General features: G+C 34.6%; 44 protein-coding genes (2 of these 44 only partly in view). 28 read left to right on the top strand and 16 right to left on the bottom strand.

The genetic code is table 11. The annotated features are described in order from the left end of the window. Together ACZ2G0_RS08960 and ACZ2G0_RS08955 are read right to left on the bottom strand one after the other, a co-directional pair. Nucleotides 1-2,060 carry the 5' portion of a SusC/RagA family TonB-linked outer membrane protein gene (locus ACZ2G0_RS08960; protein ID WP_470307333.1) on the bottom strand. Its footprint begins 988 nt before the window's first position, so the window shows 2,060 of its 3,048 coding nt (coding positions 1-2,060); the start codon lies at nt 2,058-2,060; its stop codon lies off the left edge, out of view. Between the two features lie 237 nt (nt 2,061-2,297). Next, nucleotides 2,298-5,099, bottom strand: a complete 2,802-nt coding sequence (locus tag ACZ2G0_RS08955) for a helix-turn-helix and ligand-binding sensor domain-containing protein (protein WP_470307332.1) — start codon at nt 5,097-5,099, stop codon at nt 2,298-2,300. A gap of 198 nt (nt 5,100-5,297) precedes the next feature. Between ACZ2G0_RS08955 and uvrA the strand changes: the two genes are divergently transcribed. Continuing rightward, nucleotides 5,298-8,084, top strand: a complete 2,787-nt coding sequence (uvrA, locus tag ACZ2G0_RS08950) for an excinuclease ABC subunit UvrA (RefSeq protein ID WP_470307331.1) — start codon at nt 5,298-5,300, stop codon at nt 8,082-8,084. 59 nt (nt 8,085-8,143) lie between these two features. Here uvrA and ACZ2G0_RS08945 read toward each other — a convergent pair whose 3' ends face one another. The 6 genes from ACZ2G0_RS08945 to ACZ2G0_RS08920 all read right to left on the bottom strand — a co-directional run bounded on the left by ACZ2G0_RS08945 (nt 8,144) and on the right by ACZ2G0_RS08920 (nt 14,999). Further along, a complete protein-coding gene (locus ACZ2G0_RS08945) occupies nt 8,144-8,941 on the bottom strand; it encodes a DUF3575 domain-containing protein (protein WP_470307330.1) in 798 nt (265 codons plus the stop codon). Nucleotides 8,942-8,992: 51 nt separating this feature from the next. After that, entirely contained in the window at nt 8,993-9,286 is a 294-nt protein-coding gene (locus ACZ2G0_RS08940) for a hypothetical protein (protein WP_470307329.1), read from the bottom strand. 120 nt (nt 9,287-9,406) lie between these two features. Then, nucleotides 9,407-10,876, bottom strand: a complete 1,470-nt coding sequence (locus ACZ2G0_RS08935) for a lipopolysaccharide biosynthesis protein (protein WP_470307328.1) — start codon at nt 10,874-10,876, stop codon at nt 9,407-9,409. Between the two features lie 19 nt (nt 10,877-10,895). Then, complete coding sequence (locus ACZ2G0_RS08930; protein WP_470307327.1) at nt 10,896-12,182, bottom strand: glycosyltransferase family 4 protein; 1,287 nt, start codon at nt 12,180-12,182, stop codon at nt 10,896-10,898. 53 nt (nt 12,183-12,235) lie between these two features. Further along, nucleotides 12,236-14,668, bottom strand: coding sequence for a YfhO family protein (locus tag ACZ2G0_RS08925; RefSeq protein ID WP_470307326.1), 2,433 nt, complete (start codon nt 14,666-14,668; stop codon nt 12,236-12,238). A gap of 46 nt (nt 14,669-14,714) precedes the next feature. After that, the gene (locus ACZ2G0_RS08920) at nt 14,715-14,999 is read right to left on the bottom strand and encodes a DUF4834 family protein (protein WP_470307325.1); all 285 of its coding nucleotides are present in this window, start codon (nt 14,997-14,999) and stop codon (nt 14,715-14,717) included. A 130-nt stretch (nt 15,000-15,129) separates the two neighbouring features. Here ACZ2G0_RS08920 and ACZ2G0_RS08915 point away from each other — a divergent pair, with 130 nt between their 5' ends. Together ACZ2G0_RS08915 and ACZ2G0_RS08910 are read left to right on the top strand one after the other, a co-directional pair. Beyond that, the gene (locus ACZ2G0_RS08915; protein WP_470307324.1) at nt 15,130-16,086 is read left to right on the top strand and encodes a transporter; all 957 of its coding nucleotides are present in this window, start codon (nt 15,130-15,132) and stop codon (nt 16,084-16,086) included. Between the two features lie 23 nt (nt 16,087-16,109). Then, nucleotides 16,110-17,228 (top strand): GTP cyclohydrolase, encoded by a 1,119-nt coding sequence (locus tag ACZ2G0_RS08910; RefSeq protein WP_470307323.1) that lies wholly within the window; start codon nt 16,110-16,112, stop codon nt 17,226-17,228. A 71-nt stretch (nt 17,229-17,299) separates the two neighbouring features. Here ACZ2G0_RS08910 and ACZ2G0_RS08905 read toward each other — a convergent pair whose 3' ends face one another. Next, the gene (locus ACZ2G0_RS08905) at nt 17,300-18,562 is read right to left on the bottom strand and encodes an aminotransferase class I/II-fold pyridoxal phosphate-dependent enzyme (RefSeq protein WP_300287118.1); all 1,263 of its coding nucleotides are present in this window, start codon (nt 18,560-18,562) and stop codon (nt 17,300-17,302) included. A gap of 288 nt (nt 18,563-18,850) precedes the next feature. On the opposite strand from ACZ2G0_RS08905, the gene ACZ2G0_RS08900 reads away from it, so the two are divergent. Further along, complete coding sequence (locus ACZ2G0_RS08900; RefSeq protein ID WP_300287120.1) at nt 18,851-19,648, top strand: NYN domain-containing protein; 798 nt, start codon at nt 18,851-18,853, stop codon at nt 19,646-19,648. Here the strand turns inward: ACZ2G0_RS08900 and ACZ2G0_RS08895 are convergent. Next, nucleotides 19,645-22,020 (bottom strand): hybrid sensor histidine kinase/response regulator, encoded by a 2,376-nt coding sequence (locus ACZ2G0_RS08895; protein WP_470307322.1) that lies wholly within the window; start codon nt 22,018-22,020, stop codon nt 19,645-19,647. The genes ACZ2G0_RS08900 and ACZ2G0_RS08895 overlap by 4 nt on opposite strands. Before the next feature lie 423 nt (nt 22,021-22,443). Between ACZ2G0_RS08895 and ACZ2G0_RS08890 the strand changes: the two genes are divergently transcribed. From ACZ2G0_RS08890 to ACZ2G0_RS08875, 4 genes are all read left to right on the top strand, one after another. Beyond that, nucleotides 22,444-23,022, top strand: coding sequence for a non-canonical purine NTP diphosphatase (locus tag ACZ2G0_RS08890; protein ID WP_470307320.1), 579 nt, complete (start codon nt 22,444-22,446; stop codon nt 23,020-23,022). Between the two features lie 193 nt (nt 23,023-23,215). After that, nucleotides 23,216-25,135, top strand: coding sequence for a DEAD/DEAH box helicase (locus ACZ2G0_RS08885; RefSeq protein ID WP_470307319.1), 1,920 nt, complete (start codon nt 23,216-23,218; stop codon nt 25,133-25,135). 86 nt (nt 25,136-25,221) lie between these two features. Beyond that, complete coding sequence (locus ACZ2G0_RS08880; protein ID WP_470307318.1) at nt 25,222-25,992, top strand: carboxypeptidase-like regulatory domain-containing protein; 771 nt, start codon at nt 25,222-25,224, stop codon at nt 25,990-25,992. Nucleotides 25,993-26,104: 112 nt separating this feature from the next. Beyond that, nucleotides 26,105-26,641, top strand: a complete 537-nt coding sequence (locus tag ACZ2G0_RS08875; RefSeq protein ID WP_470307317.1) for a hypothetical protein — start codon at nt 26,105-26,107, stop codon at nt 26,639-26,641. Between the two features lie 216 nt (nt 26,642-26,857). Here ACZ2G0_RS08875 and ACZ2G0_RS08870 read toward each other — a convergent pair whose 3' ends face one another. Further along, nucleotides 26,858-30,964 carry a PAS domain S-box protein gene (locus ACZ2G0_RS08870; protein WP_470307316.1) on the bottom strand — a complete coding sequence of 1,369 codons (4,107 nt, stop codon included), beginning with the start codon at nt 30,962-30,964 and terminating at the stop codon, nt 26,858-26,860. A gap of 447 nt (nt 30,965-31,411) precedes the next feature. On the opposite strand from ACZ2G0_RS08870, the gene ACZ2G0_RS08865 reads away from it, so the two are divergent. From ACZ2G0_RS08865 to trpA, 11 genes are all read left to right on the top strand, one after another. After that, complete coding sequence (locus ACZ2G0_RS08865) at nt 31,412-31,867, top strand: MarR family winged helix-turn-helix transcriptional regulator (RefSeq protein WP_470307315.1); 456 nt, start codon at nt 31,412-31,414, stop codon at nt 31,865-31,867. Nucleotides 31,868-31,879: 12 nt separating this feature from the next. Beyond that, on the top strand, nt 31,880-32,512 hold the full coding sequence (locus ACZ2G0_RS08860; RefSeq protein ID WP_470307314.1) for an NAD(P)H-dependent oxidoreductase: 633 nt from the start codon (nt 31,880-31,882) through the stop codon (nt 32,510-32,512). A 38-nt stretch (nt 32,513-32,550) separates the two neighbouring features. Further along, nucleotides 32,551-33,117 (top strand): YceI family protein, encoded by a 567-nt coding sequence (locus ACZ2G0_RS08855; protein ID WP_300287978.1) that lies wholly within the window; start codon nt 32,551-32,553, stop codon nt 33,115-33,117. Between the two features lie 327 nt (nt 33,118-33,444). Beyond that, nucleotides 33,445-34,845: an anthranilate synthase component I family protein gene (locus ACZ2G0_RS08850; protein WP_470307313.1), complete on the top strand. Its 1,401-nt coding sequence runs from the start codon at nt 33,445-33,447 to the stop codon at nt 34,843-34,845. Between the two features lie 64 nt (nt 34,846-34,909). Further along, a complete protein-coding gene (locus ACZ2G0_RS08845) occupies nt 34,910-35,476 on the top strand; it encodes an anthranilate synthase component II (RefSeq protein WP_470307312.1) in 567 nt (188 codons plus the stop codon). 42 nt (nt 35,477-35,518) lie between these two features. Further along, entirely contained in the window at nt 35,519-36,511 is a 993-nt protein-coding gene (gene trpD, locus ACZ2G0_RS08840; RefSeq protein ID WP_470307311.1) for an anthranilate phosphoribosyltransferase, read from the top strand. Nucleotides 36,512-36,546: 35 nt separating this feature from the next. Then, nucleotides 36,547-37,326: an indole-3-glycerol phosphate synthase TrpC gene (gene trpC / locus ACZ2G0_RS08835; RefSeq protein WP_470307310.1), complete on the top strand. Its 780-nt coding sequence runs from the start codon at nt 36,547-36,549 to the stop codon at nt 37,324-37,326. Between the two features lie 31 nt (nt 37,327-37,357). Then, nucleotides 37,358-37,993: a phosphoribosylanthranilate isomerase gene (locus tag ACZ2G0_RS08830; protein ID WP_470307309.1), complete on the top strand. Its 636-nt coding sequence runs from the start codon at nt 37,358-37,360 to the stop codon at nt 37,991-37,993. A gap of 17 nt (nt 37,994-38,010) precedes the next feature. Beyond that, nucleotides 38,011-39,192, top strand: coding sequence for a tryptophan synthase subunit beta (gene trpB / locus ACZ2G0_RS08825; protein ID WP_470307308.1), 1,182 nt, complete (start codon nt 38,011-38,013; stop codon nt 39,190-39,192). A gap of 179 nt (nt 39,193-39,371) precedes the next feature. Then, the gene (locus tag ACZ2G0_RS08820) at nt 39,372-39,692 is read left to right on the top strand and encodes a gamma-glutamylcyclotransferase family protein (RefSeq protein ID WP_470307307.1); all 321 of its coding nucleotides are present in this window, start codon (nt 39,372-39,374) and stop codon (nt 39,690-39,692) included. Nucleotides 39,693-39,731: 39 nt separating this feature from the next. Then, on the top strand, nt 39,732-40,493 hold the full coding sequence (gene trpA / locus ACZ2G0_RS08815; RefSeq protein WP_470307306.1) for a tryptophan synthase subunit alpha: 762 nt from the start codon (nt 39,732-39,734) through the stop codon (nt 40,491-40,493). Between the two features lie 82 nt (nt 40,494-40,575). Here trpA and ACZ2G0_RS08810 read toward each other — a convergent pair whose 3' ends face one another. The 3 genes from ACZ2G0_RS08810 to ACZ2G0_RS08800 all read right to left on the bottom strand — a co-directional run bounded on the left by ACZ2G0_RS08810 (nt 40,576) and on the right by ACZ2G0_RS08800 (nt 44,375). Next, nucleotides 40,576-42,363: an SLC13 family permease gene (locus ACZ2G0_RS08810; RefSeq protein WP_470307305.1), complete on the bottom strand. Its 1,788-nt coding sequence runs from the start codon at nt 42,361-42,363 to the stop codon at nt 40,576-40,578. Between the two features lie 140 nt (nt 42,364-42,503). Further along, a complete protein-coding gene (locus tag ACZ2G0_RS08805; protein WP_470307304.1) occupies nt 42,504-43,565 on the bottom strand; it encodes a hypothetical protein in 1,062 nt (353 codons plus the stop codon). A gap of 258 nt (nt 43,566-43,823) precedes the next feature. Continuing rightward, entirely contained in the window at nt 43,824-44,375 is a 552-nt protein-coding gene (locus ACZ2G0_RS08800) for a DUF4494 domain-containing protein (RefSeq protein ID WP_470307303.1), read from the bottom strand. Nucleotides 44,376-44,649: 274 nt separating this feature from the next. Between ACZ2G0_RS08800 and ACZ2G0_RS08795 the strand changes: the two genes are divergently transcribed. The 4 genes from ACZ2G0_RS08795 to ACZ2G0_RS08780 are packed head-to-tail and all read left to right on the top strand — an operon-like array spanning nt 44,650 to nt 49,274. Then, a complete protein-coding gene (locus tag ACZ2G0_RS08795; RefSeq protein ID WP_470307302.1) occupies nt 44,650-45,282 on the top strand; it encodes a TetR/AcrR family transcriptional regulator in 633 nt (210 codons plus the stop codon). Next, nucleotides 45,272-46,600, top strand: a complete 1,329-nt coding sequence (locus tag ACZ2G0_RS08790) for a TolC family protein (RefSeq protein ID WP_470307301.1) — start codon at nt 45,272-45,274, stop codon at nt 46,598-46,600. The genes ACZ2G0_RS08795 and ACZ2G0_RS08790 overlap by 11 nt, the downstream gene beginning before the upstream one ends. A gap of 12 nt (nt 46,601-46,612) precedes the next feature. Next, nucleotides 46,613-47,692 (top strand): HlyD family secretion protein, encoded by a 1,080-nt coding sequence (locus tag ACZ2G0_RS08785; RefSeq protein ID WP_470307300.1) that lies wholly within the window; start codon nt 46,613-46,615, stop codon nt 47,690-47,692. A 1-nt stretch (nt 47,693) separates the two neighbouring features. Continuing rightward, nucleotides 47,694-49,274 carry an MDR family MFS transporter gene (locus tag ACZ2G0_RS08780; protein ID WP_470307299.1) on the top strand — a complete coding sequence of 527 codons (1,581 nt, stop codon included), beginning with the start codon at nt 47,694-47,696 and terminating at the stop codon, nt 49,272-49,274. A 72-nt stretch (nt 49,275-49,346) separates the two neighbouring features. Here ACZ2G0_RS08780 and yaaA read toward each other — a convergent pair whose 3' ends face one another. Next, on the bottom strand, nt 49,347-50,105 hold the full coding sequence (yaaA, locus tag ACZ2G0_RS08775; RefSeq protein WP_470307298.1) for a peroxide stress protein YaaA: 759 nt from the start codon (nt 50,103-50,105) through the stop codon (nt 49,347-49,349). Between the two features lie 130 nt (nt 50,106-50,235). Here yaaA and ACZ2G0_RS08770 point away from each other — a divergent pair, with 130 nt between their 5' ends. From ACZ2G0_RS08770 to ACZ2G0_RS08760, 3 genes are all read left to right on the top strand, one after another. Beyond that, nucleotides 50,236-50,787, top strand: coding sequence for a GNAT family N-acetyltransferase (locus tag ACZ2G0_RS08770; RefSeq protein ID WP_470307297.1), 552 nt, complete (start codon nt 50,236-50,238; stop codon nt 50,785-50,787). Nucleotides 50,788-51,083: 296 nt separating this feature from the next. Continuing rightward, nucleotides 51,084-52,271, top strand: coding sequence for a Na+/H+ antiporter NhaA (nhaA, locus tag ACZ2G0_RS08765; RefSeq protein WP_470307296.1), 1,188 nt, complete (start codon nt 51,084-51,086; stop codon nt 52,269-52,271). After that, a complete protein-coding gene (locus ACZ2G0_RS08760; RefSeq protein WP_470307295.1) occupies nt 52,255-53,607 on the top strand; it encodes a TIGR00341 family protein in 1,353 nt (450 codons plus the stop codon). Before nhaA ends, ACZ2G0_RS08760 begins: the two co-directional genes overlap by 17 nt. A gap of 61 nt (nt 53,608-53,668) precedes the next feature. Here the strand turns inward: ACZ2G0_RS08760 and ACZ2G0_RS08755 are convergent, their stop codons facing one another. After that, a complete protein-coding gene (locus ACZ2G0_RS08755; RefSeq protein ID WP_470307294.1) occupies nt 53,669-56,146 on the bottom strand; it encodes a zinc-dependent metalloprotease in 2,478 nt (825 codons plus the stop codon). 362 nt (nt 56,147-56,508) lie between these two features. Between ACZ2G0_RS08755 and ACZ2G0_RS08750 the strand changes: the two genes are divergently transcribed. Both ACZ2G0_RS08750 and ACZ2G0_RS08745 read left to right on the top strand, forming a co-directional pair. Then, complete coding sequence (locus ACZ2G0_RS08750) at nt 56,509-57,129, top strand: alpha-ketoglutarate-dependent dioxygenase AlkB family protein (RefSeq protein WP_470307293.1); 621 nt, start codon at nt 56,509-56,511, stop codon at nt 57,127-57,129. Nucleotides 57,130-57,228: 99 nt separating this feature from the next. Further along, nucleotides 57,229-57,671, top strand: the start of a protein-coding gene (locus ACZ2G0_RS08745; protein ID WP_470307292.1) for a dienelactone hydrolase family protein. The gene runs 445 nt beyond the window's last position; 443 of the gene's 888 nt are visible here — the first part of the coding sequence; it begins with the start codon at nt 57,229-57,231; its stop codon lies beyond the right edge, outside the window.

Below are 57,671 nucleotides of genomic sequence, written 5' to 3'. Positions count from 1 at the left end.
AAATTCATATCCAAACCAATATCAAATTTCTTAGCTTCCTCCCACTTCAAATTTGGATTAGGAATTTGACCACCTGCTCGACCATTGACCAATGCGCCATCAAAAACATAGGTAGCTTCCCCAGTCAACTGCGAAATATAACCATTATTTGGAATAGCGTCATTACCTACAATTCCGTAACTTCCTCTTAATTTCAAGAAATTTACTGTTTTAGATTCGCCAAAGAAACCTTCATCAGAAATAATCCAACCTGCAGTTACGGACGGGAAATAACCAAATTTTTTACCTGGTCCAAATTTAGTAGAACCATCACGTCTTATCATTCCTGACAAGAGATACTTTCCTTTATAATCGTACTGTACTCTTCCAAAATAAGAAAGTCGTCTCTCATCATATACATACGATCCAACTGGAATTGTTCCTGGCGCAGGAGCTCCATTTGCCAGTGCGATATCTGCAAATTCCCATGAATTGTTTGGCACATCAAAACCAGTAGCAAAGAGTCCATTACCATATTCCTTAAAAATGGTATTCCCAATCATCCCTACCACTTTATGATCGTTTGCGATTGTTTTAGTATAAGTAGCAAACAAATCAAATGAGTAGTTGTTATCATTAACCGCATTTTGAGAAACTGAGGACCTAGTTGTATTAAATACTTTTCCACTGCCATAATTAAGTACTGGTGAAAAAGATTTTCCCTCACTATTGGCAGTTTTGAATCCAATCGTACTGCTTAAAACAAAGGCAGAAGTAAATTTATAATCTAACCCGAAATTACCGCTCAACTGCTTAAAATTATAATCATTGTAGGTATTAGCAATTTGTGCCAAAGGATTAATCATTTCATTTCCTAGAGAACCTCCGGGGAACTGTGAAAAATTACCTGTGTTATCATACGGTGCGATAGTAGAAGGAGCATTTACAGCATTTAATAAAACAGAAGCATTACCGTTCTCAGGTAAAGTTCTTCTAGTAAAGTAAGTGTAAATAGCATTCGTTTTTAGCTTTAACCGATCTGTTACATCAGCAGCCAATGATATTCTTGCTGTGTTTCTTAAAAAACCAGACTTTCCTCTACCTACAATACCTTCTTGATCTAAGTGGGACCCACTAACAGAATAAGTAATTTTATCAGAACCCCCTGAAAAAGTTAAATCATGACTTAATATAGGTACTCCAGTACTTAAAGTCTCGTTTTGCCAATTAGTTCCTTTACCCAAAGTACTAACGTTAGGAAAAGGAATAACATTCCCGCTATTAGCATAGCTTTCATTTAAAATTAATGCATACTCAGTTGCATTTAAGGTCGGTAGAATTCGTGATGATTCTTGAAAACCTGTATACGTGTTATAAGCAATTTTACCCTTCGAATTCTTTTTACCCGTTTTAGTGGTAATAAGAATTACACCATTAGCTGCCGCTGAACCATAAATAGCCGCCTGTGCATCTTTTAAAACAGTAATAGTTTCAACATCATTAGGATTTAATAACCCTAATTCACCAATGTATCCGTCTATAATAGTTAGTGGTTTCGCATCACCATTTGTAGCAATACCTCTAATACGAATGTCTAAAGCAGCTCCAGGAGAACCGGATTGCGAGGTAACATTTACACCTGAGACAGTTCCTTGTAATGCTTGTTCTATCCTAACCGGTTTTAAAACTTCTAGCGTTTTACTATCTACCGTAGAAACAGCTCCAGTAACTTCTTTCTTTTTTTGACTTCCGTATCCAATTACGACTACTTCATTCAATAATTTTGAATCTTCTTGTAATCCAATTGAAAGTGTGCTATTTGTAGAGCTAACCTTATATTCATAGCTTTTATACCCGATATAAGAAAAAACTACTACTGATCCCGTTGCAACATTTTTTAAATTAAAACGTCCATCCATATCGGTAGCCGTATTTGCAGTTCCGTTTTTAACTTGAACATTTACTCCTGGTATCGGTAAACCAGAGATTGCTTCTTTTACAACTCCACCTACTTCGACTCCTTGGGCAAAACCAAAAGATGTCAATAGCAGAAACAGAATTAATAGATAGTTTGACTTCATAAAATTAGGTTTAGTGTGAATTGTAAATTTAGCAGGGTTAACTTTTAAATACACAAAAATAACCTCAACAAAAAACATACAATTCAAAAAAAACCTCGATTTATTGTTAATACCCGATAAAACAACCGCTTTTTAGCCTTAAATCCTCAAAAGCAAATACATCAGAAAACAAAAAACCACAACAATAACGTTAATGTTGTGGTGATGTATAGTTATTTTTGATTTTTTAAGCTGCAACTATACAGCTAATATATACTCAGCGAGTCCCTGTTCATGCGATAAATTCATCTTTTTACGCAATCGGTATCTTTTTATTTCAACGCTTCGTACGGATATATTGAGCAACGGTGCTATCTCCTTTGAACTTAAATTGAGTCTTAAATAAGCACATAATCGCAAATCATTTGATGTCAGAGATGGATGAAGTGCTTTGATCTTTTTGAAAAATTCTTTATCTGAATTTTCAAATGCTTCCTTAAAAACACTCCATGAATCTTTACCGGTAATATTTCTATTAATAGTAGTTATTACTGATTTTATACTTCTGTTTTCGTCAACAGCAGTCTTTTTTAAATCTGCTTTGATAAATTCTAATAGTTCATTTTTACTAATTAAGCTCATTGTGGAAGCAGCGAGTTCTTTATTTATTGCATTTACATTCTCAGATAATTGCTCGTTTTTTAATCGCATTACTTGCTGGTTATTCTCCAATTCCTTTATCTCCAATAATAAATTATTCTCCTCTATCAATTTTTCTTTTTGTCGTTCGTAGTAGCGATTGTAATAACCATGAGCAAAACGAATACCTACTATGGCCAAAATAAAATAAATAACAAGGGCTAAGTGGGTTGCATACCATGGTTTTAAAATGGTAAAAGAGTAGTCTGCACTACTATCTAAATTTGAATTTGCATATTTAGCCTTTACTTTAAACACATAATCACCTGGAGGTAAATTCTTAAAGCTTACAACTGCTTTTGTATTCCATTCACTCCATTGATTTTGAAAGCCTTCTAAGATATACTTGTACTCCACATTTATATACTTATTGTATTCCGGTACCGTATAATAAATATTTATATTGTTAGCGCTATGATGAAAATTACCTTCCTTATCAATATCATTTGTTTGGCTCTCTTGATCCAATGCATTAGAAACTACCGCAGATATTAAAACCTTATATTTTTTAAAAATTAAGTCATTAATATCCATAGCATAATATCCATCTGTAGTACCAAATAGATATGTAAATGCTGATAACTGAGTAATATTCTCATACCCTAACATAGAATTAGTAAGAGAAACAGGAATGGGGATGCTATTCTTTTTTAATTGGGAGCTAAATTTACTGGCGGTGTAATAATTAATATAGTTTTTCGAAAACAACCATATTTTATTAGAATCATCCACAATCATTTTCCCCGAGGTATATTCATCTTTTTCAAAAACCGAGCTTAATAATTTATCTTTTTGAAATTCTTTTGTCTTATCGTTTAATTTGTACACACCACCTTTGTATGCATAAAAAATAGAATTATTAAATTTTACTAAACTGGCATTTTTTCCTTTTATAGGACTTTCATATGCTGTGTAGTGCAGGCGTTCCTTTAAAGTTTTATCAGCGATTATCCTAAAAACTCCTTTGTATTCATGGCTAACATAAATTTCGAAATCATCCGTTATTTCAAAGTATTTACAGGAATAATCAAATCCCTTTAGTTTATTTCGAAAATACCACTTATTGGAACGCTTTTCTAGAACAGATAGTCCATAATAATTTCCTTGTAATAGTAAATCAGTATTACCGGGAACTGTTGTAAATTTCCATGTACCCGAATTTGCAAATATATTAGTAGCGTTACCATCTTTAACAGTAAAAGTTCCTCTATCGTGTCCACAAAAAAGTGTCCCATCGTGTTCAAAAATAGACCATACTTGTCCCTTTGTCCCTTTGATAAATTTAAACTGATCCTTACTTTTATACTTCTTATAAAACAAACCTTGATTTGTTCCAACATATAAATGACCTTCGAATAATTTAGAGGTATAAATAGTTCCTAAATCACCTGAATTATCAACAAAACTCTGGATTGGTGATTGCATATTTATACAGTTGATTCCATTATCAAGTCCCACCCATACATTTTTATCTACATCTTCGTATAAGGATAGTGCGGTGTTGTTACTCAAACCATTGCGTTGTGTGATATGATAATTAACTTTTCCGTTCTTATCTAGCACATAAATACCACTCGAAACCGTACCTAAAACATAACCATCATCAGCTATGGACTCACAACTATAAACACTTCCATCTTGCAAATACGAATCAATTTCAGTATTGAATTTTGAAACTTTTCCTGCATCTAATTCATAAAAACCCTGCATTTGTGTGGAGATTAACAGTCGTTCTCCTTTCAAAAAAACATTTACAATGTGATTGTTTTTAACTGCGGCGTGGTTCGAAACTAGTTTACTTTTACCACCCTCAATTTCAAACAAACCTGAATTACTTACCTGATAAAAAACAGCATTAACGGTGCTATAAGCCTTAATTATTGGTTTTTGTGGTGCTATAATGGTAAAACTTCCTTTTTTAGGATTATAAATATAAATTCTATTTAATGATTGAAAAACAATTTGATCTTCATAGGTTAAAATATTCCAAATTTGTTCATCGTCTAAAAGTTTGGATTTAATGGCTTTACTAATAGAAAAGTACTGTAATAATCCGTTCTTTTGGCGCAGCCAATATCCAAATTCCATATAACTTCCGGTATAAATACGATCACCGATTGCTTTCACGGAGCGAATAATGGTTTCGTTTGGCGAAGGATATAATTTCCATGAAGAGCCGTTAAACTCTAATAAACCGTCATTATTTGCAAAATAGATAAACTGGTTACTGCCTTGGGCAATCATCCAATTTTGATTTCCTGCTCCATATATACTAGGCGCATAGTTGACTATTGGAGGCAAATCCTGACCAAAACCAGCTGTAAAAAAAGTTAAAAAAAATAATAAGTATTTGGCTTTCAAAATTGAGCTTTTAAAAATTGTGATTGTAACAAATTTAAACTTAAAATTTGGTGTGCAAAAATAATAGAACATAATCCTTTCCCTTTAAACCATCAAAATTATATTGCTAATGCTTGCATTATTAACCAATTTTATGATTTGTTCACGATCTGTTCTCAGTTGAAAATTGATTACTTTTGTAGAAATTCATTATTTTCTATGCAAATTGACCTTTCTAAAATAGATCCAAAGAAAAATATAATCATAAAAGGGGCTCAGGTACACAACTTAAAAAATGTAGATGTAGTCATTCCTAGAAATAAACTTGTAGTTATTACTGGACTTTCGGGCTCAGGTAAATCGAGTTTGGCTTTTGATACGCTTTATGCCGAAGGGCAGCGTCGCTATGTTGAAAGCCTTTCCTCCTATGCACGACAATTTCTTGGTCGGTTAGATAAACCTAAAGTCGAATATATAAAAGGAATTGCTCCTGCAATAGCTATAGAGCAAAAGGTAAACACAACCAATGCTAGATCGACTGTAGGTACATCTACTGAAATCTACGATTACATGAAACTCCTTTTTGCACGCGTTGGAAGAACCTATTCGCCTGTGTCCGGAAAAGAGGTTAAAAAAAACACAGTCACAGATGTAGTCAGCGATGTTCAAAAGCTACCTTTAGAAAGTAAGTGGTTGCTATTAGCTCCTATTCATTTAGAAAAGGGTCGGAAATTCGAGGACAAGCTAAAGGTATTATTACAGCAAGGTTTTTCAAGAATTTTAGTTGGTGAGCAAATGATTCGCTTGGATGAAATAGACCAACATAAACTAGATCCTAAAAAAACATCCTTAATTATCGATCGTATAGTTGTAAAAGACGAAGAAGAGTTTTACAACAGATTAGCTGACGCGGTTCAAACAGCTTTTTACGAAGGAAAAGGCATTTGTTACTTACAAGAGCTAAATACAACAAATCGATTCGAATATTCAAACAACTTCGAATTAGACGGCATCTCTTTCTTAGAACCTAATGTCCATTTATTTAGCTTTAACAACCCTTACGGCGCCTGCCCTGTTTGTGAAGGGTATGGAAATATTATAGGGATCGATGCTGAACTTGTTGTTCCCAACACAACCTTATCTATCTATGAAAATGCCATATTTCCTTGGAGAGGCGATAGTATGAGTTGGTTTCGAGACGAACTAGTAAATAATGCATACAAATTCGATTTCCCTATTCACAAACCCTTTTATCAGCTAACAGAAGAACAAAAAGATTTGTTATGGACGGGAAATAGCTATTTTCAGGGTCTAGATGACTTTTTTAAAGAGCTTGAAGAAAAAAATTATAAAATTCAAAACAGAGTTATGCTCTCCCGTTACCGTGGTAAAACCAAATGCCATTCGTGTAAAGGAAAACGCTTACGTATAGAAGCTTCATATGTAAAAATCAATTCTAAAACTGTTTCTGAATTAGTCGATTTGCCAATTAAGCATTTAGTCACCTTTTTCAAAAACGTAGAATTAGATGTTTATGAACAACAAATTGCCAAACGCTTATTAACCGAGATTAATAATCGATTGTCTTTTTTAACCGAGGTTGGCTTAGACTACCTAACTTTAAACCGAAACTCCGCTTCGCTTTCAGGAGGAGAATCACAACGAATAAATCTAGCAACCTCATTAGGTAGTAGTTTAGTTGGCTCCATGTATATTCTTGATGAACCCAGCATTGGTTTACACCCAAAGGATACCGAACGGTTGATCAAAGTATTGCTATCCTTACGAGATTTAGGCAACACAGTTATTGTAGTGGAACATGATGAAGACATTATGAAAGCTGCCGATATGATCATTGATATTGGCCCTGAAGCAGGAACATTTGGCGGAAATTTAGTTGCGCAAGGAACCTATGCTGAGATATTAAAATGCGACTCCTTAACTGCTAAATACCTAAGTGGAGCTGAAAAAATAGAAGTCCCAAAAAAGCGACGAAAGTTTAAAAACTTTGTAGAAATTAAGGGTGCTCGCGAAAATAACCTACAAAATATCGATGTGCTTTTTCCATTGGATGTTTTAACCGTTATTACAGGTGTTTCAGGTAGTGGAAAAAGTACCCTTATTAAAAAAATCCTTTTTCCTGCAATGCAGAAAAAACTAGAAAATATTGGAGAAAAAGCAGGACAATTTACCGAAATAACAGGATCGTTCTCTCAAATTAAACATATTGAATATGTAGATCAAAACCCGATTGGACGAAGCTCCCGCTCCAATCCCGTTACCTACATTAAAGCCTATGATGATATTAGAGATTTATTTTCGAAAGAGAAACTATCACAGATAAGAGGGTATCAAGCCAAACATTTTTCGTTTAACGTAGATGGTGGACGTTGTGAAACCTGCAAAGGTGAAGGTTCGATTAATGTAGAGATGGTTTTTATGGCCGATGTACAATTACCGTGTGAAACCTGTCATGGAAAACGCTTTAAAAAAGAGGTCCTTGAAGTCACCTTTAACGACAAAAACATCCATGATATTCTAACTATGACTATCGATGATGCGGTAGCGTTTTTTGAGAATAATAAGCAAGCTAAGATTACACAAAAACTAAAGCCATTGCAAGATGTTGGTTTGGGTTACGTTCAATTAGGGCAATCGTCCTCAACGCTCTCTGGTGGAGAAGCACAACGTATCAAATTGGCTTCCTTTCTAGTTAAAGGAGCAACTAAAGATAAAGCTCTTTTTGTATTTGATGAGCCTACAACTGGTTTGCATTTTCATGATATTAAAAAGCTCTTGGCTTCCTTTGATGCTTTAATCGAAAAAGGTCATTCTATTCTAGTTATAGAACACAACCTTGACTTGATAAAATGTGGTGATTGGATTATTGATCTAGGACCCGAAGGCGGTGAGAACGGTGGTCAATTGCTTGCAGTAGGTACACCTGAAGAAATTGCCAAAAACAAAAAATCCATTACTGGAGTTTATTTAAAAGAAGTTTTATAAATAAAAAAGCAGAAAAATAGCTACTATTTTTCTGCTTTTTATTTCAATCTATTTTAGTTCTAGAATCTGTAACCTAAACTTATTCCACTACGTACCCCAGCCCATGGACCACTTATGTTAACAGTCGCTCCATTAGCATTCACTTTAGCGGTAACATCCGATAATGGTAATTCAATGTTATCTAGTTCTTTTTGTAATTCATTTTGTTCAAAAGCATTTAAAGGTCTTGACGAAACTCCAACAAAGTCACCTTTAGATGTTCCATAATGAGGTCCTACGATCCACCAATCTAATATAAGGTGTTTCCCTAAATTAAATTGTGCTCCAAACTGTAATCCGAAAGTGTTAGCAGTTAACTTTCCTCCTAGATCAATGTCAGCCTGTCCTCCTACTAAATCTGTATCATAGGTAAAATTAACACCTGTAAGATTGTATGTCAAATTTCTATAAAAAGGAGCAATATAAAAACCTTTACCATATCCTTTTCCTAAATAAAATCGAACCTCTGGTGTAAAGGCGGTATAACCTAATTCAGTATTATCGAACATACCTTGTGAGTTTGAGCTACTTGACGTTAATTCGCTAAGCTGACTCTTGAATGGCACACTTCCCTTTGGAATAAAACTATAACCTATAACTACTCCAATACTTTTGGTTAAACTTCTTTCGTATTGAAATTGATAATTTTTAAAAACTAGACTCGTAAGACTAATCTTTACGTTATTTTTTTTTGGAAGATTGACCGAATTAATAACTCCCGAAGAGTCCTTTACTTTAACAACGTCCTGATCCGTTTGAGCTGCAAGAAATGAAAAGTTAATAAAAATAAGTGCAAGAGTAACAATAGCTTTGTTCATAAGTAAGTCCTAAAAAATTTGAAATTATATTTTGAAAAGTCCAAATATAGACTAAAAACAGTTCTCAACAAAGGTTTTTCCATCCTCATCAATCGCTACCAATATTTTCTTTTTTTTATTTGAAGAGTAACATAAGTAACCCCAAACGAGTGACCAAAGTCCAAAAGTGATGCAACAGAGTAGCAAGTTAAAATTGTGGTTGACTTTCCTATTTTCTTTGGATAAAACCGCAAAAGGTAGTTTGTCATTTTTTTCTTCAATAACGAACCCGCTATTTACTTTTGAAGACAAAATAGAAAGATAATTTTTCCAGTCCTCTTCCCTAATAAACTGATCTGTTTTCATAATTGTAGTGTTTACTTCAAAAACTAGTTTTCAATATAACACAACAAAAATAATAAGAATGTAGAACCAAGTCAATACCCACATTTAGTGATTAACACATGTAAGCTTGATTGCAGATGTTTAGTTGGTTAATTTGAATTTTTTCAATAATCCATCTAAGACTTCATTGATTTGCAGCGACAATTTAAACTTAAAGTTCAAATAAACATAAGCAATGGTTACTAATATTGATTTTAAGATAATTGCAATTATGGGATTTAAAGGAAATTCCCAAAAATAAAACAACAAGAACAACCCAAAGGTCAAAAACATCGAATAAACGGTTTCTTTGGTAAATGGATACAAGTGCAAGCGTTTCACAACAAACATTAACTTAGCTAAACTGTATAGGGTAATGGAAAGTAATGTAGCAAAAGCCGAACCTAGAATACCAAAAATTGGAATAAAAATCATATTTAAAACAACGGTCAGCAAAACTAAAACAACACCTAAAAACAACACTGCCCTATAATATTTTGTATTGAAAATAATGGCATTGTTATTTCCTAAAATTAAATCAAAATACTTTGACAAACCAATCATAAAAACGACTAAAACTCCTCCTCCATACTCTTTAGGAATCATATCATACAACTGATTGATATTTACAAAAATACAAAGCATGACAAAACCACCTACGATTTGTAAATTAATTGAAGTCTTTTTATAAAGTTCATTCAATTCCTCTTGTTTGTCTTCGTGCATTAATTTTGCAGTGATGGGATACACTATCTGATGCATCGCTCTACTTGGAACGGAGATAACTAATGCAATGTACGTAGCGATAGAATAATAGGCAATATTCTCTATTTTAATGTATTGATTAAGCATAATCTTATCAATATCTAGCAACAAAGTAGCTACACTCCCTGATAAAATAATGAAAAAAGTGTAAACAACTATATCTTTAAAATTATGAGGAAGCCCAAGTTGAAAGTTAGGTCTTTTTAAGTAAAAAGCATACAACATCGTTACAATCAAAGCTACAAAATAAATTGCCGCTGTTACATAAACGAACTGTACGATTGTTATCCAATTGTAATAAATAGCAATCAACGCGAATAATGAAAATGTACGTAATCCAACCTCCTTAATAAAATTACCAAACACGGAATGCATGTGTACACGCGCCCAAGCATAAAATATCTCGAAGTATGCCATACACAATCCTGTAAAAGGAATCAGCCATAAAAATTCTTTAACGATTGGATTTTCTTTCGAAAAATAAGCTGCTATTTCATCAAAAAAGAACCAGCCAATCAGCAACAATGGAACCGATAAGACCAGTGGAAAAAAGACGGAGAAAGAGAGAAACCGGTCTTCCTCTTGTTCCGTTTTACATTGCGAATAAAACTTAACCAAGGTATTTTGCATTCCGAAAGCAAGTAATGGCATAACAATACTTGAAGCCGAAAGTATGTAATTAGTTAACGCGTAATATGTAGCGCCTAAAAAATAAGGATATAAAAAAATTGTATTGATAGCGCCAATCCCAAAACCAATATAAGTGATTATCGTATTTTTTAAAGACTGATTTAGTACTATACCCATGGTATTTAGGAATTGATTATTAGTTATTAAGAAGTGCTACTAACTCTCCCGTTAGATTTTTGCGAGAATACTTTTCGACACCTACTCCATTTGCTTGTAAATTTCCCTCTAAATATTGATTGTAATAGTGTGTAATTGTTTGTTTGAGTTTCTCCTTTTGGTTGTATTCAAAAAACACTCCAGTGTTAGTATCCTTAATAATTGACTCAAAATCAGAGTTTTTAGGACCTATGGCAATTATAGGTCGGCTAGAAACCATATATTCAAATAACTTCCCAGGAATAATACTTTTGGTATCCTCAGAATCAATTTCGATCAATAAAAGCACCTGAGATTTACGTTGTTCGGCGATAGCCACACTATGTGAAACGTAACCCATTGTATTGAGGTAAGTAGCTAAAGTACTTGCGCTAATCGCATCTAATACTTCTTGACTTACCGCTCCTATAAGTTTTAGTTCTAAATCGCGTTTAAAACTAGGGATTTCTTCAATTAACTCCGCTAAGCTTTCCCATAGGATTACAGGATTTCGATTCGATAAAAAGGAGCCTATATGTGCCAAACTAAATTTAGTATCCTTAACCTGAGTTGGTACAATTTCAGTATCAAAACCATTTGTAATAACAGTTATAGGCTTTGTAGTCAGCGCTTGGAATTCGGTTTTAGTAGTTTTACTAGTCACTATGATTGCATCTGCTGTATTTAGAACCTGATGCTCTAATTTTTTATGCTTCTTAGCGGCATAAGCCGAAAGTCTTAGTGATTTATGATAACCTATAGTTGTCCAAGGATCACGAAAATCAGCAAACCATTTTAAGTCTAACTTATTTTTTAAACCTAAACCTATTAAATGTAAACTATGAGGTGGACCCGATGTAATGATGGTATCGATATTATTCTCATTGATATAGTTTTCCAAATACTTTATTGATGGTTTCACCCAAAAACAGCGGGCATCAGGAATAAACAAGTTTCCGCGAATCCATAATAATACCTTATCTAAAAACTGCTGTTTTTTTTGATTGGGAATAATCCCCGAATTCATTTTCTGAGTTTTGTTCTTAGACAAAAATGAAGCCAGTTGATAAGGCTCAAAGATATTTTTTCGCAGTATTATTGCCTTATCTGAAACATCTTTTTCTAAATTTTTATCGATAATTGGATACGTTGGATTTTGGGGAATATAAACCACCGGTTCAATTCCAAAGTCGGGCAAATATTTGACAAACTTAAGCCATCGTTGCACTCCAGGGCCACCAGCGGGAGGCCAATAATAAGTAATAATTAAGATTTTTTTATGTTCCAATTTATAATTGTTGGTGGGTTACCGTTTTGACTAGACTTATTTAAAAAATATAATTAGTCAATTATTTTGGCGATCTTCTTCTTTTCAAAATAAATACCGGCAACCAACAAGATTAAAATACCTATTCCACTAGCTATTGTTATACTACTTCCCGTCTGTATTACATCGGGTTCAAACTTGAACTCTATTGTATGCTTTCCTTCGGGAACCATCATCCCTCTTAAGACGTAATCTACAGGAAAGTGGCTAGTCTTTTCACCATCAATGTAGGCGTTCCATCCTTTTTCATAATAAATTTCAGAAAAAACAGCTAAGCCCTCTTTTTTACTATCTGAACTGTACTTGATGTAGTTAGGCTTATAAACATTCAAAGTAATTGTACCCGTAGTATCTAAATTTCGCTTTAAACGCGCATTTTTAAATTTAGCACCATACAAATGAATATTAAAAATAGCTGCCTTTTTAGTATTGATATTGTTAAGCATCTTCATTTCGTCATCGGCTTTATTGACTAGCTTAATATCATTTACAAACCATGCATTTCCATTTGCATCTGGATTAATAACAGGAAATTCTTTGCCTTCTTTATCAGTTTGAATTACATATTTTACATTAAGCATATTCAAGACTTCCAAATTGTTTTTGGCAATTTGGTAATCAAATAACTGCTGTACCCTTCTAGGTTTAGCAGCATGATAGCCACCAATTGATTTGTGAAAATAAGAAGCGCGAGCACTCGAAAAATTCCCACTTACTTCAAACACGCGGTAATGTGTGGTGTCTTGTAAAATCATGGCATCAGCAGGCGTTTCAACAAAAGGGACTTGCACCTCTCTTGCACTAACAAAATCCTTGGATGACACATAATTTTTATCCACAAAAAACAAATCAGAAACCATAAACAGTCCCACGAGAATAATAGCAGTATTATGAGCGATTTTATTTTTTATGAATAACCATAAAACACCTGCCGTTAAGACTATAAAGAAGCCTGAGCGCAATAAATCGGCACTGTACAAGCTCATTCTATCTGCTTTTAAGGCATCTACAAAACCTGGCCCATAACTCTGTACAAAATAACTGTCGTTAGGTCCCTCAAAATCAAAAAGACTCTTGCTAAAGAACAATAACATAATCAATCCTAGAGCAGCTGCAGTAGGTTGCCAAAGGGATTTCCATCGCAGCTCTTTTTCTAATTTAAAAAAGGACTGCAGACCCATTATCGCGAGAACCGGAAAACATAATTCTAATATAACCTGAATAGAGGACACCGCTCTAAACTTATTGTACATGGGAACGTTATCAATAAAAAAGTCTGTTAGTGCTGGAAAATTTTTACCCCAAGATAATAAAAGCGACACTATTGCTCCCGATAGAAATACATATTTTATTTTGCGATCGTCAATAAATAAGCCAATTAAAGCTAAAAAGAAAACAACTGCACCAATGTATGCGGGTGCCGCAACAATAGGTTGGTCTCCCCAATAGGTAGGTAAGCCCGATGCAAAATCAGCTGCTTGACCTTCAGGCACGCCTTGCCCTACCATAAAGTCATACATACTACTATCCGTACCTACGGCTTCATGATTAGAGCCTCCAAAAAGTCTAGGAGCAATTAAGTTAAAACTTTCTGCCACTCCATAGCTGTACTCTGTAATATAATCACGGCTCATTGCGGTACTAGCTGTATTTTTAGATCCATCTGGATTAAAGTTTAGCTCACTTTTACTACGAGTACTAAAGTTAGCATACTCAGCTGTAGCTAATAAATTTGTAGCATTCGCACCAATTGCGAAAATTCCGGCTACGGCTAAGACACCAATTGAGATAAACAAGGACTTAAAGTCTTTCTTCTTAAGTTCGAGATATATAAAATAACTAGACAGAATCAACAAGAAAATCAAAAGATAGTAGGTCATTTGAAAGTGGTTCGCATTGATTTCAAGCGCCGTTGCAAACAAAGTAAGTAAACCGCCTACTACATATCGTTTTCTGAAAACTAAAATAAAACCGGCAATAACCATGGGCATATAGGCAATCGCGTGTGCTTTGGCATTGTGTCCTACTCCTAAAATTATGATGAGATAAGTAGAAAAACCAAAAGCTACTGCGCCAAAAAACGCTTTTAAAGGATCTACTTTTAAAACAAGTAATAATCCATAAAAACCTAAAAAGTATAAAAATAAATAATCCGCTGGACGAGGTAAAAAACGTAAAACATCATCTATAGCGCCAATAAAATCATAAGGGTATTTTGCTCCTAACTGGTACGTTGGCATGCCTCCAAAGGCACTGTTAGTCCAGTATGGTTCCAAGTGTTCGGTGGCTCTAAAGTCATTTTGCTCTTTAGCCATTCCCGTATATTGAACAATATCTGATTGAAAAATTTGCTTCCCTTGAAGTACGGGATAGAAATAAATTAGTGAAACTATAATAAAACCAATAAGGGCTAAAATATGCGGATAAAATTTATTTACTATTTTCAATTTAAAACTTTTAATTTAATAAAAAAGGAGATTTTCAGGACCAAAATTAATCTATTTCTTCGTAATCAACATAGTCCCCTACTTTTTTAGTTTCTTTTGGATTTTTTGCATTGGCTGTGTTGTAGATAATCTCATCTTTTGCAGCTGTCCTTTGCCATGAATTATCCTGAGAGTAGTTTTGTTGTTGCTGTTGGAAATTCTGGCCTGCTTTTTCAACTACTTTCTTAACTAATAGCGGCAGAAATAATTTTGCTAAAAATTTAAAAACATAGTAAAACATGAGAATATAAAAGATAGTTTTTACAAAACCAGTAAATGAAGCCGTTTCCATAAGTAGATATTTTTTAGCAAAATTAAGGAATCAAAGTCGAAAATTAGGAACAAACTTAAAATATGACTCTTAAATAAATGATAAAATATAGTACATTTGAAATACGTTATTATTTTAAACAGCAAAGAATATGTCAAAATCTAAATTATACTCGCTTTTAGTTCTAGTACTGATTTGTAGTTCTAATTATGCTCAGCATACTGACCAAATCAATTCTAACAGACCTGGAGTTACTATGTCAGCCTTTGCAGTAGGAAAGTCAGTGATTCAAGTCGAAACAGGTGCCTACGGAATTCATGAAAACCATGTACTACTAGGATACGATGCCAAAGGTTTTGGAGCTGATCTGACACTGAGATATGGCGCATTTATGGAACGGTTGGAAGTTGTAGCCAATTTGCAATACCAAAATGCTGATTTTAACACACCATTCAGTAGTATTAACAAAGCAGGACTGAAGCAAACCGTTTTAGGAGCAAAATACTTGATTTACGATCCTTTTAAAAATTACGAAAAAAAGATTAATGTCTACAGTTGGAAAGCGAATCAAAAATTCAATTGGAGACAACTGGTACCTGCCGTATCACTATATGCAGGAGCTAATTTCACGATGAAAAATAATCCCTATTCCTTTTCTGCAGATGCTTCGATATCGCCTAAAATAATGCTTATCACTCAAAACCACCTAGGTGATGGTTCTTGGGTTTTTGTAACTAATATTATTGCCGATTATGTCACTACTGACTTCCCAAGTTATGGCTACGCAATTACTTTAACCAAAGGAATAAGTGAAAAATGGTCTGGATTTATTGAAAATCAAGGATATAAAAGCGACTTTTACAGCGATGCTATTTTGCGTGGAGGTGCCGCATTCTTACTAACTAAAGACATGCAAATTGACGCCTCAGTAAGTACTAATTTTAAAGATACTCCAACAATATTTTATGGAGGACTAGGTTTTTCATGGCGCTATGACGCCAATTATAAGGAAGTTAGAATGAATTTAGACAATGGCGGAAGAAAAAAGTCTAAGTCAGAAAAGAAAGCGGAGAAAAAAGACAAAAAACGCAAGGATGCAATTGAATAACGAGATTAAACATAAAAAAAATAATGATTACTATTAAAGAAGTACATACCAAAAAGGAACTTACTGAATACATAAAATTTCCTTTTGAACTCTATAAAAACAACGAATTTTGGGTACCACCAATAATTGCAGATGAACTAGAGTCATTTGACAAAACTAAAAACCCCGCTTTTGAAAATGCCGAAGCTTACTTTTATCTCGCTTACAAAAACAATAAAATAGCTGGTAGAATTACCGCTATCATCAATTGGAGCGAGGTTAATGATCAAAAAAAGAGTAAAGTCCGCTTTGGCTGGTTTGATGTAATTAATGACATAGAAGTAACAAAAGCACTACTTGAAAAAGTATATGAACTAGGTCGCAAAAATAATTTAGAATATGTTGAGGGACCAATGGGTTTTTCTAATTTAGATAAAGTAGGCGTCTTAACTGAAGGTTTTGATCAATTAGGCACGATGATTACTTGGTACAACCATCCGTATTATGCCACTCATTTTGAGAAGTTAGGCTATGTTACTGAGAAAGAATATATCGAAAGTAAGTTTCCATTCGAAAATGTGAAACTAGATCATTTTGATAAAGCGCAAGAACTAATTAAAAGAAGGTATCAATTAAAAGAACTTAATTTTAAAAAGACGAAAGACGTTTTGCCTTATGTAGACAAAATGTTTGATCTATTTAATGCTTCGTACGCTAGTTTATCGTCTTTTGTTCCTATTACAGATATCCAGAAAGAGTATTTCAAAAAAAAATACATCAGTTTTATTAATCCTGAATACATAAAATTTGTAGAGGATAAAGATCATAATTTAGTGGCTTTTGCTATAGTAATGCCAAGCTTTTCACGCGCTTTACAAAAAGCAAATGGAAAACTTTTCCCTTTTGGTTTCTACCATCTTTTAAATGCTAGGAAAAACAGTAAAGACGTTACTTTTTATCTTATTGGTGTTCATCCTGATTATCAAAGTAAAGGAGCACATGCTATCATTTTTAAGGAATACCATACGACCTTTACAGAGAAAGGAATTCAAAATTGCATTCGCACACCAGAATTAGCTGATAACCATGCTATACATGCTATCTGGAAGAATTTTGATCCTGTGGTGCATTGCCGCAGAAAAACTTTTAGATTAACACTTTAAATCTAGATACCAAAACAAAAAAAATCCATTTACTTTCGTAAATGGATTTTTTTTATGCTTGTATTGGACAATTATGCGTCTAAATCTACTGTAGTTCTAGCAGCGATTTCTTTATAAGTTCCGCCAATTAATTTTTCACGAATAGCTTCAAAAGCGGTTAATGTCTCATCGATATCAGCTAGTGTATGTGATGCTGTAGGAATCATTCTTAGCAAGATGATCCCTTTTGGAATAACCGGATAAACGACTATTGATAAAAATATATTGTAATTTTCTCTTAAATCGTTCACCATGATCATTGCCTCTGGAATTGATCCTTCAAGATAAACAGGTGTTACACAAGTGTTAGTATCCCCAATGTTGAATCCCTTTTCTTTCAATCCACTTTGCAATGCATTTACATTTTCCCAAAGTTTATCTTTTAAGCCTGGATTATCTCGCAACAATTGCAATCTTTTCAGTGCTCCAATTGTTTGAATCATAGGCAATGCCTTAGCAAACATTTGAGAACGTAAATTGTATTTTAAATAATCAATAATGTCTTTATCAGCTGCTAAAAAAGCACCAATACTAGCCATTGACTTTGCAAAAGTCGAGAAGTAAACATCGATTCCGTCTTGACAACCTTGCTCTTCCCCTGCTCCAGCTCCTGTTTTACCTAAGGTTCCAAAACCGTGAGCATCATCAACTAAAAGACGGAAGTTGTACTTTTCCTTCATCGCAACGATCTCAGTTAACTTACCTTGCTGACCGCGCATTCCAAAAACACCTTCAGTGATAAAAAGTATACCTCCACCTGTTTCCGTAGCCATTTTAGTAGCACGTTGCAGGTTTTTTTCCATACTCTCTAAGTCATTATGCTTGTACGTAAATCGTTTACCCATGTGTAAACGAACACCATCAATGATGCAAGCATGAGCATCCACATCATAAACAATAATATCGTTTTTAGTAACAAGGGCGTCAATACAAGACATGATTCCTTGGTATCCAAAATTCAACAAATAAGCAGATTCTTTTTGTACAAAAGCAGCCAATTCGTTCTCTAATTGCTCGTGATATGTGGTATGACCGCTCATCATACGAGCACCCATTGGGTAGGCAGCACCGTATTCTAAAGCCGCGTCAGCATCTGCCTTACGAACTTCAGGATGATTAGCTAGACCTAAATAATCGTTTATACTCCAATTCAAAATATCCTTTCCATGAAACTTCATCCTTGGCCCTAGTTCACCTTCTAATTTAGGGAAAACAAAATAGCCTTCAGCTTGCGAAGCCCATTTTCCTAGTGGTCCTTTATTGTTTTGAATTCTTTCGAATAAATCCTTTACCATAATATCGTTAAGTAATAATTTTAATTTTAAGAAGTTGCAAAAATAATTATTTAAATTTTATAAAAGTAGCTAAAGTATATTTATTTTCGAATAGACGACTCCACTTTTTACTAACCCAGTTACACCAACTTTCTTTTTCCTTAGCGAAAGTACAAAATTGCTATTCTACAACATTCTTTAAGCCAAGATAACTGTTTTTTGCCAAACAAAACAATAGTCTATTGAAATAGTCCTAAAACAGAATCGATTAAACTTTGTATCTTTGACTAAATTTACACCAATTATTTTATGTCTCAACTTACTAAAGAACTTAAACTAGCTGTATTAATTGATGCTGACAATGTTCCTTACAGCAATGTAAAAGGAATGATGGAAGAAATAACAAAATTTGGCACACCAACTACCAAACGTATTTACGCAGATTGGACGCGTCCAAATGCCAATGGATGGAAAGGTGTCTTATTAGAGCATGCAATCACCCCTATCCAACAATACAGTTACACTTCAGGCAAAAACTCTTCGGATTCCGCATTAATAATTGATGCTATGGATTTACTGTACACCGGAAAATTAGATGGTTTTTGCATCGTTTCTAGTGATAGTGATTTTACAAGATTAGCCATAAGGTTGAGAGAAGCAGGTATGAAAGTTATCGGTATTGGTGAACAAAAGACACCAAAACCATTCATAAGCGCCTGCGATCGTTTTATATTTATCGAAGTCCTAGATGGTGCAATTAAGAAAAAAGCACCTAAACAAAATAATGACACTAAAAAGCCGGTTGAAAAAACAACAGTAAAAGCAGTTGAAAAACCAGCTCAAAAACCACTTAATAAAATAGATGAGCCTACCATTGAATTAATCGAATCTACCATTGAAGACATTGGAGATGATGATGGTTGGGCATTTCTTGGTGATGTTGGAAACTTAATTGTAAAGAAAAAACCTGAATTTGACCCTCGTAATTACGGATTTGTTAAGCTGACGCCAATGCTAAAAACATTGACAGATATCCTAGAGATTGACGAAAGAGAGTCCGACAAAAAGGGGATTAAACATGTATTTGTGCGTTTGCGTTTTAGTTAAAGTAAATCCTTTACGGCTTTAAATAAAATTTCTTTTTTAATTGGCTTGGACAAATAATTGTTCATGCCAATTTCTTTGGTTCGCAACTTAGTGCCTTCCATAACGTCAGCTGTCACTGCTATAATGGGAACATTGCTATATTTAGTTCCTGCTAAACCATTACGAATGGCTATTGTTGCTTCATATCCATCCATAATAGGCATTTGTAAATCCATTAACACTAAATCTATATGATGTTCTCTTAAAACATCTAAGCCTTCCTGACCATTTAAAGCATAAAACACGGTTGTATTCAACCATTTTTTAGTTATCATTTTAATAACCATTTGGTTAATAGCATTATCCTCTACAACTAGCAAATTCTTCCCCCCTAAATCACATACTTCGGAGGTAGCTATAGTAGCCGGTTGCACTACTTGCTGAGCAACAGTATCAAACTCAAGATAAATAGTAAAAACGGTACCTTTATCCACTTTACTCTTTACGCGGATACGACCACCCTGAAGCTCTACAAGTGTTTTAACGATAAATAATCCCAAACCTAGTCCGCCAAATTTCCTTGTATTATTAATTGAATTTTGAGAAAAGGAATCAAAAATACTTACTATTTTATCCTCAGCAATACCCATTCCTGAATCAGCTATTGTTAGCTTTAATGAAGCCCTACTTGCACTTAATTGCTCACTAGCAATTTTAAACGACACATAACCAGTTGACGTGAATTTTATTGCATTATTGATCAAATTATTCACAATTTGAGACAATCTCATTTCATCTCCTACAAACTGTACCGGTATTGCGTTAGGTTTTTCAAATCTAAATTCTAATCCCTTTTCCTTTGCTCTAATTCCAGCACTAATTTCTATTTCCTCCAGCAATTTTAGTGGATCAAACGGAGCTTTATCTAACGTTAACTCATTCTTTTCTATTTTAGAAAAATCAAGAATATCATTTACTGAACTCAGCAAACTTTGTGATGAATATTTAATTACCTTACAATTATCTTTTATTTTATGATCCTCAACTTCAGTTGAAATAGAGTCTATTAAATTCATGATCGCATTGAGAGGCGTCCTTAATTCGTGGCTAATATTAGATAAAAAATAAGACTTCAAATCATTCATTTCTTCTGAACGTATTAACGCCAAACGATTAAGTTCATTTTTTTCATTTTTTAAATTCCTAATTAAATTCGACATTGAAAGTGACAAGAAAATAAGTTCTAGTCCCGTACCTATTTTCGAACTATTTTGAGTGGTAAACGTATTTTCGATAAATCCGAGATTGTTCAAAATAAAAACACCAAACCCTACAATCAGGAAAAAAATACCTATTGTAAAGAAAGTGTCGATAGGCTTTTTCTTGACATATAAATAAATGATAGAAAAAATAATTAATAATAAAAAAACCAAAACCAACAAATTGACAATCTTATAGCAATAAGGCAAAGCGGCAGGCACTAAAGCTGAAAAAAACAACAAAACTAACAACGATACATAACTCATGTTAAATAACTTGAAGAGGACTTTGCTGTGCTTTTTTATGTTCAAAAAAACTTCGCTGTACTTTCCAGATAAAAAAGCACCTATTATTGCAAAAAACAAAACTGCATGATTAGAAAACCAACCTCCTCCTGGGGTAACGTATTGATAGAAAAAACCATCTAACGCAAATTGCAATAACCCGACAGAAATAACGTATAAGCTATAATATAGAAAAGTGGACTCTTTTAGTGCGAAGAAGAAAAACAAATAAATGATTGCGACTATTGACAATATCCCATAGAAAATACCAAATAGAAATTGTTCCATTGAATTCATTTCAACAAAACCATCTGCAGAGTATAGCACTAGTGGTAATTTGAGTACTTCGCCATCGCTTTTAACATGTAAGACTAATTTTAAATTAGCATTGGGCTGAATTTTTAAATCAAAAAGACTTCTTCGGTTGGGATGGCTACGGTCTTTATAAGCAATGCCATCTCCACTAATTTCCTTTACAATAGAGCCAGAGTTCACATCTACTATATAAAGTTCTACAAGATTAGTAATGGGTCTAGCTGTCTCCAGGTAATAATGTAGCTCAGAATTTGTCTCATTAATAATAGTAGTCATAGACCAAAAGTTACTCTCGGTAAAACCCAGATAATCTTTGGTATTCTTAAAATTAATTGCATTGAAGGAATCATAATTTTTTAAAACAAAATTAATATCCATTTCCCGTTCACCTACATCGGCTAGATAGGTGAAATTTTGAAGTGAGACCGTATTGGGTAATGTATCTTGACGAAAAACATATTGGGAGTATGTATTTGAGCACAATAACATTAAAATAGCGAGACATAATCTACTAGTAAGGGTATTGTTATGCATTTTTATTGAAGTAAATGTTATTCAATTAACTACGGTTAAAAACAACTAATAGTTTTTAACACTTTAACTTTTTTTTTAAATTTGGTAAGGAAAGATAGCTTATTTATTTTAAACTTCAATAATTTTAAAATAAATAAAAGTTCTAGTTTACCCTACACCTTTTATAAAGAAGTAAACTATTAAGAAAAAAAACAGCTAAGCCTTTTATAATCAATAAGGAAAATCAATTCAATTTATTACAAATACATAGGCATTAAACAACTGTAGTTTTTCTGCATTTCAATAAAAACACCGCAATTCATTAGCCGACTCGCCTACCCTAGTTAAATCAAAAGCAAAAAAGAATCGCTAACCTCATCTTTATGAAAAAAAATAGTTTTTAAATAATTTATATCTTTGCTAGTGTACATTAAAACTCATTACATGCAAATCGTTTTCGCCTCCAACAACAAAAATAAAATTGCCGAAATCCAACAATTACTACCTGAAACAATTCAAATAATAGGATTAGAAGAAATCGGATGTTTTGAGGACATCCCCGAAACTGCGGATACTATTGAAGGTAACGCCATTTTAAAAGCTAATTATGTATCAGATAAATATGGTTACGATTGCTTTGCTGACGATACAGGACTTGAAATCGACGAGTTAAATGGCGAACCAGGAGTCTATTCCGCTCGTTATGCAGGACCGCAACGTAGCGCTGCTGATAATATGGATAAAGTTTTAGAACAGCTACTTTCAAAATCCAACCGAAATGCTGCTTTCAAAACTGTTATTGCGCTAAATTACAAGGGCAAACAGTATCTATTTACAGGTATTGCCGAGGGAGCTATAACTACCCAAAAATCAGGATCAGGAGGATTTGGATACGACCCTATTTTTAAACCAACCAATTACGACCAAACCTTTGCGGAACTTTCAGCCGAATTGAAAAATAAAATTAGTCATCGAGCAAAAGCAACAAACCAACTCATTCACTATTTGAATGCTGTCAAATAGTTACTAAAAAATACTCATTCTGCATTTATAACTTAAAAAAGATAGCGCTTTTTAACTACTTCATAAAATACAATACGTTTTGAAGTAACACAACTTTCTGATAATCAATTACTAATAAAACATTAATTCTTAAGTTTGCATTAGTTTATATGAATAATTTAGAGTAATTTTGCACCCTATTTTAAAAATACATATGAATAAATTTGAACAATTAGGATTGAGTGAATCGTTACTGAAAGCGATTTTAGATCTAGGATTTGAAAATCCGAGCGAAGTACAGGAGAAAGCGATTCCCCTATTATTGGAAAAAGATACAGATATGGTTGCGTTGGCTCAGACAGGGACAGGGAAAACGGCAGCTTTTGGTTTTCCAGTTATCCAAAAAATTGATGCCAACAACAAAAACACTCAGGCATTAATTTTATCTCCAACGCGTGAGTTGTGTTTGCAGATTACTAACGAACTTAAAAACTACTCTAAATACGAAAAAGGTATTAATGTGGTAGCAGTTTACGGCGGGGCTAGCATTACAGAACAGGCAAGAGACATTAAAAGAGGAGCACAAATTATTGTTGCGACTCCAGGTAGAATGCAAGACATGATCAATAGAGGTTTGGTAAACATTACCGGAATCAACTATTGTATCCTTGACGAAGCAGATGAAATGTTAAACATGGGATTCTATGATGACATCGTAAACATTTTATCTACAACACCAGACGAAAAAAACACATGGTTGTTTTCTGCAACAATGCCTGCTGAAGTAGCACGTATCGGAAAACAATTTATGACAGACCCTGTTGAAGTTACTGTAGGTACTAAGAACTCAGGTTCAGCTACAGTATCTCATGAATTCTACTTAGTAAATGCTCGTGATCGTTACGAAGCTTTGAAACGTTTAGCTGATGCTAATCCAGACATTTTCTCAGTAGTTTTTTGTAGAACAAAACGTGATACACAAGCTGTTGCTGAAAAATTAGTTGAAGACGGATACAGCGCTGCTGCATTGCACGGAGATTTATCTCAAGCGCAACGTGATGGTGTTATGAAATCGTTTAGAGGCCGTCAAATTCAAATGCTTGTTGCAACTGATGTTGCTGCACGTGGAATTGACGTTGATAACATTACACACGTAGTGAATTATCAATTACCTGACGAAATAGAAACTTACAATCACCGTTCCGGTCGTACGGGTCGTGCTGGTAAATTAGGTACTTCTATCGTTATTGTAACTAAAAGTGAATTGCGTAAGATTTCTTCTATTGAAAGAATCATCAAGCAAAAATTCGAAGAGAAAACAATCCCATCTGGAATTGAAATCTGCGAAATCCAATTATTGCACCTTGCAACTAAGATAAAAGATACTGAAGTTGATCACGAAATTGACAACTACTTACCAGCTATCAATAATGTTCTTGAAGATTTATCTAAAGAAGAATTGATTAAGAAAATGGTATCGGTAGAATTTAATCGTTTTATCAACTACTACAAGAAAACTAGAGATCTATCTTCTCAATCAGGTGAAAGACGTGAAAGAAGCGACGATCGAGAGCCTAGAGAAAATAATAATGGTGGTGCAACAAGATATTTTGTGAACATTGGTTCTAGAGATAATTTTGATTGGATGTCATTAAAAGACTATTTAAAAGAAACATTAGACTTAGGTCGTGATGACGTATTTAAAGTAGACGTAAAAGAAGGATTCTCTTTCTTTAACACTGACCCTGAGCATACTGATAAAGTAATGGAAGTATTGAACAACGTACAATTAGAAGGACGTCGTATTAATGTTGAAATTTCTAAAAATGATGGTGGCGGAAGACGTGACCATAATGGAAGAAGTTCTGGTGGTGGATTTGGTGGCGGAAGAAGTTCGGCTCCAAGAAGAGAAGGAAACTTCGCTCCTAGACGTGAAGGTTCAGGTGGTGGTTTTAGATCAGACAGAAACTCTTCAAGAGAAGGTGGATTTGACGGAAGAAGCTCTGCTCCACGTGAAGGAGGTTTTGGAGGTAGAAGTTCGGCTCCAAGAGGAGAAGGAAGTTCTGAAAGAGCACCTAGACGTTCTGAAAGCTTTGGTGATTCACCAAGACCAAGAAGACCAAGAAGAGACTAACGTTTAGTTAATTTTCTTATAATTATACTAAGAAACTACAAAATATTTAATCCTGATTTACTACTTTTAAAGTTTTAAATCAGTATATGAAATATTTTGTAGTTTTCTTTTTTTTAGTACTATCGTTAACTACTGCCTCTGCGCAGGAAGTAATACATTCTCAAAAAGTTACCGGATACCTCTATAATGACAATACCAAAACCGCACTAGCGAACGTTAACGTCATTAATATCAATAAGGTAAGAGGAGCTCGAACTGACTCTAACGGCTACTTTGAGATCGATGTTCAACCATCCGACACACTTCACCTTACACTTCTAGGATTTCAATCCTTACGAGTAAAAGTTACCAATGACTGGCTTAAAAACAAAGTGGCTAAAATTTTTCTAACTGAAAAAGCTATTGCCTTGGAAGAAGTGGTAATACGCCCCTTTAACCTTACAGGCTTTCTAGAAGTAGATTCTAAAACAATACCAACAAGAGAAAACTACCGATACAGTATTTCAGGTCTTACCTCAGGCTACGAAGCAGGACAAAATTCGGCTGGAGCCTTCGGTAAAGTATTAGGTTCTATATTTAACCCAGCTGATATGCTCTACAACTTTTTTGGAAAAAACCCCAAGGAGTTGAAGAAGTTAAAGGAAATGAAAAAGGACGACACCGTACGAAATCTTCTTGAATCTAAATTTGACCGTGAAACGTTAGGTGTACTGCTAGGAATTGATGTAAAAGACATACCTGAAATTTTACAGCGTTGCAATTATTCGGAATCATTTATAAAAACTGCTAACGATCTACAAATAATGGATGCTATTAGCGGCTGTTATGAGGAATATAAAATTCTTAAAAAGCGCTAAATTTTATTCAAACAAATCTTAATCTCGTACAAACCATGGACGGGATTTTTTTTTTACTTTTAACTCCATTAAATCAATTTAAAACTTATTTTTGACTTTAAATTACTATTCCATGCCAATAAAAAATCTATTTTCAGTTGTAGCTACAACTGCTGCACTAAGCTTCACCGTTCTAACAATGGGGCAAACCAAATTCAACCAACAAAAAGCAGGTAATGTCTTTGACATAGACATTCCTGATTATATGACTCGCACTGTGGGACTGAATGATGTTGCTACAGTCCAGTATAAAAATAGCGTGAAAGACATCTATACTATTGTTATCGAGGACAGTAAGGAAGAATTAGCTATAGCCGATATTTTTTACTCTTCACTAAAAGAGTTCCAAGAGGAATTTGAGAAAGACTTTATTAAAGATGAAAAAAAACGCACCAGCTCCACTCCTATCTTTACAACAAAAAACAATATTAATTTTGCAGAATACGATGCATCCTATTTTGATGAAGAACTGCAAATTGAAGTGTATTACTTAGTAGGTATTGTAGAAACAAAATCGCACTTTTACAAAGTATTATCTTGGACCAACCTAGCTAACAAAGATAAATTTAAAACTGATTTCCAAAAAATACTATATAGCTTAAAGCAATAATTCATTTATGTGCTAATTAGCCGCTTTCGATACCTGATAGTATTCATTCGGCTGATTCGTATTGTAACAAAACACAGTACTACTAACCTTAAATAAAAAAGAAATGGCAAAAAGTCAAGATGCAAAAAAAACCGTAAAAAAAGAACCTCTTAAAACTGCAAAAGAGAAAAAAGAGGAAAAAAGAGAAAAGAAAAACAGTGCTAAAAGAGATTAAATCTATCGAAGATAAGTAGCTAAAATACGCTCAAGATCTTCAATTATTATGGGTTTGGGCATATAATCGTCCATACCTGCTTCAAAACATTTTTCTTTTTCACCAATTAAAATTCCAGCTGTTATCGCTATAATAGGAGTTCTAGAATTAGATTCTATTTCTATTGCTCTTATTTCGGCGGCAGCTTCGTAACCATTCTTATTAGGCATTTGGATATCCATTAAAATTATATCTGGAACATCTAATTTGTAAGCCACAACAGCAGCTTCTCCGTCTATCGCCTCTATTAAAATACTATTAGGAAGGATCCGTTTTACCAATGTTCTTGCTAAAAACATATTAATTTTGTTGTCTTCAACAATCAGAATTTTTTTCTGATCTAGACTTTTAAAAGGCGACCCGTCATTCATTTTGGCATTTATCTTATCCACTTTTTTACTTTTATCTACTGTTTTCAACTCGATGGTAAAGAAAAAATTACTTCCTGTTCCATAAACACTTTCTAAATTAAGCTTACTATCCATCAATTCTAGTAATTGATTTGATATGGACAACCCTAATCCAGTTCCGCCAAACTTTCGGCTTGTGGAATTATCTTCTTGAACAAAAGAGCGAAATATCTTTTTATTATTATCTGCTTTAATCCCAATGCCGGTATCTTTTACAGAAAACTTAATATTACAAAAATTTTCCTTCGGAATTTTTTCACGACTAATTTCTAAACTAACGGATCCTTTGTGCGTAAACTTAATTGCATTACTGATCAAATTAACCAAAATTTGCTTTAGTCTTAGCGAATCACCAAGTATAAATTGAGGAATATTTTGATCAATATCCAATTGCAAATTTATATTTTTTTCAGAAGCTGCGTACTTGAACAAACCAATTACTTGATCAATTAATTCAAATAAATCAATTTCTTCTTCATTAAGTTCCAATTTACCTGATTCAATTTTAGAAAAATCTAAAACATCATTTACAATTTGCATTAACGAGTTCGCCGATTCCTTTACCGTGGCCATATATTCAAACTGACTAGAGCTTAGATCGGAATTAATTAACAAATCGGTAAAACCTATAATTCCGTTTAATGGAGTCCTGATCTCGTGGCTCATATTGGCAAGGAAATCTGTTTTTGCTTTATTAGCCGCCTCCGCCTGCTCTTGAGCAGCTCGTATTTCGGTTTCCATCTCTTTACGTTCGCTGACGTCAATAAAACTGATAACAACCTCTGTTATTTGATCGTTCTCATCTAAAATAGGATATCCACTAACTAAGACCCATACTGTTTTATCATTTACTGGATTCGGTCTACCAATGATGTAGTTGTTTATGGATTTTTTGGTTTTCAAAATTCTAGCTACGGGATAATCTTCTAACGCTAATTCGACTCCTTCCTCACTTATAAATTGCCAAACTGGGTCGCTGATATCCTTATCTAAAAAAACTTCCGCCTCTAGTCCCAAAATATCTGTGGCCTTGACATTTATCATTAAGATTTTTCCGTCTGCTCCGTGTACTACTATACCTGCTTCTAAATTATCCAACAGTCCCCTGTACCTTTGCTCTCCTTCAAGAAGTGCTGCATCTCCTTTTTTAGCTACTGTTATATCTCTTGCTAAACAAATAAAATGAGTCGTTTTCTCATCACTTTGCTCCATAGGCGCTATCGATAATTCAAACCAATACAAACCATCGGGTAATTCTAAAGTATATTGAACACCGGTTGAAACGCCTGCTACTGCGGCTTCTTGTAAAGCAAGTAAACAAGCATCTGTAGCTGCTGGTGGAAATACTTCTCTAATATTCTTTCCTATAAAATCATCTACCGGCAGCAGTAATAAATCATTGCGTTTCGAATAATAATTATGAAAGGTACCATCCAAGCTCACTTCAAACATTAAATCAGGAATCGCTTCAATAATAGCTTCCATTTTTTTGTTCATTTTCTTAAATTCTTCTTCTGATAACTTCCTTTCCGTGATATCCGTAATAGTGCCTATGTACCCCACCACTACATTCTCAGAGTTTCGTTCCATAATTGCATGCCCCATCACCCATACAACTTGACCATTTGGCTTAACAAATCGATATTCAGAAACGGAGATTTCTTGCTTTGAAGTTGATTTTTCCCAACTGGTAAATAACCTTTCTTTATCGTCAGGATGCACTGCGTCTAGCCATCCATCACCCATGGCTTGTTTATAAGAAAAACCTGATATTTCGCACCATCTTGAATTGACATAAGTCGTAAAACCAGTTGCATCCGTACGAAAGATACCCACAGGAGAAACTTCGGTTAATGTATGGTACCTCTTTTCACTTTCGTAAATAGCATCCTCTGCTTTTTTTCTTCGTTCTTCTTTATCAAATAAATTTAAAGCAAATGTTATATCCTCTGCTACTCCTTCTAGTAATGCTATTTCTTCTTCATCAAAAAAGTTTTTTTCACTGGAATACATCACAAAAGAACCAATTACATCTCCAAAACTCCTAATTGGCACTGCTATCATAGATAAATAATCACGATCCAAGGCCGATTTTTTCCAAGGAAGCATAATTAGGTCATTTTCGATATCATTACTAACTACGGCTACACCAGTTCGACTTGATTTTCCAACTGGTCCTTGCTCTTCGGGTACATTTTCATCTATAGTGATGGCTCTTATTTCAGATAGATAATCTTTATCCTCACCAGCAACCATAATCGGGAGTATTAAATTATTTTGACGATCAATTAATCCGATCCAAGCCATTTTAAACTGACCGCAATTAACAGCAATTGAGCAGGCTTCTTTAAAAAGCGAGTTTCTATCAGTTGCACGAACAATCATTTGGCTGATTTGAGTAATAAAAAGGTACAAGCGATTCGTCTTTTTAATTTTTGACTGTGCCAATATTGACGAAGTAATATCGGTAATTACTCCATGACAAACCACGTTCCCATCATCTTCCAAAACAGGTAGTGAATTTACTTTATGCCACACTAACCCTTTTGTGGGATGGTGGTATCGATAGTTCATTTTATGAGGAACTAATTGCTCTTTTGTGGTTTTTATGCTGCTTAGCAATAACTTTCTGTCTTCAGAATGAACTAAATTAAAAATCAAATCAGAATTATCTTCAATCTCAGATAAGTTAAAACCGTATATATCAAATAAAGCATCACTAACATAGGTAAATACCAAATTACCATCGACATTATATTGCATCGAGTATATCAGACCTGATGAAGTAGCAGCAACTTTCTGAAATTTATCGCGTTCCTTTTTTAGCGTTTCTATTACTCGCTTATTTTCGGTAACATCTTTAAAATTTGCAATGACTCCACGAATATGTTGATCATGAAGCATATTGGTAATTACCCCTTCTAGCCAAATGTAATGCCCCTTTTTATGCTTTACTTTAAAGGAAATAAATATTGGAGTGGCTGGAGATTGCAGTGATTGATTAATTTTATTTTTTACGATTTCAATATAATCAGGATGGTAGTACTCTTCATCTGATAATTTTATGAATTCCTCATCAGTGTATCCATTCGTTCTAAAAGAGGATGAACTCCGGAATAAAACTTTTGACTCTGGGCAAAAAACAGTTATAATTCCTTCATTATTTTCAACCAAAGTACGAAAACGCATGTCGTTTCCTATTTTATCAAAACCAACTGCATGTAATGGACTAACAGCATAACCAGTCAAGTAAATGATTTTAAACTCAGTGTTAAGTTCACTAATGATCCAGCTTGAATTAAGGACTTGTTCATCTCCCCTTTTTAGTCTACCTTTAAATTTAAAGCCTAAAATCGAACGTTCCGGTCTAATAAAAACAGATTGAATTGCCCCAGAATCTTCCTGATGAAATAAAGAATAAAACGACTTATTTTTAAACGTTTTTTGCGAATTGCCTAAAATACTACTTAAGACCGAATTCAACTCCAACACCTTTCCATCAAAGCTAATGGAACATATTAAATCTGAGGAGTGTTCTAAGCGAAAATTAAAATCAGATAAGAAATTACTGTTATTAAAATAATTTTGCATTAAAATCTCCTGACTTTTGATTTTCCTGACTAAATCATCATAGGATGGAACATCTTCGGTACTACTCATAATTTACATATTATCAATGCTATCATTGGGATTAATAGAAGCTCCAACCAAAACCAAAGTTAATTGTTTAAGGAATTGCAATATTGCATTTAGTTAAAGTTAGTAATTATAATGAAAAATCACAAAAAAACAAGACCTCTGTCGTTTATATATTTTATTGATAAAAGAAAAAAACTTCGTTTGTAGTTGGAAAGTAGCCTGTATTAAAATTTGATTTCCTTCAAGATGTAGTTATATCTTTTTTTTTTTGCGAATCTCAAACTATAACAATATAATTAGCAAGAAAGCTATTTAAACTCTTAAATAACAGTGCTATGTATTGTTTCGAATTATCAATTTAAAATTCAAAACAGGTCTATCATAAATTTTAAATCAAAAAAATACAAAACACTTGTATATACAAATAAAAAAAGTGTTACATTTGTACCAACAAATAAAAAAGTAAGCATGAAAATTGAAGAAGTTATAAAATCAACCGTCAAACTAGACGATGATCATAAAATAATTCTAAATATAATGTATACTCAAAATTTAATAAATGAAAATTTTAATGAGCTGTTAAAGCCTTATGAAATTTCAGGAGAGCAATACAATGTTTTGAGAATACTCAGAGGTCAAAAAGGAAATCCTGCAAACATGTCTATGATCCAGGAGCGAATGATTGCACGTACTAGTAATACAACAAGGCTAGTCGATAAATTACTTTTAAAACAATACGTTACCCGAAAAGTATGTCCTGCAAATAGACGAAAAATAGAAGTTTTAATCACGCAAAAAGGGCTTGATATTTTAACTGAATTAGACCCAAAGCTGTTGCAGCACAACCGTTCATTAGCAAAAAATTTAAGCGCTGAAGAACAACACCAATTGAATACATTATTAGAAAAATATAGAAATAAATAATCAAATACCATTATGAACACCTTTATAGAACACCAAAACTGGCGTTATGCCACTAAAAAATTTGATAGTAGTAAAAAAGTAACTGCTGCTGATTTAGAAATTTTAAAAGAAGCGATTCGTTTAAGTGCTTCTTCATACGGACTGCAACTTTACAAAGTGTTAATCATCGAAGATGCAGCACTAAAAGCTAAATTGTTACCAGCTTCTTTTGGGCAAACGCAAGTAGTTGACGCATCACATTTAATTGTTTTTGCAAATCAAACCAACGTAGGGGATACTGAAATAGACGCCTATTTAGAAAACACTAGCGCAACTAGAGAGCTACCTTTAGAAGCATTAGCAGGATACGGTGGTTTCATGAAAAACACGATAAATCCAATGCCTGAAGATTTAAAAAACATTTGGACATCAAAACAAACATACATTGCAATGGCCAATTTATTGCATGCTGCGGCTGAATTAAAAATTGATACTACGCCAATGGAAGGATTCAATGCGGCGCAGTACAATGAAATTTTAGGATTAGATGTCTTAAACTTGAACGCTTCAGTAATTGTACCAATAGGATACCGTCACGAAGAGGATGAAACTCAACATTACAAAAAAGTTAGAAAAGCACCACAAGATCTTTTTATAACATTATAATTAACAACACTAATTTACAAACTCAAAATATTAAAAAAATGAAAAATTTAAAATCAATCGCATTAGCATTATCAGTTGTATTTTCAGTTGCAACAACTACAGCTCAAACAAAAAAAATCGACGCTTCAAAAAGCACGATCAACTGGGTTGGTAAAAAAGTAACAGGCGAGCATAGCGGAACAGTAAACTTCAAAGATGGAGCTATCGTTCTTAAAGGAAAAAAATTAGCAGGAGGAACTTTCACAGTTGATATGACTTCACTAACTGCTACAGATCTTCAGGGAGAATACCAAGGGAAATTAAACGGACACTTGAAATCAGAAGACTTTTTTGGAACTGAAAAATATCCTACCGCTACCTTAGTTATTAAAAAAATTGGAACTAAATCTGCTAACCTTTATACTGTAGTAGCTGATTTAACAATCAAAGGAATCACTAAACCAGTTACATTTGATATGACTGTAAACGGAAACACTGCAACAACTGCTTTTAAAGTTGACAGAACCAAATATGATATCAAATACAACTCAGCAAGTATTTTTAGTACTATTGGAGACAAAGCAATTTCAGATGAATTTGAATTAGCGATCGCTTTAAAATTCTAATTTTAAGATCCTAAACACTACCATTTTAAACCCAACAGGAAGCTGTTGGGTTTTTTATTTTCTACCTGAGAATATTTAACAAAATTCTAGTCTAATTGTGATTATTTTTTTCAGAATCTATTTGTAAAACCAAATTACATTCTTATCTTTGACTCATGAAAACGATTACAAACAATACTTGGTGGTGGAACAATTTACGTCAAACGTCGTGAACTAAGCTCCTATGGTATTATTAGATACATTTATAAAAGGCTTGTCATGACGACAAGCCTTTTTTTTGTGCTAAAAAAAATGATTAAATAAGTATAAATCTTAAACTTAATTCAATTGAAACTATTTACATTAAAAACAAAATACAAGCAGCTTTTAGCGGATACGATTACCCCTGTTAGCCTTTATTTTAAAATCAGAGATAAATTCCCTAACAGCCTTTTACTGGAAAGTAGCGACTATCATGGTAATGACAACAGTTTCTCCTATATATGCTGTAATCCAATTGCTTCTATCAAAATAGAAAATGAACTTATTATTAAGCAATTTCCTGATGGTACTAAAGAGCAAATTACAATTGACAGCTCTATTGATGTTCCTACTATCATTCAAGAATTTTCAAATCAATTTAAAGCTGAAAAAAATGATTTCAAATTCATAAACAACGGCTTGTTTGGATACATTTCATATGATGCAGTTCGGTATTTTGAAAAAGTAACCATTGCTAAAAAAGAAAACAGCAATACCATTCCTGATATTTATTATGCTGTTTATCAAAACATCATTGCTATCAACCACTTTAAAAATGAAGCGTATATCTTTTGCCACAGCTTAGAAGGGAAAGATAATATTGCCGAAATTGAGCAATTAATGCAATCTCGAAATATTCCTTCCTATAAATTCTCAAAACAAGGTGAAGGATTCTCAAATCTAACTGATGCCGAATTCAAGCATAACGTAGCGCTAGCTAAAAAACACTGCTTCCGTGGTGATGTCTTTCAGTTGGTATTATCAAGACGTTTTACCCAAGGTTTTAAAGGAGACGAATTTAATGTGTACCGTGCTTTGCGCAGTATCAACCCTTCTCCTTACCTATTCTTCTTTGATTACGGTGATTTCAAAATTTTTGGGTCTTCGCCCGAAGCTCAAATTATCGTGAAAAATCGCAAAGCCGAAATTCATCCTATTGCAGGAACTTTCAAAAGAACGGGTGACGATGAAAAAGATGCTGTATTAGCAAAACAACTGTCAGAAGACAAGAAGGAAAACAGCGAACATGTTATGCTAGTGGACTTAGCTCGAAATGATTTAAGTAGAAACGGACATATGGTCAATGTGGAGAGTTATAGAGAAGTACAGTTTTTTTCTCATGTTATTCACTTAGTTTCTAAAGTAACCGGTCATTTGCATGACAATGCTTCAACCATGCAGGTAGTAGCAGATACGTTTCCTGCAGGTACATTAAGTGGAGCGCCTAAACACCGTGCCATGCAATTGATCGAAGAATATGAAAAAACCAATCGTAATTTTTATGGCGGTGCTATTGGGTTCATGGATTTCGAGGGTAACTTCAATCATGCCATTATGATTCGAACATTCCTTAGCAAAAACCACCAATTGCATTCTCAAGCAGGTGCAGGAATCGTGGCTAGCTCTGATGAAGAAAGCGAAATGCAAGAAGTATACAATAAATTAAGAGCTTTGAATACGGCCTTAGACCTAGCCGAACAGATATAAAAACACAACACAAGATTGAAAATCGATCGTAAATCAATTTCAATCTTTACATTAGTACAACGACATGAAAAAAATATTAGTAATAGACAACTACGATAGCTTTACCTATAATTTAGTACATTATCTAGAAGACCTTAATTGCGAAGTTACCGTCTATAGAAACGATGAATTTGAATTGGACGAAATTGGTCATTTTGACAAAATTTTGTTATCGCCAGGGCCTGGTATACCCGATGAAGCTGGTTTACTAAAAGCAGTGATTCAAAAATACGGATCAACCAAAAGCATTTTTGGTGTTTGCCTTGGACAACAAGCGATAGGAGAAGTTTATGGAGGAACATTGTCGAATCTAGACAAAGTCTATCACGGCGTAGCGACCACTGTTAAAACGACTGTAAATGACGAGGTACTTTTTAAAGGTTTAGAAACCGAATTTGAAGTGGGTCGTTACCACTCTTGGGTTGTAGATGCAAGCTTACCCGATGTTTTGGAAGCAACTTCATTCGATGAAAACGGTCAAGTAATGTCACTACGTCATAGAACATTTGATGTACGTGGTGTTCAATTTCATCCCGAAAGCGTGCTTACTCCAAACGGAAAAAAAATGTTAGAAAACTGGGTAAACAGTTAACAAAAACAGTGACCGAATAGCCACTTTAAGACCTACTTTAAAATGAAAAATATACTCAATAGATTAATCAATCACGAAACCTTAACAAAAGAAGAGGCGAAAAACGTTCTAGTAAACATCTCCAACGGAAGTTACAACAGCAGTCAAATTGCTTCTTTTTTAACGGTTTATATGATGCGTAGCGTTACCATCCACGAGCTCGCCGGCTTTAGGGAGGCATTGTTAGAGTTATGCATCCGCGTGGACTTATCAGCATACAATACAATCGATTTATGCGGAACAGGAGGCGACGGTAAGGACACTTTTAACATCTCGACTTTGGCCTCATTTGTAGCTGCGGGAGCGGGAATTAAAGTGGCCAAACATGGGAATTATGGCGTATCATCTATTTCAGGGTCTAGCAATGTGATGGAAAAACTTGGAATTAAATTTAGTAACGACGCTGATTTTTTAGAGAAATCAATGGAAAAAGCCGGAATTGCGATTCTCCATGCTCCCCTATTTCACCCTGCTATGAAAAATGTTGGTCCAATTAGAAAAGAGTTAGCCGTAAAGACCTTTTTTAATATGTTAGGTCCCATGGTGAATCCGTCTTTTCCTCAAAATCAATTAGTAGGTGTTTTTAATTTAGAACTTGCTCGTATGTATGCTTATTTATACCAAGATACGAACACAAACTTTACCATTTTACATTCTTTAGATGGCTATGACGAAGTATCGCTGACTTGTCCAACAAAGATCATCACCCCAAAAATGGAAGGTATGCTTAACCCCGAAAGCTTTGGTGTACGCCAATTGCAGGAAGAGGAAATCGCCGGCGGAACCACTATTGAGGAATCAGCGGCACTTTTTACAGCTATTATTTCAGGTAAAGGGACAACAGCTCAAAATAATGTAGTGTGTGCGAATGCGGGTATGGCCATTGCAACGGTAAATGGTTGCTCGCCACGAGAGGGATTTGAGTTAGCCAAAGAAAGTTTACTATCTGGAGCAGGACTAAAACGATTACAAATTCTTCAAGATTTAAGTAAATAAAGAGCACAGTAGATTTTAATATTTAAAGTACCAAAATGAATATTCTAGATAAAATTATAGTAGATAAGCGAAGAGAAATAATTCTTAAAAAATCGATTATTCCAATTTCACAGTTGGAAGCATCTGTATTTTTTCAAAAGGAGACACTCTCTTTAAGCAGCAATTTAAGAAACAGTACAACAGGAATTATCGCAGAACACAAACGTCGTTCCCCTTCTAAGGCAGCAATTAATTATAGTTTCACCGTTGAAGAAGTAGTAAAAGGGTACGAAACAGCGGGCGCTTGTGGTATATCGGTATTGACAGATGGTAAATATTTTGGTGGTTCATTAGACGATTTACTTTTGGCAAGAGCCTCTGTACAGATTCCGCTATTGCGAAAAGAATTTATTGTTGATGAATACCAAATTTTAGAAGCCAAAGCACATGGCGCCGATTTGATTTTGCTTATCGCTGCTGTTTTAACTCGTGCCGAAATTCAATCATTATCGTTATTTGCCAAGAGCTTGGGGCTTGAAGTATTATTAGAAGTCCACAACCAAGAGGAGTTAGAAAAATCGATCATGCCTTCTTTAGACATGATTGGTGTCAATAACCGAAACCTAAAAACCTTCGAAGTTAGTTTGGATTTCAGTAAGCAATTAGCAGATCAAATTCCGAATGATTTCGTAAAAGTATCCGAAAGCGGAATTAGTTCCATTGAAGCCATTACCGAACTAAAACCTTATGGCTATAAAGGATTCCTGATTGGAGAAAATTTCATGAAAACAGATAATGCTGGTCAAGCTGCTATTGATTTCATAGCTCAACTATAACTCGATTCTATCATCATTAAAAAACAGCCTTATGAAACTCAAAATTTGCGGCATGAAATATCCTGAAAACATAATGGAAGTAGCCCAATTAAAACCGGATTATATGGGATTTATATTCTGGGAAAAATCATCACGCTATTTTGATGGACAAATTCCTGAATTACAAAAATCCATTAAAAAAACAGGCGTTTTTGTGAATGAATCGATTGCCAACATTATTGAAATAATAATTAAAAATAATTTACAAGCTGTACAGCTACATGGCAAAGAATCTGTAGATTTTTGCGTAAATTTGAAGAGTGAATTGAACCTTCATAATCAAACCGAAATAGAGATTATCAAAGTATTTTCTGTGGCTGATGATTTTGATTTTGAGCGCTTAAAACCATTTGAAAATGTCTGTGATTATTTTCTTTTTGATACAAAAGGAAAATTGCCTGGAGGAAACGGAACTACCTTTGATTGGAATGTATTAAAACTCTATCCTTCCTCAAAGCCTTTCTTTTTAAGCGGCGGCATCGGACTTGAAGAAGCCCAGGCCGTTCACGAAATACTTAAAACTAATTTACCCGTTTATGCCATTGATGTAAACAGTAAATTCGAAATTGAACCTGGATTAAAAAATGCAAAGTTACTGAGAGCGTTCCAACATAATTTGGCACTCTAACCTTAAATTTAAAAACAATGTCATACAACGTAGACGAAAATGGCTATTACGGAGAATTTGGCGGAGCCTATATCCCTGAAATGTTATACCCAAATGTTGAAGAATTACGCCAAGAATATTTAAAAATTACTGCTGAACCTGATTTTAAGGCGCAGTTTGATCAGTTACTAAAAGATTATGTGGGACGTCCTAGCCCACTTTATTTTGCAACTCGATTATCACAAAAATACAATACTAAAATCTACCTGAAAAGAGAAGATTTAAATCACACGGGAGCGCATAAGATCAACAATACGATTGGTCAAATTTTAGTAGCTCAAAAATTAGGAAAAAAACGCATCATAGCTGAGACTGGCGCAGGACAACATGGTGTTGCAACAGCAACAGTTTGTGCGCTAATGGGCTTGGAATGTATTATTTACATGGGCGAAGTAGATATCGCTCGTCAAGCACCTAACGTGGCCCGAATGAAAATGCTTGGTGCCGAAGTTCGTCCAGCAAAATCAGGATCAAAAACGCTTAAAGACGCTACAAACGAAGCCATTCGCGATTGGATTAACAATCCTGTAGACACGCACTACATCATTGGTTCCGCTATAGGGCCGCACCCGTATCCTGACATGGTAACACGTTTCCAATCAGTTATATCCGAGGAAATCAAGTGGCAGTTAAAAGAAAAAGAAGGACGTGAAAACCCGGATTACGTGATCGCTTGTATAGGCGGTGGTAGTAACGCAGCAGGTACTTTTTACCACTTTTTGCACGAGCCCGAAGTTGGAATTATCGCGGTTGAGGCAGCAGGAAAAGGAGTAAATAGCGGACAGAGTGCTGCAACTAGTAAATTGGGTAAAGTAGGTATTATTCACGGTTGTAAAACCTTGTTGATGCAAACGCCTGATGGACAAATTACAGAGCCTTATTCCATTTCAGCAGGATTAGATTACCCTGGTGTTGGACCTATGCACTCGCATTTAGCAACATCTGGTCGAGCGGAGTTTTTCTCTGTGACTGATGATGATGCCATGCAAGCAGGTCTTTATTTGTCACAACTGGAAGGAATAATTCCAGCCATAGAAACCTCTCATGCACTCGCTGTGTTTAACGATAAAAAATTCAAACCAGACGATATTGTCGTGATAAGCTTGTCAGGTCGTGGGGATAAAGATTTAAGTACCTATATTGACTATTTTAAGTTATAAAACAACCGAATTTAAAATAGGTTTCAGGGCGTTTCCCGCAAAAAAAGCGGGTCGGGCTGTACGCTAAATTCCCAATTTGCAAAAACTACGGCTAAAAAAAGCCTCCGTTTTCACAAATTAGGAGATACCGCTGCCATCCCTAACGCAAAAAAAAAGACTAACGTTTCAAAATTAGAAAAATGGCTAAATTATTTGCTTACGGAACTTTAAGAGAAAAAGACATTCAAGAGAACATCTTCGGTAGAAGCCTCACTGGTACTGCTCAATCCTTACTGGGTTACAGTGTTCAAACCATACAAATTGAGGAGGAATTTGGTGTAGAAACCTATCCCATAATCACCCCAACCGAAAACAAGGAAGACGTGATTAGCGGAATTGTATATGAACTATCCGAAAAAGATTTAGAGCTTGCTGACACGTATGAAGGCAAGTACTATCGACGCATCGAAGTTCAATTGCAGTCTCAAGAAAAAGTTTGGGTATACAGCGCCGTAAACTAACTGCAATAAATAAAATAGCATTTTCAATACTCGAAAACAATGAACAGAATAGAACAAAAATTACAAGAAGATAAAAAAATACTTTCCATTTACTTCTCTGCAGGATATCCTAATCTAAACGATACCGTGCAAATCATACAAGATTTAGAAAAAAACGGAGTAGACATGATCGAAATTGGATTGCCTTTTAGCGACCCACTTGCTGATGGACCTACAATTCAGGAAAGTTCAACTGCCGCTTTACATAACGGAATGACGACCCAAACGTTGTTTAACCAACTAAGTACCATCCGCGAAAGCGTAAATATTCCGCTTATCATCATGGGCTATTTTAATCCGATGTTGCAATACGGTATTGAAGCTTTTTGTAAAAAATGTGCAGAAATTGGTATTGATGGTTTAATTATTCCCGACCTTCCAGTTGACGTATACGCCGAAAAGTACAAGCCTACATTCGAAAAATATGGTTTGATCAATGTGTTTTTAATCACGCCTCAAACTTCTGATGCACGCATTCGCTTTATTGATAGCGTTTCAAGTGGTTTTATCTACATGGTAAGTTCTGCTAGTGTTACTGGTTCTCAAACAGGATTTGGTGACACACAGGCCGATTACTTCAAGAGAATTGCTAATATGAACTTGAAAAATCCACAAGTGATTGGTTTTGGAATCAACAATGCCGAGACGTTTAACCAAGCAACCCAATATGCTAAAGGAGCGATCATTGGTAGTGCTTTTATACAAGATTTAACCAAAAATGGAACCGGAAAAATCAGTGAATTTGTAAAAGCAATTCGATAGAGACAGTATTCATTTGCAATAAAAAAAAGCGTTTTACTCCTTTTAAAAAAGAGTAAAACGCTTTTTTTATTCCCTTAAACGATTATAAATAAAGCATCGGCAGTAAAATACTTGCTACAATAAGCAGCACTACTGATAATACACTACCAATAATTAAAAAATGTTTGAATTTATAAATTCCTAATCCATAAATAATAGCATTGGTTTGATATCCCATAGGTGTATAAAAACTAAAATTAGCACCAAACATGACCGCATAAAGTAAAGGTTTAGGATTGATATTTAATTTAGCAGCAACAGCAATTACAATAGGTGCAATAATGATTGCAGTCGCATTATTGGATACAAATCCACTCATCAACATCGTAAATGCAAAAATTATGGTGATTGTTACTGAGGCTGGAACCGACTTTAGAACGGCATACAGCTGATTAGCTATAAAAACATCTGTCCCGGTATTTTTCATAGCGATACCTAACGGAATCATTCCTGCTAATAGAAATATTACTTGCCAATTTATTCCCTTGTAAGCATCATTTAATTGAATGCAACCGGTAAACAAACACAACGCAACTCCTAACAAACAAGATTTAAGAATTGAAAAAGTATTTGTAGCCGCTAAAACAATAACCAAAATGATTGCGAAAAACGAAATCAACTTTTTGTACGTTGGAATATAAGGATCCGTGATTACGGTATTAGCAAAAAGTAAATTGCTTTCATTTGCTATTTTTCTAATTTCACTCAGATTTCCGGACAGCAACACACGATTGCCTGGGTTCATAAATTTTTTAGTAAAAATCTTTTTGAAATAATTATTGCTTTTGGAAAATTTAGAATCGCTACTTACGCCCTTTACATAGATGTTGTTTGGTAAAGTCATGTTAAACTCCTCTATAGTCATATTGATAAAACGAGAATTAGGCAATATAATTACTTCATGGTATTCATTGCTAAAATTCTCTTCGATCACATCATGATCAACTCCTAAAATGTTCAGACCTAAACTTTCAGTTTGAGCAGTCAAATCCTCTAGGGTAAGGTCTAGCCACAAAACATCGCCCGCCTCTAAAACCTCTGCTTTGATATTGTTTTTGAGATGCCTCTTACCTCTTTGGATTTTGATTAAACGAATATCATTTTCATTCCAAATTTCGGTCTCGCCCGCTTGCTTTCCTATTAATTTAGAATTTTCTTTGATCTTGACCGCAGTGATGTAGCCATATTTTTGATGGGAGTCAACTTCCTTTTGAGAAGCACTTCTTGGTAAAAACTTTTTTGCTAAGAAATATATAATCGGAATAGATACTAGCAAAAACACAATACCAGCTGCAGAGAACTCAAAAAAACTAAAGCGTCCAATACCACTTTTTCTCGAAATATCCGAAACAATTAAGTTGGTACTCGTTCCCATCAGTGTACAACTACCGCCTAAAATCCCTGCAAATGATATAGGCAAGAGTACTTGAGCACGATCAATTTTACCCATTTTACCCAGCTCATTTACTAATTTAATAAAAATGATTACCACAGCAGTTGTTGCTATGAAAGAGGAAAAAAAGGCAACGGTTATCATCAAAAAGGGCAAGAAAACCCATATAGGTAACTTGATAATGGGAATCATCTTTTGCGCTACCCAAGAAACCACTCCGTTTTTTTCTAAACTTATGGCAATAATCATTAAACATAAAATCGTAAGGACAGCATTATCTGAAAATCCAGAAACAGCCTCTTCTGGACTAACAAGACTAAAAATCAAAAGACTCGTTAGTATAAAAAAGGCTGTTTTATCGACAGTAAACTTTTCACTAACAAATAATAAAAATGCAATTCCTAAAATCCCTAAAACCAGACCTATCTCTAAATTCATTTGTTTGCCATTTAATAAATCTAAATTATAGCATTAACGATAGAAAAAGTTACAGTATTTACGACAAATGTTACGTTTAAATATTTTTATAGAATTGGAGATAAGTGAAGTAAATCAGTAAAAAAAACAGAAAAATCTTCTTAATTTTTAAAAACAATAGAATTTAAATCCAGCTTGTAGGACTTTGGGTCATATTCATAATGAGTGATTAAAATAGTATCCTGTCCTATAAATTTTACTTCTTTGTTGCATCCGGTAATGCAACTCTCAATAAAAATAGGAAAATAGCGCTTTTTAATTTTATCATACCCTAGAATGTTGTTCCTGAAAATTGCGACAATTTTAAAATGATCATTTTCAATTACCACATCATAGCTCGAAATAGTTCCAGTAAAATCAATAATATTTTCTTTATAATAGGTACTATAAATTTTCTTAGGGATATCAGTATAGCCGTTAGCCAATCGGCCATTTAATTTATTATCCATTTCCCACTTTTGCGCATAATTTGAATAATAAAAAATATTTTTCTCTTCTTTTGTTGGCCTATAAATTAACGTACTGTTCGCAGCGTAATCCAATAATAATTGTTTGAACTTAGGTTTAGCGTTCAGCCTTTTATTAAATACAAAACCACCTTCGATAGTTTCAGTTTTCCGGCTCCTTTCTGTTTCATCTCCCGTGTATGAAAGATTGTAATGCTCGCCGCTAACCGCATCAACCATTATAAAAGAAAGAGTAGTTTCTGTACTTGCTTGTCCCATCTCATTCTCTTTAGTTGAAAGGAAAACAAATTCAGTACCATCAACATTTTTCTTTAAGAAATTGCTCTTTTGTATGGTTACATGAACGTAATCCCAAGAAAGCAAGGTGTCTTTTTGAATTAATAAGCGCGTTCCATCCTCATTCTGTTTGTATTTAGATACTAACATATAATTCTTATCAGCAATAAGAAGTTTTGGCGAATTTTCTAAAGGTTGATTAGAAGAGATAACAAGAATTTCGTTTTGAGAATTATTTTTTACTTCGTACCAATCAAAATCCTCTAGATCCTTTGTGTCTGCAGGAACTACATTTATTTTTTTTATTTTGGGAAGCAATTCGACTTTTGGTCCACTTATCTTCTTTTCTTCATTCTTACAAGCCGTAAAAAGAGTACAAATAACTAGAAACAACAATAGTATTACGGGGGAAATTTTCATGATGCGTTAATTTAATAGAAAACTACAAAAGGCTCTTTCTTATTCAAAAAAGAAGGCAATTTACCATTAAGTAATGTTACAAAATTTAAAGGTAATTTTTACAAAAAAATAAAAGAAATGAATAAGACGTAAAACTAAATAGCATTAGAACCTTAGCCACCATATAATACTCGCTATGGTAGTTGTAAATAAAAATTCGCAAGCAAAATCTCATTACTGAAATTTATACTTGCGAATGCTCTAAAATTGATTGACAATTTACGCTTCTACTTCCTCTTCAGTCACAAACTCCATATGATCCTCTACTTCAACAGCAACCTCTGGTTTAGAAGCTTTCAAAGCATTGAACTTTTCAAGTTGCTCCAATTTGTCTTCTTCACCGCTAAAATAAGGAAAAACATCCATGATAGGTGACTCGGTTATAGCCGGAATACTGTAATCTCCCATCGTTCCTTTCATGGTTTCAACTGTATTATCATATGCTTCTTTCACATCATTCGCTTGAACTAAGAAGTACATGTTTGTTTTGCGTTCTTTACCGCTTTCTTCATCGTAAGCGAGCAAGGAAATCTTAGATTTAAACCAGCGATCTGCATTCTCAAAAGGATGAATCTCAGCATAGTTGGCTACCTTAATATTGGTAATTTTAAACTCCTCACTAGTGTAGGCAGCCATTTCTTCATTAATCCTGCTCTCTGCTTCGGTATAGGATAAAGCGTCTACTAGGTATGGCTCTGAAATCACTTTTTGATTTCCAGTCTCATCTGTTTTTCTATATTTCACCTTGCATTCATACCAAATTGCGCTCATATTTTTTGTTTTTTAGTTGGGAAGCCAAAGATAGATTTTAGAAAAAAAATAAATGCTGTTTTTTAAAATAGATATTCACAATTCGTCACTTCATACCCTGAATTGAAACACTAGATGCAATAGAGTATTAAGTAACAAAGAGATAAAAAAAATAAGCAGCAAGATCTTTCAATACAAACCTACAGGGCAAACCCTTGTTAATAGTACGTTAAATTTAAATTAAACAATCGTTTAATTTAAACAAATGTTTAATTTTGTTTCATAAATTTTAAGCATGATGTTGGACTCCACTTTTAACGATAAACAAATTCATATCCTGCAGGTAGCAGAATCACTTTTTGCTGAAAAAGGTTTCGACGCAACCTCTATCAGAAATATTGCTAAAGAAGCTAAGATTAATATTGCCATGGTTTCTTATTACTTTGGTTCCAAAGAGCGAATGCTGGAGTCATTAATAATATATAGAGCGACCGATTTAAAATTGCAACTAGATACTTTACGCATGGAAAGTCTGGATCCAATTGAAAAAATCAATAAATTAATTGAGTTGTATGTTACCCGAGTGCACTGCAATAGTGAAATATACAAAATCTTACATTTTGAATTTTCGTCAAAAAAAAGAAGCATCAACTTAGATGCCTTTGTAGAATTGAAAAAAGGAAATTTAAAAACACTAGAAACCATAATTGAAGAAGGTCAAAATAAAGGCCTTTTTAGAAAAGATATTATTGTTCCGTTAATCACTCCTACAATTTTAGGAACCTTTTTTCACTTTGAGACAAACAGACCCTTTTTTGAGAATTTACTTGATTTAAATACTCCTGAGAGTTATGATAATTATATCAAAACAACGCTTACAAAACATATTCAACAAACCATTAAAGCCCTTCTTATTTATGAAAGTTAGTCAATTATTGCTCTTTGGGATTTTCTTTAGCGGAATTTCAGCTGCGGTAGCGCAAGACAAAACGAGCTTAACACTCGATGAAGCCATCAATATGGCTTGGTCAAAAAGTAATGAGATTTCGTTAGCCAATACCAAAGTGGCTACCAAAAAATATGAGCTGCAAGCCATCAAAAACGAAAGATATCCCAATTTAAAGGTATCAGCGCAGTACCAACACCTGACTAAAGCGACTGTTGACTTAAAATTAAACAGTAGTGGCTCAGGTAGCGAACCCGCTCCTGCTGTTAATCAATTGCTTTTAGGACAGGCCACTGCAAGTTTACCTGTTTTTAGCGGATTTAAAATTCAAAATACAATTGTTGCTTTTGACAATATGTACCAAGCGGAAGCAGCAAATGCCATGCAAACTAAGGAGGAAGTGGCGATGCAAGTGGTGAATTACTACGCTCGACTATATAAAGCACAAAAAACAGTGGAACTTTTAAAAGAAAATCAAAAAAGCACAAAACAACGTGCCGTAGATTTTACCGCCTTAGAAAAAAACGGAATAATTCCACGTAATGATCTAATGAAAGCACAATTGCAAGTTTCTAAAGTGCAACTGTCATTAGATAAAGCGATGAGTGATCTTAATACTGTGAATTATGAACTTCTATCGTTATTAAAATTAGATCCTAAAACAAATTTGGTGATTACCGAAAGCGACTTCGCTAACTTTCAAATGAACAACGTTCCCGCGAATGATGAGAGTGCTCTTGAAAACAGAAAAGATTTAGAAGCAATTCGTTTACAAGAAAAAGCAAGTTTGGCAAATATAAAAGTGGCTAAAAGCGCTTATTATCCTCAGGTTGCTATAGTTGGTGGCTATACCTCCTTAGGATTAAAAAATGTAATTACAGTTCAAAACGCAATCAATATTGGTGTAGGACTTTCGTATGATTTAAGCGGAATCTTAAAGAATGGTACCAATGTTAAAATAGCCGAAAGTAAGGCGCTGGAAGTACAAAACTCCGAAAATATGCTTGTGGATTTTATTAAAATTCAAGTTCAAAAAGCGATGGAAGAGTACAACTTAGCGATTAAACAAGATATAGTTTATGAAGAAGCCGTTGACCAAGCTTCAGAAAACTATCGTATCATAAAAGAGAAATATGACAATGGATTATCTGATACGAACGATTTGCTAGAAGCTGATGTAGAACAATTAGGATCTAAAATCAATAAGGCGTTAGCCAAAGCGAATGTAATTCAAAAATACTATGAATTGCTTTCGGTAAACGGACAATTAAACCAAACCTTCAATCTTTCAAAAATATAATCATAATCCAAAATGGAAAAGAAACCAACAAACAAAAAGTTTATTATCATCATAGGTACATTACTAATTTTAGGAATCACCTACGGAACTTATAAATACATTCACTCTCTTTCTCATGAAGGAACTGATGATGCACAGATAGAAAAAAACATGAATCCTATTATTCCAAGAGTATCGGGATATGTGAGTAAAGTGTACATTAAAGACAATGACTTTGTAAAAAAAGGCGATACGTTGTTTACCATTGATAGCAATGACTACAAATTGAAAATCGATGAAGCAGCAGCAACTTTGGCTGCAGCCGAAAGCAATTTTGAAGTATCTAAAGCAGATATCGGAAGTGTTTTGGCAAGTATTTCTGTTTCCAATGCTAATGTACAATCTGCAGCAGGAAATATAGAAACTGCAAAAATTAGATTAGGACGTGCTACTAGCGATTTCAATCGTTATGAAAACTTGTACAAGAGCCGTACCATTACCAAGCAACAATACGAGCAAGCACTTGCTGCAAAACAAGAAGCGGAGAGTCAAGTCCGAATTTTGCAACAGCAAGAAAAAGCTACTGCTTTCCAAACGTCAGTAATCAAGGCTAAAGAAAAAGTATCCGATAAACAAACCGATGTTGCTGCTGCCAATATTAAAAAAGCGAAGGCCATGCTTGAAACAGCACAACTTAATTTAACCTATACAGTAATTACCGCAGCAATGGATGGACAAGTTTCTAAAATTGATATCCAGCCAGGACAATTGGTACAACCCGGACAATCGCTATTTTACATTATAAACAATACTACAGCTTGGGTTATTGCTAATTTTAAAGAAACGCAATTGAATAAAATGGTAGCAGGACAAAAAGTAACATTAAAAGTAGATGCTTATCCTGACTATGAGTTTGAAGGAACAGTGGTTTCGTTCTCACCAGCAACAGGATCTCGTTTCTCTATTTTGCCTCCTGATAATGCAACGGGAAATTTTGTAAAAACGATTCAGCGTTTACCCGTGAAAATCAGTATTGATCCTAGTAATGATATCGAAAAAGTAAAACTATTACGTCCGGGAATGAATGTGGACGTCGATGTACATATCAAATAAAATGGTAAAATCAGAAGACGATTTAGTAGAATATGGCTTTAGGAGAGTAATCATCACGATTACTGCTGTTTTATGCGCCTTACTTGAAATTGTAGATACTACTATTGTTAATGTCGCATTAACGAATATGCGAGGAAGTCTTGGTGCTACTTTGACTGATGTTGCATGGGTAATCACTGCTTATGCCATTGCCAATGTTATAGTAATACCCATGACGAGCTGGCTTTCGCAGCAATTTGGCCGACGCAATTATTTTGCAGTATCTATTATTATTTTCACCGTTTCCTCCTTTTTATGCGGTAACGCAACCAATATTTGGGAGCTAGTGGCCTTTCGGTTTATTCAAGGATTAGGTGGTGGCGCATTATTAGTTACCGCACAAACTATTATTACAGAGAGTTATCCTATTGCTAAACGCGGAATGGCGCAAGCCATCTACGGAATGGGAGTAATTGTAGGACCAACTTTAGGTCCGCCATTAGGTGGGTATTTAGTTGATAATTTTTCTTGGCCTTATATATTTTACATCAATATTCCGTTAGGAATTATAGCAACATTGCTTACAATAACTTTTGTTAGAAGTCCTAAATATGGCGAAAAACTAAAATCAAATCAAGTAGATTGGATTGGTATAATATTACTCGCTTCTTTTATAGGCTCTTTGCAATTTGTTTTGGAGCACGGGCAGCAAGACGATTGGTTTAATAATCCACTAATTACAGCCTTAAGCACTGTTTCCTTATTTGGATTAATCCTTTTTATCTGGAGACAACTCGTTTATAAGCATCCTATTGTCAACTTAAGTGTTTTACAAGATGGAAATTTACGAATAGGAACCTTGATGAGTTTTATTTTAGGATTTGGTTTATATGGATCAACTTTAATAATACCAATCTACACGCAATCTATTTTACGATGGACCGCCACTGATGCAGGTTTACTGTTGATTCCCGGATCGATTACTACGGCAATCATGATGCCCTTTGTCGGTAGAATGATCCAAAAAGGCATACCGCAATCCTACATGGTTGCAGTTGGGTTCCTGAGTTTCTTTTTGTTTACGTTTATGATGTACAATGTACTTACGCCTGACACAGGAGTTGAACACATGTACTGGCCATTGATATTAAGAGGAGTTGGTCTAGGATTACTTTTTGTTCCTATTACTACCCTTTCTCTATCTACCTTAAAAGGAAAGAACATTGGGGAGGGTGCCGCTTTTACTGGAATGATGCGACAATTAGGAGGTTCTTTTGGTATTGCAATTATTACGACATTTATAACAAGGTTTTCACAAAAACACCGTGTTGATCTTATCGCTAATTTAGACGGCAGCAGCTTTGAAGTACAGCAACGAATCATGCAGTTGCAAAAAGGATTTATGTCTAAAGGTTTTACTTTCAATGAATCCCTAAAAAAAGCCTATCAAGCCATCGATTACAGCGTTTTAAAACAAAGTACCGTTCTAGCGTATATGGATATCTTTCTCTACTTAGGAATTCTATTTTTATTATGTATTCCAATTGTGTTTTTTATCAAAAGAGGGAAAAATAAAATTGACCCTGCTGATGCGATGCATTAAAAGAAGTATACAAGCAAAAAGCGCCATTTTCAAAAGAAAATGGCGCTTTTTGATTCTATCAATAGTGTAAAACTATCTTGTGAAAATTAAATTATTTCCTTTTGATAAATTGGCATCGAATTGATACCCATCATAATTAAATCCTTTTAAGTCATCAATTGTCTCGGCATTCGTATCAATGATATAACGAACCATCATCCCTCTCGCCTTCTTGGCAAAAAAACTAATGATCTTTAATTTACCATCCTTATAATCCTTAAAGTCAGGCGTAATTACCGGTACTTTCAACGCTTTTACATCTACTGCTGAGAAATATTCGTTACTGGCTAAATTTACAAATAGCTCCTCTTTTTTTAATTCTTTGTTAAGTGCTTTAGTGATGGTCGTTTTCCAAAATTCGTATAAATTCTTTTGGTCACCAATTGGTAACTTGGTACCCATCTCTAAGCGGTAAGCTTGCATCAAATCCAAAGGCTTTAACAATCCGTATAGTCCGGAAAGAATACGCAGTTTATCTTGCAATACCTCTATTTTTTCTACTGGAATACTGTAAGCATCTAAACCGGTATACACATCCCCATCAAAAGTATAAATGGCTGGTCTTGCGTTTTCAGGATTGAAAGGTGTTTTCCATGCTTGATTGCGTTCCCAATTCAATTGTGCCAACTTATCTGAAATGTGCATCATCGTAGATAAACTAGTTGGTGATTCGTGCTTTAACACCTGCTGAATTTGTCGCGATTCTTTTAAAAACAAGGGTTCAGTGAACGTCTCGATTGGTAATTCTTTTTCAAAATTCAATGACTTTGCGGGTGAGATAACAATTTTCATAGACTGCTTGATGCTTTAATTTCTGATTAGACTCCAAAAATACAAATTGAAACTAAGAAATAGCCAAAACTAAATTGATATGTGTAATGATGTCATAGAAAATCCAAATAAGACAAAATATACACTATTTTTGAAAATAGAATATAATAAAACGGGAATGGAAAAGATTGAGATTTCAGCAGTGACACCAAATGATTTAAACGCACTAAAAGCAATAAGTATCCAAACTTTTACAGAGACGTTCGCACCTGTGAATTTAGCTGCCAATTTAGCGACTTACATAACAGAAAATCTTACTGATAGTCTACTGCAATCCGAATTAAAAAATAAACAATCCGCCTTTTTCTTTGCTAAAGCAAATGATCAAATTCTAGGCTATTTGAAGCTAAATTGGGGAACAGCTCAAACAGAAAATGTATTAGAAGATGCAATGGAGATTCAACGCATTTATGTACTCCAAGAGTTTCAAGGACAGCAAATAGGATACCGTCTACTAGCGGAAGCGTTTGCAATTGCAACAGCTAAAAAAGTAGCTAGTATTTGGTTAGGTGTTTGGGAGCACAATCATAAGGCATTACAGTTTTATAAAAAAAATGGCTTTACCGCTTTTAACCAACACCAATTTACTTTAGGTAACGAAGTTCAAACAGACCTTTTGCTCCGCTATCAATTACCAAAATAATACCTAAGCCACCGCACACTAGAAGTTACTATGTTGACCCAAAAACATCAAAAAAATGTGAAATAAAAAAATTACCTCTTCTAAATTAAGGTCCTTGCCAAATGCAAAATAACACAAGTAATTATCGAAAATCAAAATTGGATCATAACCACCTAAAATCACTAAATAAAGGCAATAAAATCACTTTGAGCGAGGGGAATCGTAACTAATTCCCTATTTTTGTGATCCTAGTTAAAAATCGCCTCTATGGCTCAAAATAGCAGCAGCCGCTGCTGTGCAGACAAAACAAAGAATACATGAAAAGAACAGTGAAGAAAACGATTAAAAAAATATACAATGCAGAATTGTGGAACGAATTTTTTAACAACGAAAAAGCCAGCGGACTTGTACTTATAGGTTGCACTTTAATATCGTTAATTCTGGCCAATTCGATTTTTGGTAATCAATACCTTCACACATGGCACACTAAAATTGGTGGACAAAGTTTAGAATATTGGATTAATGATGGTTTAATGACTATTTTCTTTCTTCTAATTGGTTTAGAATTAGAAAGAGAAATATACGATGGTGAACTCTCCAATGTAAAAGACGCCCTACTTCCCATTTTTGCCGCTTTAGGAGGAATGGCAGTACCTGCTGGATTATACCTTTGGCTTAATTTTGGAACTGATGCACAAGCTGGAGCAGGAATTCCAATGGCCACTGACATTGCATTTGCCTTGGGTGTGTTATCACTACTTGGAAATCGCGTGCCCTTATCTTTAAAAGTATTCCTAACGGCATTGGCTGTTATTGATGACTTGGGTGCTATTATGGTGATCGCCATCTTTTATACAAAAACTATTTTTTGGCTGAACCTTGGTCTAGCAATGGGAATCTTGTTGTTCTTGTTTATCCTTAACAGAATGAAGGTTAAAATTCTTGCAATCTATTTAATAGGTGGAGTTTTCATGTGGTACTTTATGCTAAACTCTGGAATTCATGCCACCGTTACTGGTGTTCTATTGGCATTTGTAATTCCGTTTGGAGACGGAAGTAAAAAGTCTATCTCCTACCAATTACAGAGTTTTTTACACAAACCGGTCGCTTTCTTTATTCTTCCCCTATTTGCATTGGCGAATACTGCAATTGTTGTAGGTGCAGACATTGTTGACGCCCTAACCCAACATTACAGTATTGGTATTGCACTAGGATTAGTTTTAGGTAAACCAATAGGGATTGCCTTATTTAGCTTTATCGCTGTCACTTTAGGTTTTTGTAAACTCCCTGCTGATTTAAGTTGGAAAACGATTATTAGTGTTGGTTTTCTAGGCGGTATAGGATTTACTATGTCCATTTTTATCACTTTATTGGCCTTTGATGATCAGGTGTTGATCAGTCATGCTAAATTTGTAATTTTATTATCGTCACTAACAGCAGGAATTATTGGATTCCTATGCTTAAAGCAAACCTTAAAAGCGAATCCCGATGAAAACAATAATTAGTCAAATACTAGCCTACATCAATCTGAGTGCGGGAGAAGACAACAAGTTTAAAGTTCTTGAAAATGTAAAGTCTAACATCTCTTTTAAAGGAGCCAACCTTTGGATTTTGGCTTGTGCCATTGTGATTGCTTCGATAGGATTAAACGTAAATTCTGCAGCCGTAATTATTGGTGCCATGTTAATTTCACCCTTAATGGGGCCAATCATTGGTGCTGGTTTTGGATTAGGTGTATTCGATTTTAGTTTGCTAAAAAAATCCTTAAAAAATTTAGGGATTGCTACATTTGTAGGATTGATAGTTTCAGCAATCTATTTTTATTTGAGTCCGTTTAAGGAAACCCAACCCGAATTATTATCTAGAACTGCTCCTAATATTTACGATATATTAATAGCTTTTTCAGGTGGTTTAGTAGGTGCTATTGCAATTACACGTGTTGAAAAAGGAAATCCAATTCCCGGAGTAGCAATAGCAACAGCCTTGATGCCTCCTTTATGTACGGCCGGATACGGAATTGCAATAGGTAGTATGAAATTCTTTTTTGGAGCTATTTACTTGTACTCTATCAACTGTGTATTTATCTGCATATCTACTTTTTTTATCGTTACCTATTTAAAGTATCCAAAGGCTAAGCAATTAGATGAAAAAAGCGAAAAGAAAGTAAAATACATCATTTCGACCTTAATTACTATTCTGATTTTGCCGAGTATTTATTTTGCTTATCAATTAATTCAGCAAAAAAACTACCAACACCAAATTGATATTTTTATTGAAAATGAATTCTCGAATAAAGGAATCGCTATTTTATATAAAAAAACAAAATTCACTGAAAGCCCTAAAAAATTAGATCTTGGATTTTTAAGTAAAAAATTCTCAACTACTGAGATTAAAGCACTTAATAGTAAATTAAAGGACTATAACATTACAAATACCCAATTACGCGTAATACAAGATACAACTGACTTAAAGAGTGATATTCTGAATGAAATAAAGTTCAATAAGTCCGTCTTAAGTGAAAAAGATGTTACCATTCTAAATTTGAAAAAACAAATAACCGCAGGCACTTATGATAACAGAGCCTTGTTAGCTGAAATCCAAATTTTGTTTCCCGAAATCACAAACATCTCAGTTTCTAATCATATTTTCAATGCCAATACCGATAGCGTTCAAACGGTACCTGTATTACTATACGATTCTAAAAAGCCGTTAAACGAGGATCTTTTAAATAAAATGAACTCTTGGTTGGAAAAGCGAATTGGCAAGACAAACTTAGAATTATACCGACAACCAAACAAAGCGGTAAAACCAGCTCCAGAAAAAAAGCCGGTAAAGAAATAAATCATTACAAATAAGACAAAAAAAATCTGCTCGAAAGCAGATTTTTTTTGTTACTATACTATTATTTTGGATTCAAGATCATATCAATTCTCTTGATACAATCTTGATAATGGTACTTCGTCTCCGTGTTTACAGCTCCATTTTTAGCAGTTGCAAGTGTCGTTTTTAAGCTATTAAGCTCGCCTCTAACTAAACCTCTTAAATCAGATTGCGACACATTGTAATACTGTCCGTTTCTACTTGGTTTGATCTCCTCTTTCATCAAGTACTCCATTCTTTCGATATACGCTCTTTGTAAGTTACGACGGTAAATCGTTGCACTAGTACCAGTAGCGGTTTCTTTCCAGATTCCAGTTCGCATATCACGCAATAAATCCAAAGCCTTATAGTTATTTGACCCTAAAATTTCAGCATCCATCAAACGACCAATTCGCTCCAGACTCATTACATTATTAAGATGTCTAACCTGAAGTGCTCTAAATCTTTCTGTATAACCTGCATAATCGATATCCTTTAAGGTTTGAATATTGACCATCCAAGTTGGTGAAGCAAAGGCATTCGCTTGCAACCATTGCATGGCTTCTTGCTGCTGCGATTTAGATACTACGTCGTACACAGTTCCTTTTTGATTTGGTTTTTTTAAATCTTCAAAAACTCCTCCCACATTAGTAACCACATGACCTACATACCTACTCCATGTGTCGTGTAATTCTTGGTACAACTCATCTAAATCTTCGTAGTTGTTCGTCACATCACTAGTCCAGCTTGCTAAGTTTTCAGCAACATACTTCAGATTTTTCATTCCGTACGTACTCGCTTTCATTGAATTGTCACCAACATCCTCTGTTTGTGAGGTAGGATCAAAACTACTACTTTGCTGTCCGTATTTGTACATTTTATCTCCTGCTTTATCTAAAATCCATTTATCTAAAGTTGGAACCTCAGCTTCAGGTGAAGTCGCAGTTGGAATCACACGGTAACCCCAGTTCACAGCGTAGTGATCATAAGGTCCCATTTGACGGATAAAACGAACGCCTTTATCGCCTGGTTGCGCAATATAATTGTATCTAGCATAGTCCATTAAACTAGCTGCAATTCCATTTTTTTGAGTAAAAGCACCGTTTCTGTAATCTTCAACAGCATAGGCATTACTAGCTCCCATGTTGTGCGGAAAACCTAATGCATGACCCACTTCGTGAGCGATAACAAAACGCATCATCTCTCCTATTTCTTCATCACTGGTATTCAAAGTTCGAGCCGAAGGATTAGCAGCGCCAGTTTCTAACAAATAACGGTTTCTGTACGAACGCAAATGATTGTGGTACCAAATTATGTCACTTTCGATAATTTCACCTGATCTTGGATCAGATACACTTGGTCCAACCGCATTTCGAGTCGTACTTGCTACATAACGTATTACCGAATAACGTGCATCTTCAGGGCTAAAGTCTGGATCTTCTTCTTTCGATGGTGGGTCTTTAGCTATAATAGCATTTTTAAATCCAGCAGTTTCAAATGGTTTTTGCCATTCTTCAATACCTTGCTTAATGTATTTTCTTAATTTCTCTGGCGTAGCAGGATCAATATAATAAACGATAGGTTTCACAGGCTCTACCAGTTCTCCTCTTGCATAGGCAGCGGGATCTTTTGGCTCTAGCCTCCATCTACGGATGTACGTTTTACTATCTGACTTCAACTCATTGCTACCGTAATCGTATTGACTAACAGTAAAAAAACCAACTCTAGAATCTGCAATCCTTGGAGTCATGGGAACTTCAGGCAACAAAATCATTGATTGATTCATTTGTAAACTAATAGTCTCGGTATCTTCTAAAACAGGTGGTTTACCGGCATTATAGGTAAAATCTTGTACCACTTCAATATTCATCGGGAAACTTTTCATAGCCGTAATAAAACTACGTGAGTCATCTAATCCTTTTACTTTGTAAGCATCTCTCATTGAAGACGATAATCCACTAATAGCCTTTACATCACTACTGTAAAACTTAGTCACGTCAATGACTGTTTTAGTTGAATCTTTACTAAAAGCAGCAATATCGAAAGCATACAAAGTAGGCTCGTAATTGTTGTTTTTAACTGAGATACTAATAGGCAAACTCTCGTCAGCAATCGCTGCATACGATTTCACTTTGATCAAAATTTTGTCTTGAAAGCGCTGCCAAACCACCAATTGCTCATTCGTTTCTGATCCCGCATTCACATAACCACCACCTAAATTCGAAGGCAGTTTAGACAAACGACTCACCAATAGCATGTCCTTATTCAATAAATTATTCGGGATTTCAAAGTAGTACTTTTTGTCTACACGATGCACCGTAAACAGTCCAGCGTCGGATACAGCCTCTTTGGTAATTACTTTATCGTATTCTTTAATTCCAGTTTCTGGCTTTTTAACGGGAGGTGCTACTGCAACAGGCGCATTTTTCTTCTTTTTGTTTTCTCTACTCGATTGTGCATTCGAAGCTACCGGAGCGATCATCAATGCACTAAAAGCAGATAGAATGAGAATTTTCTTCATTTAGTGGTTATTTATTAGTTATTCATTATCAAAAATAATTTTAAACACCGTTAGTTTACACATTACTTATTGGTTTAACTTATTATTAACAACTGTCTATTCTGCTACAAAAAATAAAAAAAGGAAACCGGTACTGCCCTACTTTTTTAATGGGCGTAACCTTGTTGCCGTAAAATTCGATTACATTCACTACTGTCTTGGCAACAAGGTCGGGCTTTTCGTTCCAATCTCCCTAAAAAACGGGAGGATTTCCACTGCAATCCCTTACGCAAAATAAGTTTTGTTCCCTTTTTTAACAAACATTCATCTTTCCTTTTCAAAACAATTCCCGACCTTGTACTTCCATAAAACAGCATTTAAAGATGGATTTATTTACCACCACTTCTCCCGAAAACACGAACTTATTACCTAAAGATGGTACCGTTATCTACTACGGACCCGTGCTTTCCATTGCAGAAGCCAACTTTTACCTCAACACTTTTTTAGAAACCATAGAATGGAAAAATGATGAAGCAGTAATTTTTGGAAAACGAATTATAACCAAACGTAAAGTAGCTTGGTATGGTGACACCACCTTTAGTTATACCTATTCTAAAACTACAAAAGAGGCTTTAGTATGGACACCTGAACTACTACAATTAAAAAAAATAATTGAGGATACCACGGGAGAAACCTACAACTCTTGCTTACTTAATTTATATCACAATGGTGCCGAAGGAATGGCTTGGCATAGCGATGGAGAGAAAGAGCTAAAAAAAAATGGTGCTATTGCATCCGTTAGTTTGGGCGCCGAAAGGAAATTTGCTTTTAAACACAAAGAAACAAAAGAGGTAGTTTCGCAAGTATTAGCACACGGCAGTATTTTAGTCATGAAGGAGCAAACGCAGTCGCAATGGCTGCACCGCTTGCCTCCCACAACCCGTGTAAGCACAGCACGAGTAAACCTCACTTTTCGAACCATCAACCTGAAACAAAAAGCATAAACCGCTGTTTAACAAAGCAAACAAACGTTAAAATTAAAAGTTACGTGCTAAAAAAACTTATTTTAGAGCTTTCTATTGTACAACCATTACCACTTTAACATGCAACCACTAAATAAAGAAGACATCCCTCAAGAAGTATTTGAATTATACGATCAATACGCTCACAATAAATTAGAACGCCGTGATTTCCTAGCTAAATTATCCCTGTACGCAGTCGGAACCGTTACCGTTGGGTCGTTACTTAGTTTTATTTCGCCTAATTATATCGATACCTTAATTGTACAACCTAATGATGAAAGACTGAACTCTGATTATATTACCTATGATTCTCCAAAAGGAGGCGGAAAAATAAAAGGATTACTGTCAATTCCGGAAGGAACTAAAAAGAAATTACCCGGAATTATTGTCGTTCACGAAAACCGCGGACTTAATCCCTATATCGAAGATGTAGGTCGTCGCTGTGCTGTTGATGGATTCATCAGTCTTGCACCTGATGCGCTATCCCCTTTGGGAGGCTATCCAGGAAATGACGATGATGGCCG

The organism is Flavobacterium sp. KKT103, assembly GCF_055640565.1.
The sequence above is the reverse complement of the archived record's forward strand: the minus strand, read 5'-3'. Positions and strand labels throughout refer to the sequence as shown.

What these genes read in the sequence shown, in the direction of transcription:
- uvrA (WP_470307331.1), top strand. Translation starts at nt 5,298, where the DNA reads ATGCAAATTGACCTTTCTAAAATAGATCCAAAGAAAAATATAATCATA.
- ACZ2G0_RS08945 (WP_470307330.1), bottom strand. Translation starts at nt 8,941, where the DNA reads ATGAACAAAGCTATTGTTACTCTTGCACTTATTTTTATTAACTTTTCA.
- ACZ2G0_RS08940 (WP_470307329.1), bottom strand. Translation starts at nt 9,286, where the DNA reads ATGAAAACAGATCAGTTTATTAGGGAAGAGGACTGGAAAAATTATCTT.
- ACZ2G0_RS08935 (WP_470307328.1), bottom strand. Translation starts at nt 10,876, where the DNA reads ATGGGTATAGTACTAAATCAGTCTTTAAAAAATACGATAATCACTTAT.
- ACZ2G0_RS08920 (WP_470307325.1), bottom strand. Translation starts at nt 14,999, where the DNA reads ATGGAAACGGCTTCATTTACTGGTTTTGTAAAAACTATCTTTTATATT.
- ACZ2G0_RS08915 (WP_470307324.1), top strand. Translation starts at nt 15,130, where the DNA reads ATGTCAAAATCTAAATTATACTCGCTTTTAGTTCTAGTACTGATTTGT.
- ACZ2G0_RS08910 (WP_470307323.1), top strand. Translation starts at nt 16,110, where the DNA reads ATGATTACTATTAAAGAAGTACATACCAAAAAGGAACTTACTGAATAC.
- ACZ2G0_RS08905 (WP_300287118.1), bottom strand. Translation starts at nt 18,562, where the DNA reads ATGGTAAAGGATTTATTCGAAAGAATTCAAAACAATAAAGGACCACTA.
- ACZ2G0_RS08900 (WP_300287120.1), top strand. Translation starts at nt 18,851, where the DNA reads ATGTCTCAACTTACTAAAGAACTTAAACTAGCTGTATTAATTGATGCT.
- ACZ2G0_RS08895 (WP_470307322.1), bottom strand. Translation starts at nt 22,020, where the DNA reads ATGCATAACAATACCCTTACTAGTAGATTATGTCTCGCTATTTTAATG.
- ACZ2G0_RS08890 (WP_470307320.1), top strand. Translation starts at nt 22,444, where the DNA reads ATGCAAATCGTTTTCGCCTCCAACAACAAAAATAAAATTGCCGAAATC.
- ACZ2G0_RS08885 (WP_470307319.1), top strand. Translation starts at nt 23,216, where the DNA reads ATGAATAAATTTGAACAATTAGGATTGAGTGAATCGTTACTGAAAGCG.
- ACZ2G0_RS08880 (WP_470307318.1), top strand. Translation starts at nt 25,222, where the DNA reads ATGAAATATTTTGTAGTTTTCTTTTTTTTAGTACTATCGTTAACTACT.
- ACZ2G0_RS08875 (WP_470307317.1), top strand. Translation starts at nt 26,105, where the DNA reads ATGCCAATAAAAAATCTATTTTCAGTTGTAGCTACAACTGCTGCACTA.
- ACZ2G0_RS08870 (WP_470307316.1), bottom strand. Translation starts at nt 30,964, where the DNA reads ATGAGTAGTACCGAAGATGTTCCATCCTATGATGATTTAGTCAGGAAA.
- ACZ2G0_RS08865 (WP_470307315.1), top strand. Translation starts at nt 31,412, where the DNA reads ATGAAAATTGAAGAAGTTATAAAATCAACCGTCAAACTAGACGATGAT.
- ACZ2G0_RS08860 (WP_470307314.1), top strand. Translation starts at nt 31,880, where the DNA reads ATGAACACCTTTATAGAACACCAAAACTGGCGTTATGCCACTAAAAAA.
- ACZ2G0_RS08855 (WP_300287978.1), top strand. Translation starts at nt 32,551, where the DNA reads ATGAAAAATTTAAAATCAATCGCATTAGCATTATCAGTTGTATTTTCA.
- ACZ2G0_RS08845 (WP_470307312.1), top strand. Translation starts at nt 34,910, where the DNA reads ATGAAAAAAATATTAGTAATAGACAACTACGATAGCTTTACCTATAAT.
- trpD (WP_470307311.1), top strand. Translation starts at nt 35,519, where the DNA reads ATGAAAAATATACTCAATAGATTAATCAATCACGAAACCTTAACAAAA.
- trpC (WP_470307310.1), top strand. Translation starts at nt 36,547, where the DNA reads ATGAATATTCTAGATAAAATTATAGTAGATAAGCGAAGAGAAATAATT.
- ACZ2G0_RS08830 (WP_470307309.1), top strand. Translation starts at nt 37,358, where the DNA reads ATGAAACTCAAAATTTGCGGCATGAAATATCCTGAAAACATAATGGAA.
- trpB (WP_470307308.1), top strand. Translation starts at nt 38,011, where the DNA reads ATGTCATACAACGTAGACGAAAATGGCTATTACGGAGAATTTGGCGGA.
- ACZ2G0_RS08820 (WP_470307307.1), top strand. Translation starts at nt 39,372, where the DNA reads ATGGCTAAATTATTTGCTTACGGAACTTTAAGAGAAAAAGACATTCAA.
- trpA (WP_470307306.1), top strand. Translation starts at nt 39,732, where the DNA reads ATGAACAGAATAGAACAAAAATTACAAGAAGATAAAAAAATACTTTCC.
- ACZ2G0_RS08810 (WP_470307305.1), bottom strand. Translation starts at nt 42,363, where the DNA reads ATGAATTTAGAGATAGGTCTGGTTTTAGGGATTTTAGGAATTGCATTT.
- ACZ2G0_RS08805 (WP_470307304.1), bottom strand. Translation starts at nt 43,565, where the DNA reads ATGAAAATTTCCCCCGTAATACTATTGTTGTTTCTAGTTATTTGTACT.
- ACZ2G0_RS08800 (WP_470307303.1), bottom strand. Translation starts at nt 44,375, where the DNA reads ATGAGCGCAATTTGGTATGAATGCAAGGTGAAATATAGAAAAACAGAT.
- ACZ2G0_RS08795 (WP_470307302.1), top strand. Translation starts at nt 44,650, where the DNA reads ATGATGTTGGACTCCACTTTTAACGATAAACAAATTCATATCCTGCAG.
- ACZ2G0_RS08790 (WP_470307301.1), top strand. Translation starts at nt 45,272, where the DNA reads ATGAAAGTTAGTCAATTATTGCTCTTTGGGATTTTCTTTAGCGGAATT.
- ACZ2G0_RS08785 (WP_470307300.1), top strand. Translation starts at nt 46,613, where the DNA reads ATGGAAAAGAAACCAACAAACAAAAAGTTTATTATCATCATAGGTACA.
- ACZ2G0_RS08780 (WP_470307299.1), top strand. Translation starts at nt 47,694, where the DNA reads ATGGTAAAATCAGAAGACGATTTAGTAGAATATGGCTTTAGGAGAGTA.
- yaaA (WP_470307298.1), bottom strand. Translation starts at nt 50,105, where the DNA reads ATGAAAATTGTTATCTCACCCGCAAAGTCATTGAATTTTGAAAAAGAA.
- nhaA (WP_470307296.1), top strand. Translation starts at nt 51,084, where the DNA reads ATGAAAAGAACAGTGAAGAAAACGATTAAAAAAATATACAATGCAGAA.
- ACZ2G0_RS08760 (WP_470307295.1), top strand. Translation starts at nt 52,255, where the DNA reads ATGAAAACAATAATTAGTCAAATACTAGCCTACATCAATCTGAGTGCG.
- ACZ2G0_RS08755 (WP_470307294.1), bottom strand. Translation starts at nt 56,146, where the DNA reads ATGAAGAAAATTCTCATTCTATCTGCTTTTAGTGCATTGATGATCGCT.
- ACZ2G0_RS08750 (WP_470307293.1), top strand. Translation starts at nt 56,509, where the DNA reads ATGGATTTATTTACCACCACTTCTCCCGAAAACACGAACTTATTACCT.